The organism is Lacibacter sp. (assembly GCF_035299325.1).
Taxonomy (GTDB): Bacteria; Bacteroidota; Bacteroidia; order Chitinophagales; family Chitinophagaceae; genus Lacibacter.
In genome coordinates this window covers 115,343-173,013 of the sequence record NZ_DATGWT010000026.1, presented here as the reverse complement: position 1 = coordinate 173,013, position 57,671 = coordinate 115,343, and the positions used below count along the sequence as shown (strand labels likewise).

Below are 57,671 nucleotides of genomic sequence, written 5' to 3'. Positions count from 1 at the left end.
ATACCACCATCCATTAGCTGCCGATGTGTAATTGAGCGAACAGGGATTATCTTTCCATTCAGGTTTACTTTTGCAATAGCACTTTCTTTTTTATCTGACGTACGAATGACCTTAATCTGTAATTCGTTTTGATTAGGTAACTGAATGGTTGCGTTGTTGATGAGCGGATAACCAAACATGTATTCGCCGCTTGCAGGATTCATAGGGTACATGCCAAGACATGTCCAGATATACCATGCACTCATTTGTCCGCAATCATCATTGCCAATTAAACCATCAGGTTCGGTTTTATACATACTGTCCGCAACAACTTTGATCCATTTTGCTGCTTTCGCCGGTTGTCCCAATGCTGTGTACATATAAATGATATGATGGCTTGGCTCATTACCATGTGCATATTGACCGATCAAGCCGGTAACATCAGCCGAAGTGTTTTCTCCATGTAATTCCGATGGAGCAGTAAACAACTGATCCAATTTTGCAATAAGTTTTTCTTTGCCACCAAACAGTTGTGCAAAACCACTTACATCATGTGGTACAAAAAAACTATGTTGCCATGCAGTTCCTTCAATATACTGTCCTTCAAAACCATGTTCGCTTAGCAATGGATCGAATGGTTCAACAAATTTTCCCTTACTGTCTTTGCTGCGCATAAAACCGGTTTGTGCATCAAATAGTTTTTTATAACTCATGGCACGTTGCATAAAAAGATTGTAATCATCCATTTTGCCAAGCTTCTTTGCTACTTGTGCAATACACCAATCATCGAACGCATATTCCAATGTAATGGTTACACTCCAGCCATGCTTATCCTGTGGTAAGTAACCGTATTGAATATATTCCGGCGTTCCTCGTTGGTTTTGAAAAGCACTTTTGCGCATAGCTTCGTAAGCCAGGTTGTAATCAAATCCTTTGATGTCTTTCAATATCGCATCTGCAATAATGGGCACGCTATGGTAACCGGTCATCGTATTCGCTTCCCATGTGCTGAGATCCCACACAGGTAACAAACCGTTATCTTCATACAACTGCAGCATGCTGTTGATCATGTCGGGCAAGCGTTCCTGTTGCGTAATGGTGAACAACGGATTTAATGCACGAAACACATCCCATTGTGAAAAAACAGTGTACTTGTTTTTGCCTTTTGTGAATTTCAGTTGTTTGTTATCGTGTGTTTGATAGGCACCATCGGCATCGCTATGCACAACAGGCGCCATACAGGTACGGTAAAGCGATGTATAAAACTTTGTTGCCAATTCTTTATCATCGGTATTGATGCGGATCTTCTGTAATTCGTTTTCCCACAAATTATTGGCAGCCACACTTACTTCGTCAAATGTTTGAGCAGTTGCCTTCTTTAATTCAGCCAACGCTTTTTCTGTGCTTACTGAACTGATGGATACTTTTACCAATAAAGGATCAGCCGTTGCAAATTGCAAAGCCAGTTTCACCAGCCTGCCTTCAGCTGTTTGATTGTTTCTTGTTGAATCATCAATAAATAAATGCTGTTTGACAGTTGATGAGAAAGTTGCAGCGAAATATACTTTTTGTCCTTTGGCCCATCCAGTACTGTAACGATAGCCAGTTATGGTAGAATCGTTCAGCAGTTGCAACATACCGGCAGTACTTTCATCCCAGTTAATACGGAAGCCCATATCAAACCGCAGCCAACCTTCTTTACCCGGGAATGTATAGCGATGAAAACCTGTACGTTCTGTTGCAGTTAATTCTGCATTGATGCCATTATCCAATTTCACACGGTAGTAACCCGGCTTTGCCGATTCGTTTGTATGCGAAAATGGTAGTTTGATTTTTTCGTTTCTGATGACTGTTGTATCGGTTAATGGTAATACCGAAATATCGCACCAATCGCCAATACCTGTGCCACTTAAATGTGTATGACTGAACCCGGCAATGGTCTTGCTGCTGTAATGATAGCCTGCACACCAATCCCAACCTTCATCGCCGTTATCAGGACTTAGCTGAACCATGCCAAATGGAACTGTTGCTCCCGGGTACACATGCCCATGCCCACCTGTACCGAGAAACGGATCAACAAAAGATGTGAGTTCTGGTGAGGGTTGATTACATGATAATCCAAGCAAAGCAATTGCAACTGATAAATATCTCATTCAGAAATATTGAACTAAGTGATGAAACAATGAAGCGAAAATTGATTATTTAATATACGGATACTGTAGCTGAAACCAACTGATCTGGTCTTTGATGCCTTCATAAAAGAAAAAGCATTCGCCTTTAAAACCATTGTTACGGTTTGTCTGGATCATTTGATTTAACAGCGAAACGGAAGTTACATTGTTGCCAACTTTTAATAGCACACCGGGATAAAAAGCTACTGCCGGATTTTTATAATAGCCTTTCTGTTGTGCAATGGTTGCATTGTAAGCAGCAATATCGTAGCGGTAACATTGTGGCAAAACAGCATCAACCCAACCACTGTCCACCCATGTTGGCCAGTCCTGTAAATACTCATCTCTTCCCCACGGATACGGACTGGGAGACATGGTGAGCATGATATTCGGTTTTACAGCTTTCACTTCATTGCGCAGCCGTTTCATGAATGCATTTAATTTCTTTGTTCTCCATTCCAACCAATATGCTTCTCTGTAATTTGCAGGCGGATCAAATCCGTTTTCTGTTTTAAACATGTTAACGGTATATGCATCGTAACCGCCGGTTGATGGAAGCGCAGGCAAACGGTCATCGCCTTGCAAACCATCTACTTCATATTTTGTTGCTACTTCTTTGAACAGGCTGATCATAAAATCCTGTACTTCCGGATCAAACGCATTCAGCCAATCGAAACCATTTTTCATCAGCAGCTTTCCATCAATATCTCGGCCAGCCCAATTAGGTTTTGCTGCAAGTATATCGCCGCCGTTTGCAGAATAGGATGATGAAAATCCATATTCAAACCAGGCGTGCACTTTAATGCCTTCGAGCTTTGCTTCTTCAATCATTTCTTTTAACGGATCTCTGCCGGCAAAGCGTTCCATAATGGGTTTGCCGATGAGATTGTTCATCACCGTGCTTGGATAAATGGTACGTCCATTATTATAAGTAACAATGAAAATGTTGTTGATTCCTGCTTTCTTACAGTTCTGTACAGTTAACTTAATATTGTCTCTTGAATCGAGTGCAGTACTTGCTACATTCGTTACCCAAACACCACGCAGGGCATTAGGGTCCCAAACGGGTGGCTGCGGGTTAACCGGTGTGCCGGGATTGGTAGGTGTATTACCCGTTGTTCCTTTCTTTGAACAGGCCGGAAGAAAAGTTGCTAAAACCACACATGAAAAAATGTGTACCAGAAACCGCAATCGTAACGAAGCCGCAAGCATGAAAAATTATTTTGAGTTTATTTGTCGAACTTAATTAAAAATTATTATAAATTCACAAAAAGTTTTTAAAATATTTTATTTAAGTCTGTTTTACAGGCAGGCTCTGCTTAAACCAACCGATTGTGCCGCAACAAACAACCACACCACGCCACCCCGCCACATGGATACCAACCACTTGGTTTGCAATGGGTTTACCTTTTGTTGCGTTGGCGACTGCTACTTCCATCATGTACAAGAATATGGGCATTTCTGATGGCAAGATCGCTTTCTGGACCTCGCTCATCATGCTGCCATGGACCATCAAGCCGCTCTGGGGGCCTTTCCTTGAGATGTTTAAAACAAAGAAGTTTTTTGTGTATTCAACGCAGATCATCACCGGTGCGTTGTTTGGTCTCGCTGCTTTATCATTACATGCCGATTATTTTTTCAGTATTTCAATCACTGTTTTTTTCATCATCGCCATCAGCGGATCAACGCATGATACGGCTGCAGATGGTGTGTACTTAAATGAGCTAACACCAAAAGTACAGGCACAGTATGTTGGCTGGCAAGGTGCGTTCTATAATATTGCCAAAGTATTTTCCGGTGGCTTATTGGTTTACCTCGCAGGAGAATTAGAAAAGTCAAATGGTGTTGTGAATGCATGGACGGTGGTATTGCTGATGTATGGCGTGGTGATGATTCTCTTAGGCATTTACAACAGAGCGATGTTGCCGCAGGGAGGCAAGTCGGCCGAAGTGCATTCCGTAAAAGAAGGGTTTGCTACGTTGAAAGATGTGATCATTACATTCTTTCAAAAGAAAAATATCTGGTACAGCTTATGTTTTATTGTGCTGTATCGTTTTGCCGAAGGACAGGCTATTAAGATCACACCATTATTTTTTAAAGCAGCACGTGCCGATGGCGGACTAGGATTATCAACATCGCAGGTGGGTGTACTATATGGTGTGTTTGGTGCCATTGCATTTGTATTAGGTTCCATTGCGGCCGGTTATTTTGTATCGAACAAAGGATTAACACGCCGCACATTGCTGATCCTTTGCGCCTTTTTTAATATACCGTTTGTGGCTTATGCCTATCTCGCCATAGCACTACCTGTGAATGTGTACATCATTGGTTCGGCTGTTGCAATTGAATATTTTGGATATGGTTTTGGTTTTGTTGGATTGATCTTATTCATCATGCAACAGATTGCTCCCGGCAAATACAAAATGGCGCATTATGCATTTGGAAGTGGCTTGATGAGTCTTGGTTTTTTATTGCCTTCAATGGTGAGTGGTTATGTAAGCGATTGGCTGGGCTACAAAGAATTTTTCATTTGGGTATTAGTCTCAACCATACCGGCTTTTCTTGTTACATGGCTGGTGCCGTTGCAGGAATTTGAAGAGGAAACGGAAGCAGAACAAGTGACAACTTAATTACAAGATGATGCTCAAACGAAGTTTATGGATGCTGTTGTTTGTTGTATGTTTTCAATTATTGAAAGCACAGGCAGCTTATGATTCATCTTTCCGGTTTTATTATTACGATCAAAAGCTGAGTATGTTTGAACAGATGCCTACACCAAAAAAAGCGATTGTGTGGTTAGGTGACAGTATTACGGATGGTGGTGAATGGAGCGAATTATTTCCGGAATACAATACAATGAACCGTGGCATCAGCTCCGATAATACGTTTGGTGTGCTGAACAGATTGTATGAAGTAGTAAAGCGGAAACCCCGGAAGATCTTTTTGCTGATTGGTATTAATGATATTGCAAGAGGAGTTCCTGATGAAGTGATTCTTCGTAATTACCGGAAGATCGTTGACAGTATTCAACAGCAATCGCCTTTCACCAAACTTTACATACAAAGTTTATTACCCACTAATAACAGTTTTACACAGTTTAAAAATCATCAGAATAAAACAGAACATGTGTTGAACGTGAATGAAGGATTGAAAAAGCTTTGTGTTGAAAAGAAGATAACCTACATCAATCTGTACGATGCATTTTTAAATACGGATGGTAAACTCAATGAAAGATTTACCAACGATGGCTTGCATTTAACAGGTGAAGGATATCGTCATTGGAAACAATTTTTGATCAACGGAAAATATCTCAAGTAAGATGCTTATAACAGGAACATTTATCGACGAGATCAGCCATGATATTCCCCACCAAAACTGGGGTGCTGCCGAATGGGAGAAAGATTTTCAGCACATGAAAGCAGCGGGTATTGATACCGTAATTCTCATTCGCAGCGGTTACCGTCGTTTTCTTACGTATCCGTCAAGTTATCTGATCCGGAAACACGGTTGCTTTGCGCCACCTGTTGATCTGGTGGAATTGTATTTATCCTTAGCGGATAAATACAGCATGCAATTCTATTTTGGTTTGTACGACAGCGGCATTTATTGGGATACCGGTGATCTTACGCATGAAATTGACGATAACAAATTTGTGATCGATGAAGTTTGGAAGAAGTATGGCCATCATCCGTCGTTTAAAGGTTGGTACTTAAGTATGGAGATCAGCCGTAAAACAAAAGGCGCAACAGAAGCATTCCGCACATTGGGTTTGCAATGCAAACAGGTAAGTGGCGGATTGCCAACATTTATTTCTCCCTGGATCGATGGCAAGAAAGCAGTGATGGCAGCTAGTAGTTCCATTACAAGAGAAGATGCTGTTTCGTTGGAAGAACATGAAAAGGAGTGGAATGAAATTTTAGATGGTATCAATGGTGCCGTTGATGCAGTGGCTTTTCAAGATGGGCATATTGATTACAGTGAGCTGGAAGATTTTTTTCGCATCAATAAAAAATTAGCCGAGAAACATGGCATGCAATGCTGGACCAATGCTGAAACATTTGATCGTGATATGCCCGTTAAGTTTCTACCGATCAAGTTTGAAAAACTGAAATTGAAATTAGATGCAGCTCGGCGAGCAGGATATGATAAAGCCATCACATTTGAATTTTCGCATTTTATGAGCCCGCAATCGGCTTATATCCAGGCGCATCATTTATACAATCGTTATTTAGAATACAAGGCAACTTTTTAACTCATCTGCAGTCGGTCATCCTCAAGTCCTGAGCGTGTGGAATGATGAGGTGACCGACAGGCTATCATCAAACAACAAACAAATGAAGCAGATTACTTTTTTACTTTTTACGTTTTACTTTCTCACAGCCTGCGCACAAAAAAAATCAGAAGAACCCATTCGTGGTACATGGATCACCAACGTGGCAAGCCAGGCTTTGTCATCAAGAGAAAAAGTAAAAGAAACCGTAGCACTCTGTAAGCAAAATGGCCTCAATCATATTTTCGTTGTTGTTTGGAACAGAGGTATGACGATGTATCCCAGTGATGTCGTGAATGAATACATCGGCATTAAACAGGATCCAAAATTTAATGGTCGTGACCCTATTAAGGAAATGATCGAAGAAGGACATAAAGCAGGATTAAAAGTGCATGCGTGGTTTGAATTTGGATTTTCATATTCGTATAAAGACAGTACAGCACTATGGTTACAAAAATATCCGGAATGGGCAGGTAGAGACAGTAAAGGAAACCTGCTGCAAAAAAACGGATTCTATTGGTGGAGTGCTATTAATCCGGAAGTGCAACAGTTCATGCGAAAGTTGGTAGCGGAGTTTGTAACGAATTATGATGTGGATGGTATACAGGGAGATGATCGTATGCCTGCCATGCCCGGCGAAGGTGGATACGATGCAGCTACATTAAAATTGTATGCTGCACAACACAATGGTGCCGCACCACCTGCTGATGCAAAAGAAGAAAAATGGCTGCAGTGGAAAGCCGATCAGTTGAGTTTGTTTGGCAAAACATTATATGAAGATGTAAAGAAGATCAAGTCAAACTGTTTGGTTACATGGGCACCAAGTATTTATCCATGGAGTAAAGAACAATATTTGCAGGATTGGCCCAAGTGGTTAAAAGAAGGCTATGCCGATTATATTATTCCGCAACTCTACCGTTACAAACTCGATGCATATGAAAATGTACTGAAAGAATTAGATACACAGGTGCCAGCTGAATTAAAGCACCGGGTTTTTCCGGGCATCCTTACATCATTGGGCGATGGATATCAATCAACCCGTGAGTTAACCGATCAAATGATTGAATTAAACCGGAAACACGGTTACAATGGCGAAGTGTTTTTTTACTTCGAAACATTGAATCGATTGAAAGGCTCTTTTTATTCAACCAAAAAATAGTTGATGATGATGCATTTGAAAACAACAGCGTTACTGCTGTTAACTGTTCTTGTTATTTCTTGTTCAAAGAAATCAAGTCCGGGTGGTAATACAGGCGGACCTATGAATCCGCCGGTAGTTGTGCCGGTCACTCCATTGATCAGTTTGCCACAAGGATGGAAACTATCAACAACACTCGGTTCCAATTTTTCAACTGGCATCCAGGTGTTTACATTTGATAGTTTATACAGTGGTAAAAAAGTAAAAGCGTTTTGTGTTGCATACGACAGTAAGAATACACAATTCGAATTCAAACCTGTAATGTCGGCTACAGCAAAAAAGCCAAGTGAATTTTATACACAGGAAACAGGTATTGTGTATGCCTGTATCAACGGTGGATTTTTTGGAAGCAATCAATCTTACAGTTTGGTAAAGTACAACAATACCGTTTCATCGGCCAACATCAAAGTATTGAACCGCACATACAACGGAGTGTCTACTCCTTATTATCCAACACGTGCTGCCTTTGGTGTTACAGCTGCAGGTACACCATCTGTTGCATGGGTATATAGTATCGGAACAGGCAACAATAATGTGTACAGTTACCCAACAGTAAGTCCTAATGCAGAGGGTTCAGCACCACAGCCTGTCCCTGATGAAAATTTTCCAACAGGAGGAACTTCATGGAATACAGTTAGTGCAATTGGTGGTTCACCTATGTTGTTGAAAGCAGGGAATATAACCATCACCGATGTGCAGGAACTCATCAGTATCAACAATGCAACTTCACGCCCACGCTCTGCTATTGGTTATAATGCAAATGGCATTGTTTTAGTCCTTGCAATTGAAGGCGATAATACAGCAGGAGGTTATGCCGGTTTAAATCTGAACGAGCTGGCGAATCTGTTAAAAGATCTCAGTTGTACAGATGCTGTAAATTTGGATGGTGGCGGCTCCACTTCACTGGTAATCGGTAACCAGCTTACTGTACGTCCCGGCGATGGAACGGAACGTCCCGTAATTAGTGCCGTGTTGATCAAGCGCAAATAAAAATGAAGCAAATTGTTTTTGTTGTGAGTTTATGTTGTTGCCAATTTGTGTTTGCACAAATGGCAAGCACAGGTTTCTTTTTTGCATCAAAGCAATGTCGAGATTCAGTTGCATTACAACTGCAACAACAAGTTGAACGAACGGTACAGCTTCCGTTGAACAATGATACTTATGATAACTGGATGGGCGCATATTGGGCAATGGAGTTGATGTTGTACAAGCCTACCGGTTATACATCCATTATTCCAAAACAGATCAGCGAATTGCCAAACTTTGGTCCGGGTTTTCAACGTTCTTTTTTTGAAATGCTGTACACACTTTATCCCGGTGAGTTTAGTGAAGAAGTAAAACTTATCTGGCAAAAACTTCGCTCCGATAAAGTAAAAGCAATGGCGCTGGAATACCTTGCTGCATCAAACGTGTTGGTGGATGTACATGCAGACGACGCATTTATAAAGTCAGTTTATTTTCCGGCTTACAACTATGTGCGAAATAAATCATCGCAATCACTTCCTGCAAAGAGTTTGTTTCTGGACACTTCTTTTCTCAAAGGACAAACGGTGTTGTGCAGCTTTCAATCAACCGACCGAAATAAACCCGGCTACCTGATGATCCGCACAGCAGATGGCCGTTGGCTTGCGGATGAAAGTGGAAAAGAAATTCGTTTTCCGCAATTGGCACGTGCCGTTAATAATCTTCCGTTTTATTTAACCAATGGCAATACGCCACAAGGGTTGTATCGTATCAACGGATTTGATACATCGGATAATAACTGGATCGGACCAACCACCAATCTGCAAATGTGTTTACCATTTGAAAAAGCAAAGCTGCCTTTTTTTGTGAATGACACAACGTATCAAACGGTTTACGAAAAATTATTAGGCACAACCTTAAATCAATACAAATCGTTGTGGGAAAGTTTCACAGCAGGCAAGCTCGGTCGTACAGAAATTATTGCACACGGTACAACCATCGATCCTGAATTTTATAAAAGTAAATCCTATTATCCCAATACACCCTCGTTAGGTTGTTTATGCAGTCCCGAATTATGGAATGAAAATGGTGAACGCATCTACAGCTCACAAGCTGAATGGATTGCAGTGCTGATGCAGTTAAAACAACCACCACATTATTTAATTGTTGCAGAAGTAAATGATCTCTGAGCTTAATCTTCTTTATGTAACTGTATCAAATAATCAAACAGGTTTGTTTCAGTACCAATGCCTAATTTTTTTCGCAGCCGGTAACGGCTGATCTCTACACCACGCACCGAGATATTCATCAGCTGTGCAATTTCTTTTGTGCTTAAATTCATACGCAGGTAAGCACAAAGTTTTATTTCGTTGTTGGTTATAGAAGGATGTGTTTCTTTTAAGCTTACAATAAAATCGCTATGTACTTTATCAAAGTGTTTGGTGAAGTTTTCCCACTCTTTATCCATGTTGTCATCTTCACCTAACGATTTCATCATCTTCTTCAATTCACTGATGGCTTGCGGATTGTCTGTTACTTTCATTACATGCGCCAACTCAGCCTTGATTTTTGTAAGCAGCTCACCTTTTTTTACAAGATGCATGGCAGATGATGCCAACTCGGAGTTTTTAAAGTTGATCTCAACTTCCAGTTTTTCATTGCGCAGCGTTACCAATTCACTTTCTGTTTTACTTCGTTCCAGATCATAGATATATTGCAAACGTTTTTGTTCTTCATCATGTTTGGCCTGTTGTTCTTCAAACTTTTTTTGCTGCCACTTAAACAAGGCATAAACGGCAGTACCAAATAGCAATAAATAAAACAGGTAGGCCCATACTGTTTGATACCAGGGCGGCAACATCTTAAATGCATACACAGCCGCTTCTGATTCATTACCAAGATTATTACGCACTTTCACTTCAAAACTATAACTGCCGGCAGGCAGGTTCGTATATTCTTTTTCTGTACGTTTACTCCATTCGCTCCAGTTATTATCAAAGCCTGTGAGGCGATAACTGTATTCAAGATTCGATTGTAATCCAAACAAGGGCGATGCAAAATCAAAACGGATCGTTTTCCAACTGTTACCCACACTATGAATATCAGCTTTCTCCTGCAACTGTTTTTCATTTACAGCTTTGAAGTAGCCACCAAATAAGAGGCTGTCAGTTTGATTGATAATTCTTACAGCTCGTATCTGCACTCGCAGGTTGGTGGCTGTTTGTTTATACTTCTCGTAGTTGATGTGATAAAAACCCTTTTCCCCACCAAGAAAAATGTTCTGTTCATTTACTGCGTATAGAAATTCAAACCCACTTAACATTTTTGTATTCAGTTCGGGCAAATAAATTACGGTTGGTTCTTTTCCTGAAAAATCAATTACGCCCAATGCTTTTTCGTGAATGAACCAAACATTTCCGGTGGCATCTTCTTTCAGGTATCGAACACTTTGATTACCGATGATCTTTTGATAAAATGCAGAGGGCGCAAACTTTTTTAATTTTTGGTCAAACACATACACGCCTTTTTCTGTTGCAACTACCACTTCATTTTTTACTTTGTAAACATGATTGTCTAAAATTGATGGCAATCCATGTTGATTAGTATAAGTGGTAACGGTATACTTCCCGTTTGCTGATGGAACAGCTTCGTACACACCGTGGTAAGGATGAGAGATCCAGATATGATCATTCTCATCGATCGTCACAAATCTTGATGACTCAACAAAGTTTTGTATGGCATCTGCATAAACAAATTGCCCGTTAATGTAATTGTAGAACTGAAGATTTTTATATGTACCCGAAACAATTTTCTGTGCAGGAAAAGTGGAAGAGAGGGGCACGAAATTCCAAAAACCGGCATCGTTTGAAAAAGGAACAGCTGTGTTATCCTTTATAAGAAAAGCGCCCTCATGATGACCGAGCAGGAGTTGATTATTGATCTCGGCCAAACTCCATGTTTGTCCTTTGGTGTTATTCACGGGTTGAAAATACCCCTTGCTGAAACTGAGATCGTTCATTTGTTGCAGCCCAACACTAAATAATCCATTTGATGTGCCGGTGTAGAGTTTGTTATTATAAAGGATAGCCGTGTAGCCCGAGCCATCCTGTCCAAAAGGAGTAATATGTTTGATGGCGCTGTTGTATGCAATGAAATCGACACCATTATCAAGTCCCAGCCAAAGGTTGCGTTGGTTGTCGAGGAAAATACTCAGCACGTTGTTGTTTTGCAATCCTTCGGTCTTCGAAAAAGTTTGAATAATATTTCCCTTGAGATCAATGATGTAAACGCCGCTGTTATTAGTTGCCAATGCCACCCACTCCTTATTAATAGGAGTAGTTGAGTAAATACGTTCACTTTGAAATAAACTGTTATTTGGAGAAATAAGTTTCGAAAGAGTATTGCCCGTAAAATGGAAAATGCCATTTTTAAGCGTGGTGATTAAAATACTATCCTTGCCAACTGGAAGAATACCTGTAACAGGATCATTTGGAAGCGGACCGCCTGTAACGGGTATTGTTGTCATTACATTATTCTCAAACTGGAGTAATCCATTTACAAAGTCGTGAGCAAACAGGCGGTCGTTACAAACACCCATGTACGACCATTCGGAAACTGCCCTGAAAGTAGCCACGGCCTGGTTGCTGAACTTAAAGATCTTGGTGGAAGTGCGGAAGAATATATCCTTTTTGTAGGCAACGATATCCCACACATCGCCAAAGGATTTGTCTTTTGGCGGAATAAACTCGTTAAGTGCATGATAGGTCAGTCGGCCATTTGACGCCGGAGCAAAATATCCCAGCTCGTCTTGTCCGCCCACATATATTTTATTATCGTTACCGATTTCTACAGACCGGACGATAGTGCGGTTGGGAAGACGATAAAGAGTCCAATACCTGCCATCAAAACTTAATAAACCTTCATTGTTGGCAATGTAGATGATACCATTTTTATCCTGCTTAATATCCCAGTTTTGCAAACCCGCAGCATAGGATTGTTTAGAGTAATTGATAACATCGGGCAGGCCAATGGTGTTCTGACCAAGGCATGTTAAAGGAAAAAGAACGAAGAGCAGCAATTTCTTCATCAGCAGGCATCGTAATTTGAAAGTGAATGTAAAGAAATTTTATTGATGTAGTGTTGATGTAGTAGAAATGCATTGATAATCAATTTGTTGAATTTATTGATGTAGTAATGATGAGGCACTTTATTTCCTAACTGTTGAGGTTGATAATAACTTTAGCTTCTCAATTCCCTTCGATTATTTAATAACTAAAACGATTGCTTTATGAGATGTAAGTACACAATTCTGTGTCTTGTAGTTTTCCTCGGCATTTTTCTGCAGCAGTCTTTCGCACAGAGTTTATCTGTTTCCGGAAGCGTAAAAAACAAAGCAACGGGTGAGCCTTTAGTTGGCGCAACCGTGCAGGTAGAAGGTACAACCACATCTACCTTAACCGATGCTGCTGGCCGTTTCACAATTTCTGCAGCCCGTGGTTCAGTTCTGCTGGTAACTTATACCGGGCTTGCCGATTTCCGTTACACAGTAACCGGTTCTGGTGTTGCTGATATTCAGTTAGACGAAAGCTCTACTGCCAGCCTCGGTGAGGTAGTGGTGGTAGGATACGGTACCCAGCGGGTTACAAAAGTATCAGGCGCCATCTCAACAGTTAAGGCCGCTGATATTGAAAAGCTGAAACCTGTTCGTACAGAAGAAGCTTTACAAGGTCGTGCATCCGGTGTGAGTGTTATTCAGGGCGGTTCACCAGGTTCTAAGCCCACAGTGCTTATCCGTGGTATTCCTTCTTTCTCTGGTGTTGACCCAACCGTTATTATTGATGGTGTGCCACAAACATTAACTGATTTTAATTCTATTAACCCGGCTGATATCGAATCTGTGAACGTATTGAAGGATGCTTCGGCAACAGCTATATATGGTGTAAAAGGTGGTAACGGTGTTATTGTAGTTACTACAAAAGGCGGGCGCAAAAATCAAAAAACTGACATTACTTTCAGTGCCAACTATGGTGTGCAGCAGGTGATGAACACCATTGGGGTGTTGAACGCTACGGAATATGGAGCGATGCTTAATGAAGGTAGTGTTACAGCCGGTGGTAGCCCCATCTTCCCTAATCTTTCAACGCTCGGTGTTGGTACCAACTGGCAGAATGAAGTATTTAAAAATGCTACATTCCAAACCCATAATATTTCTGCAAGAGGCGGTAGTGATAAAATGAGTTATTTCTTGTCTGCCGCATTCCTTAACCAAGGTGGTATTGTTGGTGGTAATGATAAGTCAAGGTTTAACCGTGGTAACTTCACCGCTAATCTTTCATTCGACCTCACGAAGAAATTAAAATTCTTTTTAAATACAACTGCCGTTTTGCTCGACAGCAAAGGTGTGCAGGAAAATTCATTCAACAGTGTGTTGGGTAGTGCGTTGAATTTTGACCCTACAGTTCCTGTTTTAAACACAGTGCCGAATACAGTTGGTAAGTACGGTTTCAGTAACCTGTTGTTATCGGAAATATTTAACCCGCTTACAAAGCTTGACAATACCTATAATAAAAATATTGGTACAAAGCTTTATGGTAAGTTTGAGTTCCAATATACAATCCTGAAAGGGCTTTCTCTTAGCAGCCGCTTTGGTTACACAAAGTATGATGGCAATGCAAAGAGTTTTACACCATTAGTGTTTTACGGTCCGTTGAATGTGGAGAACAGTATGGATGCAAGTGGTGCACAAATAGCCGGCCGTTTCAACAGTGTATCGCACGAGAAAACAAGCAACTTTAATTACACATGGGAAACCTATGGTAATTATAATTTCGAAATTAATAACAAACATAGTTTTGAAACAGTAGCGGGTTTTTCGCTGGCAAGAATTTCAGGCAATGCTGCCGGTGCAAGCAGACAGGATGTGCCATTTAACTCATGGGATTTTGCAGATTTTACAGCAGCAACCGGCAATAATAACGCAACTAACAGTAATGCACTCAGTGGTTATTATTACCAGTATTTCAGGAATAACATTTCTTATTTCACACGTGTTAACTACGATTACGAAAATAAATACTTAGCATCGTTTACTGCCCGCAGAGATGGTTCTTATGCGTTTGGTACGAATAATAAGTTTGCTAATTTCCTGTCGGGTTCTCTCGGTTGGGTAGTAACAAACGAAGATTTCTTTAAATCATCTTTTATTGACTACCTGAAAGTGCGTGGAAGTTATGGTTCAGTAGGTAATGAAAATGTAAACCCACAGTCGGTTCGTATTGTAACAGGTGGTGTAAATACCGGATATGGACCAACAGCTAACACGAATGGTTACACATTCAGCGATGTGCCATTTAATGGTTCCACTGTTAGTTCTGCAGCAAACCCTGGCCTGCGCTGGGAAAAACAATTGCAGATGAATGTTGGGTTTGATCTTACATTCTACAAAAAGAAATTCTCTATTGTTGCTGATTATTTTGAAAAGAAAGTTGACGGTTTATTGTTTACTCCTTCTGCTTCTTTATACCTCGGTACAATTGAAATCCCAACTGCAAACATTGGTTCTACCTCAAGTAAAGGTGTAGATGTGACGTTAGGTTATAACGAAACAATCGGGAAAGACTTTAAACTAACCACTTCTATAAACTTTACCACTTCACGTAACCTGGTTACTGCAACGAATGATGATGGTACTGCAAGAATTCCGGGCGGATTTTATTTCAATGGTCAGTCACAATCTGTAACTGTTTTTGAAAAAGGACAAACACCCGGTTATTTCTATGGATACAAAACCAATGGATTGTTCCAGACCTTTGATGAAATTTCAAAAGCACCAACACAAGCAGGTGCTCAACCCGGAGATATCCGTTTTGTGGATGTGAATGGTGATGGTAAAATTAATGCAGATGATCAAACCAAAATTGGTGATCCGTTCCCTGATTTCACCATGGGTTGGAACCTCGGCTTGGAATACAAAAATTTCGACTTCAACGTGTTTACTTATGCATCAGTTGGTAATGAAGTGTACAGAGCTTATGAGCGGAATGCAAACTTCAGTAACAAATCAAGAGATGTACTTGGCCGCTGGACAGGTCCAGGCTCAACCAACGATGTGCGTTCACCACGTTATTCGTTTACTGATGCCAACAGCAACATACGTGTATCAGAACGTTATGTAGAAGACGGATCATTTGTGAAAATCAAAAACCTGTTGCTCGGTTATACATTCCCTGAATCTGCTACCAGAAAAGTATTCAGCCGTGTGCGTATTTATGTGCAGGTGCGTAACGCATTCACCTTTACAAAATATACCGGTTTTGATCCTGAAATAGCAGGTGGTATCCTCGACACAGGTGTTGATCGTGGTGCATATCCGCAAGCAAGAACCTATTCATTTGGTCTTGACATAAAACTATAACTGGTAACAATAAAATATTTGCAATGAAAAAAATTACAATAAACATCTTAAGCCTGTTTCTGTTTGTAACGTTATTGGCTTCCTGTAAAAAATGGGTTGATTATGATCCAAAGGATGACTTCCTTGTAACTGAAGGAGCTTACCTGGCATCAGAAACCGATTACCGGACAATGGTGGTGAGTGTATACTCTCCGCTTCAATGGATCAACCAGGTAGTACCTATCGGCGATATTGCATCTGACAATGCAGTAAGTGGTGGTGAAAATGCATCGGATGTATTATCACTTCAGCAAATTGACGATTACACACATACGCCGGTTAACTCAACACTGACAGATATCTGGCAATCGGCTTACGAAGGAATTAACCGTGCCAATTATCTCACACAGTATAAAGAGAAGAATATTGCGGGCACTACAATTGACTTTGCAGGAAAAGAAGCTCTTTACGGCGAAGTATATTTTATACGTGCTTATTACTACTTTACTTTAGTTAAAATGTTCGGTGATGTTCCTTTGTTTGTCGACAAGCGTTTAACGCTGGCAGAAAATAAAGCGTTGCAACGTTCACCCAAAGCAGATGTTTATAAACAAATAGAAGCCGACCTTAATGCTGCTGTTGCAGTATTGCCGGCAGTACAAACACAAAAGGGACGCATTACAAAATATGCAGCGCAGGCATTACTTGGCAAAGTGTTGATCTATCAAAATAAGTTTGATGCAGCAGCACCTATCCTCGAAAGTATCATTACAGCTAACGCATTTTCACTTGTTACAAACTTTGCATCAATGTACCTGGCAAGTGGCGAGAACGGTCCTGAATCTGTATTTGAGATACAGTATTCAAATACTTCTCCTTACTATAATTGGGGTGGTGCAACAAGAGGTCAGGGTAATTATGCTGTACAACAATGCGGTGTGCGTGGTTTAAATGGTACAAGTGCTATGCCTTATGCAGCCGGCTGGAGTACGAATCTTCCAACACAAAACTTGGCGAATGCTTATGCAGCAGGCGATCAACGTAAAGCTGCTACAGTACTGGATATTGAAGCCTACAAAAATGCAAACCCTTCATTTAATATTACATACCAGGTGGCACCTTATAAGAATACCGGTTTATATAATCAGAAGTATTTACCACGTAAAGGTGAAACAAGTGGTCAGTTGGAATTAAACTATACAAACAACTTCCGTATCATCCGTTACGCAGAAGTATTATTACTGGCTGCTGAAGCATTCAACCGTTCTTCAACAGCAAATGACACAAAAGCGCAAACTTATCTCAATCTTGTTCGCCGTCGTGCATTCAATGATAATCTTCATGATATCACCGCAACAGGCACTGCACTGCGCCAGGCAATCTGGGACGAGCGCAGATTAGAGTTGGGTATGGAAGGTGATCGCTTCTTTGATCTTGTACGTACAGGACAGGCTGCAACAAAGATCACAGGTTTTGTAGCCGGTAAACATGAAGTGTTCCCAATACCGCAACGGGAAAGGGATATCTCAGGCATCACTCAAAACAACGGGTATTAATTCCAACACATTTAAAAACTGACGATCATGCGTACAATAAAAAATATAATTCAGTTTATGGTCTTACTGCTCGTTATTACGGGTTGTAAACCGGAATTGAATGATGATATTTCATTTCTCAATAGTGCAGCCACGGCTGGTAAGTTGTCGGCACTGTTTGAAATTACACAGGATAACACCGGTAATGTAACCATTACACCAAACGGCGAAGGTGCTGTTTCGTTTGATGTGTATTATGGTGATGCTACTACTGCGCCTGCTAAAGTTCAGGCGGGAAAAAACACCACCCATAAATATGCTGAAGGGGTGTACAACGTAAAAATAGTGGGTTACAATATCACAGGTAAAGCAACTGAAGCAACACAGCAACTCACTGTTTCGTTTCGTGCACCGGAGAATTTAGAAGTAACAGCTGATGTAGACGTAGCGAATAATTTTAAAGTAAACGTAAGTGCAAAGGCACAATACGAAACCATGTTCCGTGTTTATTTTGGCGATGTGCCCAATGAAGTGCCTGTTTCATTTATGGAAGGTGAAACCATCAGTCATACGTATGCAGCTGTAGGAACTTACACAGTAAGAGTGGTGGCGTTAAGTGGTGGTGCAGCAACAACACAGTTTACAAAGGATATAACAATTGTTGATCCTGTGTTGCTGCCCTTAACATTTGAATCTGCAACCTTGCAATATAATTTCATCAATTTTGGCGGCGGTAATGTTACGATCATCGACAATCCTAATAAAACCGGTATTAATACAACGAATAAAGTTGGACGCATGGTGAAGAGTGCACCGGAAGTATGGGGCGGCAGCGTAATTACATTAGGTGCGCCAATTGACTTTTCTGCAAATAAAGTATTCCGTATGAAAGTGTATTCACCAAGAGTGGGTGCAAAAGTGTTATTGAAAGTAGAGAATGCAACTAACAGTGGTATCAATTTTGAAAAAGAAACGGCTACTACAGTTGCCAATGCATGGGAAGATCTTGTGTTCGATTATAATGCAATCAATACGGGAAATTCATACCAGAAAATTGTACTCATATTTGAATTGGGTACAGTAGGCGATGGTTCTGCCAACTTTACATTCCTGTTTGATGATATCCGTTTAACTAATCAAATTCCTACAGTGCCATTAACCTTGCCTGTAACATTTGATAATGCAGCTTTAAATTATGCTGTAACGGATTTTGGAGGCGCAACAACAGTAAATGATGTTGACCCGACAAATGCAGCGAATAAAGTAAAGAAAACAACCAAACCAACAGGTGCTGCTTCATGGGCCGGAACAACAATTGGTGCATACTTTACCTCTAAAATTCCTTTTACAGCAACTGAAACACAAATGAGCATCAGGGTTTATTCTCCTGCTGCCGGTATACGTGTTCGTTTAAAAGTTGAAGACCATACCAATAATGCAAGATCGGTAGAAACAGAAGCAATGACTACTGCGGCAGATACATGGGAAACATTGGTGTTTGATTTCGCCAATCAATCAGCTGGTACTGCAGCGATGAATCTTTCTTACAATTATGATATGGCGAGTGTGTTTTTCAATTTTAATGTAGATGGTGACGGAAAGGTTTTTTATTGGGATGATGTACAATTCCTGGCAACAAACGTTACTCCAAATTATGTTGCACTTCCGCTCGATTTCCAGTCAACTACATTCGGATATAACATCACCGACTTTGCAGGCGGAAATCTTTCAGTGATCAATAATCCGTTTATAAACGCAGGTAACCCAAGTTCAAAAGTTGCACGCATGATCAAAAATGCGGGTGAAGTGTATGCAGGCAGTTTGATCGGTTTAGTAAACCCGATTAATTTTTCTGTAAAGAAGACGTTTAAGATGAAAGTATACTCACCAAGGGTTGGCGCAAAAGTGCTGTTGAAAGTAGAAGGCCCCAATGGTGCTGCATTTGAGATTGAAAAACTGACGACTGTAGCAAATGCATGGGAAGAGATAACTTTTGATTATAGTGCAATTGATGCAGGCCGGTCGTATCAAAGTATCGTTTTGATATTTGACCTTGGTATAATGGGTGATGGTTCAGCAAACTATACCTTTTACGTTGATGATATTTCGCTTAACTAATTTCATAAATCATATATCATGATAAAGAAAATAAATTCTTTCGCACTTGTTTTCCTTGCAGCTGTTGCTTTCCTGGCGGGTTGCGAAAAAAAGGACTACAGCTTTGGCGAATTTAAAACGCCGGCAGATCTTACACTTACAACTGCAATTGCGGGTGCGGATGCAAGTAATCCTAACGGAAACGGCACCGGGAACGTAGTGATTACAACAACTGCAAAAAATGCCATTACTTATAATATTGATTTTGGTGATGGCAAATCTCAAGTTGTGCCATCAGGTACCATCAATTATAAATATAATTCACCCGGTACTGCTGATTATGTTATTACAGTAAAAGCCGTAGGAACAGGTGGCGTTGTGTCTACCATCAGTAAGAAAATAAAAGTGTTTGTTGCATTTGAAATTCCTGCAACCATCCTGCAGAATATAACCGGAGGTACTTCCAAAATCTGGGTTTCGGATAAAGAAGCACCGGGTCATTTTGGTGTGGGGCCTAATGATCAGTTTTCTCCAATCTGGTACGAAGCAGGACCTAATTCAAGAGATGCCTGTTCGTATGATGATGAGATCACTTTTTCGAAAGATGCGAATAACAATATTCTGATGAGCATCGATAATAAGGGACAATCGTTTTCTATTGGAGCTTCTACTGCATTTTATGGATTTGGTGGTGGTGATGCTTGTTTGGGTGTAACCGCATCGGGTACGAAGAAATTAGTGTTCATGGATGCAACCTCTACATCCACACCGGCTAATTCAACAAGAATACAGTTTGATGTGCCTGGTAATGGCTTGATCATTTTTGGTACAGGTGGAAGAACCTACGAGATATTATCTCTTACTGCAACAACAATGCATTTGCGTAACATTGGAATTGATGGCAATGCATGGTATCAGAAATTAAAAGTGAAATCATAATACATGATACGTAACAGTTTAATTGTGTTGTTATCTGCGCTGTCTTTTTTCTCCTGTAAGAAAAAAGGCAGCACTGATAACACCGATGCGGCACCAACAAATCTTACACTCAACGCAGTGATAAGTACAGATAACAGCGGAAATGTTGAATTTACTGCTGCTGCAACAAACGCTGCAACCTACGAGTATGGTTATGGTAATGGTGTTTTTGCACTGGTGCCATCAGGTAAGGTTACCTACAAGTATCCTGCATCTGGAACCTATACCGTTACCGTTACTGCAAAAAGCGCAAGCGGTAAAACTGCATCAAAAACAATTCAGGTTACTGTAACAGTTGGTTTATCGTTGATTTTTAGTGATGAGTTTAACACGAATGGCGCACCTGATCCGGTGAAATGGGGTTATGATATTGGTACAGGTTCGAACGGATGGGGTAACAATGAACAACAGTATTACACAAGCAGATCAGACAATGTAATTGTACAGAATGGTGTTTTGAAAATTACGTTGAAGAAAGAAAACTACAGCGGCAGTTTATACACATCAACTCGTATGCTTACAGCCAATAAATTTTCATTCAAATATGGTATTGTTGAAGTAAAGGCGAAGTTACCTGCAGGTGGTGGCACATGGCCAGCTATCTGGATGTTGGGTGCAAACATCAACACAGCCGGTTGGCCTGCATGCGGTGAAATAGATATTATGGAACACAAGGGAAATGATCTCAACCGCATTTTCGGAACACTTCATTATCCCGGCCGTTCAGGTGGTAATGCCGATGGAAGTTCACGAATCATCAGCAATGCATCAACTGAGTTTCATATTTATAAGGTTGAGTGGACCGCTGCAGCAATTAAAATTTATGTTGATGATGTGTTGTTTCATACGGTTGCCAATTCAACAGCTATTCCGTTCAATCATAATTTTTTCATTATCATGAACGTAGCCATGGGCGGAACATTTGGTGGTGCGGTTGACCCGAATTTCAACAGTGCATCTATGGAAGTTGACTATATACGGGTTTATCAATAATAATCATATAGCAGAAGGGGAGTTGAGAGTACACCCCGTAATCAATAGCAAAAGTGAATCATGTTTTTTTATTGAATCAAATATCTTTCACTTTTCTTCTCTTTATCCTTACACATTAATAAGTTATTTATGAAAACATATATCGTTCGGCTTGCTGCATTGTTGTTTGTTTTTGGGCTGACAATTACGTCTCAGGCACAAAAAAAACAGAAGCTTGTTTGGGCTGATGAGTTTAATGCAAATGGCTTGCCCGATACTACGAAGTGGAATTATGATACTGGACGAGGCTGCCCCGATAATTGCGGGTGGGGAAACAATGAGCTGCAGTATTACACACAAAAGCGAAAAGAAAATGCCCGGGTGGAAAATGGCAAACTCATTATAGAGGCACATAAAGAAAAATTTCAGGATGCCAATTACACATCTGCACGTTTAGTATCAAAGGGCAAAGGTGATTGGAAGTATGGACGTATTGAAGTAAAAGCAAAACTTCCTGCAGGTCGTGGTATGTGGCCTGCTATCTGGATGTTACCAACCAAATGGGAATATGGTGGCTGGCCTCACAGTGGAGAAATTGATATTATGGAAAATGTTGGCTACTGGCCCGATTCATTATTTGCAACTGTTCATACCGGTGCATTTAATCATGGCCAGGGTACACAGGTAGGTACAGCAATTTCAGTAAACGATCTTTCTACTGCATTTCATGTATACGCTATTGAATGGATGGCTGATAAAATTATTTTCCTGCTCGATGGAAAGGAATATCATCGCTTTAATAATAGTAAGCAAGGCAGTGCCGCATGGCCTTTTGATAAAGAGTTTCATTTACTGCTGAACATTGCAGTTGGTGGTAATTGGGGCGGGAAGTTTGGTGTGGATGACAGCATCTTCTCCCAACGAATGGAGATCGATTATGTTCGGGTATATCAATAATAGTAAACGATAGTTTTAACTCTTAATCAACACCAGATCATGAAACGTGTTGCACTCTTACTCTGCTTTTCTTTCAGCTCAGCAGTTTTATTTGCACAGGTAACCAACGAAGTAAAGATGAATCGCTTTCTCGATTCATTGATACGCTTAATGACACTAGAAGAAAAGATCGGACAAATGAATCAATACAGCAGCGACTTTGCTGTAACAGGTCCTATTACAAAAGATGGCGATAAGCAAACGCAGGTACGCAAAGGAATGATTGGTTCATACCTGAACGTTACCGGTGCTGAACGTACACGTTCCTTGCAGGAAATTGCGATGCAATCACGTTTAAAAATTCCGTTACTGTTTGGACAGGATGTGATCCATGGTTACAGAACAATTTTTCCATTACCATTGGCAGAAGCTGCAAGTTGGGATTTGGAAGCCATTGAACTCAGTGCTCGCATTGCAGCTATTGAAGCAAGTGCGGCTGGTATTCACTGGACCTTTGCTCCAATGGTTGATATTGGCCGTGACCCACGTTGGGGACGTGTAATGGAAGGTGCCGGTGAAGATCCTTATCTCGGTTCGTTAATTGCGAAAGCGAGAGTAAATGGTTTCCAGGGAAAAGGTTTTGGAAATACAGATGCAGTGCTGGCTTGTGTAAAACATTTTGCTGCTTACGGTGCAGCTGTTGGCGGGCGAGATTATAATTCAGTTGATATGAGTCCACGCATGTTGTATGAAACTTATTTGCCGCCGTTTAAAGCAGCAGCAGAGGCAGGTGCAGCAACATTCATGAATTCATTTAACGATCTGAATGGTATACCGGCAACGGGTAGCCGTTTTTTGCAGCGTGATATATTAAAAGGACAATGGAAGTTCAAGGGATTTGTGGTGAGCGATTGGGGCAGTGTGGGTGAAATGGTGAATCATGGTTATGCAAAAGATAATTATGAAGCGGCTATGCTTGCTGCAAATGCAGGTAGTGACATGGACATGGAAAGCCGTGCATACGTCCAGCATTTACCACGCTTGGTACGAGAGGGAAAAGTAAAGATGAGTGTAGTTGATGATGCACTACGTCGTATACTTCGCAAAAAATATGAATTGGGTTTGTTTGCAGATCCTTATAAGTTCAGCAATGTGCAAAGGGAAAAAGAACAATGGAATAATCCGCAACATCTTGCCGCATCAAAAGAAGTGGCGGCGAAAAGTATTGTGTTGTTGAAGAATGAACAGCAAACTTTGCCTCTTTCAAAACAAACAAAAAAGATTGCTCTTGTTGGTCCATTGGTGAAAGCAATAAAAGAACATCTCGGTTTCTGGAGTTATGATTGGGATGATGATTCTGCACGTGTGCCGAGTCTTTATCAATCTATTCAGAACAAAATTGGGAACAATACGCAGCTGCTTTATGCAAAAGGTTGTGAGTTGACAGACAGCAGTCGTTCCGGTTTTGCAGCAGCCGTTGATGCAGCCAATCAGAGTGATGTTGTAGTGATTTATGTGGGTGAAACAAGAAATATGAGCGGTGAAGCAAAGAGCCGTAGCAATATTCATTTGCCCGGTGTGCAGGAAGAATTAATCAAAGCAGTTGCAGCAACAGGCAAGCCAGTAATTGTATTAATTGCAGCCGGTCGTCCATTGGTGTTTAACTGGACAGCAGAACATGTGCCTGCTATTCTCTACACCTGGTGGTTAGGTACAAAAGGTGCTGATGCAATTGCTGATGTATTGTTTGGTGATTATAATCCTTCGGGTAAGTTACCAATGACCTTTCCACGCAGTGAAGGGCAGATACCTGTTTACTATAATCATTACAACACAGGTCGCCCTGCAAAAACGGAGACTGATTTTAACTACGTATCGGCATATACCGATCTGCGCAACAGCCCGCAATATCCATTTGGCTTTGGATTAAGTTACACAAAGTTTCAATACAGTGATATTCAATTAAACAAGCTGGCGATCAAGCCCGGCGAAACATTAACAGCAACTGTTACAGTTACCAATAATGGTAATTATGATGGGGAAGAAGTGGTACAGTTGTACATCCGTGATGTTACTGGCTCTGTTGTTCGTCCGGTAAAAGAATTGAAAGGTTTCAAAAAAATAAAGATCAACAAAGGAGAGAGTAAGCAAGTACAGTTTACACTTACCGCAAATGATCTTCGTTTTTACAACGAACGGTTACAATACATTTACGAGCCGGGTGAGTTTAGATTATTCATCGGTGGCAACAGTCGTGATCTGCAGGAAGCGAAATTCGAATTGAAAAAATAAGAAAAGCAATCAGTATCATAGCAGCAAAACAAAACCCTTTCAATCTTGAAAGGGTTTGTTGTCTTTAGCGTTTCGCCAGATCGGCTTTTTTAAAGATAGATCTTACTGCGGCATCAATTTCTTTCGAACTGATATTTCTGTTGCTCACTTCATCAGTAGCCCAACCCTGCCATACTGTTTTACCGCTCCTGGCATCAATCATGTTCACTGTAATTGTTCCCTCTTTAATGGTTCGTTCGCTACGGTCGTAGCCAATAAACTGCGAAGGATAATTTACAATAAAGTAACGTCTGTAATAAGGGCTATAGAATGTTCTGTAGAACGGCTGCGAATAAACCGGATCGTTATTCTGTACAGTAGAACGTTCTACCAACAGATCATAACTTAATAAAATATCCGGGCGGCGTTTTGTTTCACTCCATCCTGCTTTTGTTAACTCCTTATTTACTGCAGCACGGATATTTGATTCCGCAATATCATTATTGTTACGATCATTACGTCCTTCCCCATCTTTATCAACCCATGCAAAGGTTTTGTAATCGGAAAAGTTAAACGCCTGATCTTTTTCAATATGTGCTGCTGGTCCGCAACCTGCCAGTATAAGTAAGAAAACCGGTAAAAACATCCATCTGCTCACATGCTTTTTCATAGTACCTCCATTGTTTTAATAGTATGTTCAATTAACGTACCATAGATGGTGCAGGCAGTTGCAGGTTTACTAAAGCATTGTGAAAACCTGAATTGGTAAAATCTTTATTTAACAGTTTAATGGCTATAATACTAAGTGAATGGAGCTTGACATCCAGGTACCTGAAACGTATTTTGCTTCACCATGAACGTCAGGATAGAAAATGCAGTGTACAAAACAGCTTTTGAATATACAGATGTGCCGGTAACTAAAATGCGAATATTTATTTGTGCTTCACGGTCTTCATCTGTATCACATCTACCAAAAAAGCAAAGGCCATCGAGAAATAAATATAACCTTTTGGAATTTTAAACTGGAATCCTTCTGCCAGCAGCGATACACCGATCATCATTAAAAAACATAGAGCCAGAATTTTGAACGATGGATGTTTGTGAATAAAATCGCTGATGGGTTTTGACGCAACGAGCATAATGATCACCGTTACAATAACGGCTGTGTACATCACCCATAATTCATTGACCATACCAACAGCCGTAATGATCGAGTCAACAGAAAAAACAAGATCAAGGAGAATTACTTCTCCCAATAATTTACTAAAACTGCTTTTAACAGGAATACGTGGTGTTTCTTCTGAAGCAATTTCTGATTTGTGATAAATTTCTTTTGTGCTTTTGTAAAGTAAGAATAAACCACCCACGATCAGGATCAGCGATTTACCGGAGAATGCAATATTGAACCAGGTAAATAAGGTTTGGTCAAGTCGAAGTATCCATGATATTACAGCGAGCAATAGTAACCGCATGATCATGGCTAACCCAATACCCCAATAACGAAGTTTGTTCCGTTGGTCTTCAGGCAACTTATCAGCCAGTATGGAAATAAAGATGATGTTATCAATTCCAAGAATTACTTCCAGTGCAATAAGCGAAATAAGTGCAATGATTGTTTCTGACATGGTTGATGGATTATTGCTTTAAGATAAGTAATTTAACATAAGCCGTGATGTTGAGTGGAACTTAATCACTGAGTAGCATTACACATTCACTTCTTCAATGCTTCACGCACTTTCGGCGCAATCTTCATTCCGAAGATCTCAATCGATTTCATGAGCGATGCGTGCGATGGTCCGCCCACATCCATATGTGCGGAGAAACGTGTTAAGCCAAACAGTTCCTGCATCTGTAATATTTTATCAATTGCTTCATTGGCATCTCCAATGATCAACGCACCATCTTTACCCCTTCCAAAGTCATATTGATTACGTTGATAAGGCGGCCAGCCACGACTGCGGCCAACACGATCCATTTGCCCGGCATATAAAGGATAATATTCATCCGCTGTTTGCTTGCTGTTCTCTCCAAAGAAACAATGCATGTGTACGCCCACTTCAAATTTATTTGTATCGTGTTCAAAATGTTGATACACTTTTTTATAATAGTCGAACAGTGGTTGAAACTGCACCGGACTTCCTCCAATAATGGCAAAGATCACAGGCAAGCTGGCTTTACCTGCACGCAACACAGATTCAGGTGTGCCGCCTACTGCCACCCAAATGTTGAGCCTTTCATTAAAAGCACGAGGCAGTATTTCCTGGTTGTTTAAAGCAGCACGGTATTTTCCTTTCCAGGTAATGGGATTTTCATTATTTATTTTTTGCAGCAGTTCTAATTTTTCTTCGAACAACCCATCGTAATCGTTCAGGTTGTAACCATACAACGGAAACGATTCAATAAAACTTCCTCTGCCTGCAGTGATCTCGGCACGTCCATTACTCAGTTGATCGATGGTTGCAAACTGCTGATAAACTCTTACGGGATCGGCCGAACTTAAAACGGTTACGGCACTGCCCAGTTTGATATTCTTTGTAACAGTTGCAGCGGCGGCTAAAATAATTTCAGGTGTAGATACAGCATAATCAGGGCGGTGGTGTTCACCAATACCATAGAAATCGAGACCCAATTCATCCATGAGTTTTATTTCTTCGATGAGTTCCAGCAATCGCTGTCCCACAGGTAGTACTTTCCCATTTTTATCATAATGATTATCGCCAAACATGCCCACGCCTAATTCCATAGAATTTATTTTGAGTGCAAAGATAAGCGAGGAATGAAAAGCAGGGCATAGGTGCTTCTTGATTGGCTGCTGCTAACTCTGCAAGGAATTTAACGTGTGCATTTATTTATCAATTAGGAATAGAAACTTCCAATGTGCAACCCTCGCCGGGCGCAGAGGCAAGGTGCATTTTCCCGGAATAAAAATTAACACGGCTGTTAATGTTTTTTAAACCGATGCCGTTGCCTTGCTGATGAATATCAAAACCAACTCCGTTATCACGTATAAATAGAATCAGATGATCGTTTTGTTGTTGTAAACGTATAGTTACTTCAGTTGCCTTTGCATATTTAAGAATATTATTCAACTGTTCCTGCACAATGCGATAGAGCATCAATTCTTTATTCTTATCAACCTGTAACGCTTCATAATCTTCATCAACCAATAATTGTACACTTAGCTTATTTGGTTCCTGCACACTTTCTGCCAGGTCTTCTAGTGCTTCTTTCAATCCGTCATGACCAAGTGAAGGAGCAACAAGCGAATGAGATAATTTACGGATATCCTGCATTGCTTCTTCAAGATGCAGGTAACTTCGTTCAATGATGTCTTCGTTAAATGTTTTTTCAGTTTTAGCAACACCCAAGTAAAGTTTCACTACACTCAATAGCTGGTTTATATTATCGTGTAACTCAAGACCAAGTTCATTTCTTTCTTTCTCTTGCGCCAGTATGGTTATTTCGGTAATCAATTTTTGTTGAGAAAGTTCTTTTTCCTGCAGATTTTTTTCTAATTGCCGCTGCTCGGTAATATCTACCATGATGCCACTTAACCTTGCCGGTTTGCCATTTTCCATGATCACTGCAACAATATCACGCAACCAAAGGATTCGTCCGTCGGCTGCAATCATTCTGTATTCAAACTGATGCGATTTGCCTTCCGATGTTGATTGTGCACAATAGTTTACTGCCCATGTGCGGTCTTCATCATAAATATGTTCGGCCCAGAAATCAGGTTCATTGATCCATCGTTCCACCGGATAACCCAGCATACGTTCTGCCTGCTCACTTACAAATGTGAATACAAGGGTTTGTGCATCAGCTTCCCACACTATGCCATCTACACTATTCATAAGTGTATAATATCGTTCCTGCGATTGCCTGAATTTATATTCTACTAATTGCCGCCGTTGTTCATCTGCAATTCGCTTTTCCTGTAATCGTTTTATTTCAGATTTATTGATGATGTAAGCCGTTGCCCAAACCAATACACCAAACATAAAAATTACGGTACAAACAAACAGTGCTACCCAAACAACAACAGAAAACCGTTCTCTTAAAACACCCGTTAGCACATAGTAACCAAGAACAGCAGGAATGATCACTAAGGCCGGTAATAGTAAACGGGCAGCTTTCCCGCCGGCATGCATATTGGTTATTTCAGCTACAAATCCACGCCTGCTTTTGGCCAATAACAGTGCCATTGAAAAAAGCATGAAACAAATACCCCCATGAAAAGCCATCGGGATAAAAGAAGTGTTGAGATAATTTGAACTGAGATGATATGTATACCCAATTACAGAAAGTACCCCCAAGCCGTTAACCGGTAAGGCAAACCATTGCGATGCAAGGATGTGTCCGCTAAGCAACAACAGAAGTGAAACGCCTGCAAGTAAGAAACCGGCTGCTGCATGTGGCACCATGTGATTAGCCACTCCATTGTATAGAGTTGTTTGTACTTGTTTGGTGAAAAGTAAACGATCAATGCCTGCATCATATAAGCCGGCAACAGCAAGTAATCGTAAAACTGCAATTAGTATGACTGATGCCGCAAGGATTTTTGCAATTGTAAGTTTGTAACCCTTTTGCTGAAAAAGCAGTAGCGAAAATCCGCAAAGAATAAAAGCAACAGCTGTCATTGGGTTCATGGCAACCATTTCCGGTAAGATACGTTTCAGCAAAACAATATCCTGCTGCCAGCCCAACAGCACTAATACAGCTATAGCAATTACAATGATTGCAGAAGTTCTTGTCAGGTAAAATGAAATACGGTTCAAAGGATGGATGTAAGTTTTTTGGGATAAAGGGACAAGCAATATTAACGAGTTTGAATGATTTACGTTGTAAATTTTTACATGCAAAGCCACAACTGTAAGTGCGGTGTAGTTATGCCGATCGTCAATTGGCTTTATTTATAACTGGAAAAGCTAGCACGACAATGGGGTTAATACTATTGATGTCTTATAGAACTCTTTATTTCCTGAAACCCCGGCACACCCCAAAGCGGGGTTCACACAATTTCTTTTTCTTTGCACTTATGCATCCTTCGCAACTACAAATAAAAGATTATACCTACGAGTTACCCGATGAACGTATTGCACGTTACCCGTTGGCTGAGCGTGACCTCAGCAAACTGCTCATTTATAAAGAGGGGAACATCAGCGAAGATGTGTACCGCAACCTGCCTGCACATTTACCTGCCGATTGTATGCTTGTGTTCAACAATACCAAAGTAATTGAAGCACGTATTCTCTTTCATAAATCAACAGGAAGCATTATTGAAATATTTTGTTTAGAACCTGCAGCAGGTGTTGAACTTACACAAGCTATGATGAGCCAGGAATCTGTACGATGGACTTGTTTAGTTGGTGGTGCAGGCAAATGGAAACAACAGTTTTTAGAAAAACAACTCACCACACCAAAAGGTGAAGTGTTATTAAAGGCAGAGAAACTAAAACAGGAGCAAGGCAGTTTTGAAATTGAATTCAGTTGGGACAATACTCATTTCACATTTGCTGAGTTGTTACACTTTGCAGGTGTACTACCATTGCCACCTTACCTACAACGGCAAACAGAAGCAGCTGACTATGACCGTTACCAAACCGTTTATGCAAGGCAGGAAGGCAGTGTAGCCGCACCAACAGCCGGTTTACATTTCACTCCTTTATTACTACAGCAGTTGCAGGAACATGGCATCAAAAAGCAATTTGTAACACTGCATGTGGGTGCCGGTACTTTTCAACCGGTGAAGAGTGAAACCATGGAGCAACACAACATGCACCGTGAATGGATCGAAATAACAACTGATACTATTGAAGATTTGTTGAAACAATTACCCAACAACATTATTGCTGTGGGCACCACATCGCTGCGCAGTATTGAAAGTTTGTACTGGATGGGTGTAAAAGCCATCGTCAACCCAAATGCTGGAATTGAAGAACTGGAAGTGCAGCAATGGGATGCCTACGATCTGCCCAAACAGGAAGTTTCAGCTTCGGTTGCACTACAGGCATTACTTGAATGGATGAAACATCATCAACTCAGCCAGCTTATCTGTCACACACAAATATTAATTGCACCGGGTTACAAAGCACGCATTGCTTCAGCCATCATCACTAATTTTCATCAACCCAATTCTACCTTGTTATTATTGGTAGCCGCTTTAATTGGTAACGACTGGAAGAAGATATATGATCATGCGATGGCCAACAACTTCCGTTTTTTAAGTTATGGCGATGGGAGTTTGTTGTGGGTGAGGGAAAGTAGTGTTTAGCCGATAGTATTTTGCCGGTAGCGGTTAGGTAATAAGATTACTGAATAAAGACTTAGTACTGCCGGCTATCGGCTCCAGCATTTACTAACAGCTAATAGCTTGCCTCCGCAGCTTTCTTCGATTTTTCTTGCTCATATGTATCCTTCTATTACCTTTGATTTCAGTTCAGGAAAACCAATCAAACAAATTGGTTCGTATCCTCACTTAAATATTATTTGTGGGAAAGCACACATCAAAAGTAACAGCGGCCGGCTTGTTAATTGCATTAGGCATTATTTATGGCGACATCGGAACTTCTCCCCTGTACGTTTACAATGCTATCATTGGTAACCGGGTAATTTCAGAAACACTCATCGTTGGTACGTTGTCCTGCATTATCTGGACGCTCACTTTACAAACTACCATTAAGTATGTGATCATGATCCTGCGGGCCGATAACCGTGGGGAAGGTGGCACATTTGCCTTGTACGCCTTGGTGCGGCGCAGGCGCAAATGGCTGGTAATACCTGCTATGATCGGTGGTGCATCGCTGCTGGCCGATGGTATTATCACTCCACCCATTTCTATTACCTCTGCAATTGAAGGGTTGAAAGTGTTGCCCCAATTGCGTGACCTTCCTTCAAACACCATTGTTACCATTGTACTTATTATTCTTTCGCTGTTCTTTTTTATGCAGCAGTTTGGAACAGGTTCCATTGGTAAATTGTTTGGTCCGGTAATGACGGTTTGGTTCACTATGCTGGCCATACTTGGTGCTGTTCATGTGTTTGATGATCTCGCCATTTTCAAAGCACTCAACCCATATTATGCGTACGATTTCCTTGCTACCTATCCGGAAGGTTTCTGGTTATTAGGTGCGGTGTTTCTTTGTACTACGGGTGCGGAAGCATTGTACAGCGATCTTGGTCATTGTGGAAAAGAGAACATCAGGATTTCTTGGATCTATGTAAAAACTTGTTTGCTCATTAACTATTTCGGCCAAGGTGCATCCCTGCTTGCAAATTATAACGGTAAACTCATTGACAGCACATTCAAAGCTGAAACCGGTATTCATGCATTTTATGATCTGATGCCGCATTGGTTCATCATTGCCGGTGTTGCCATTGCCACATCGGCTGCAATTATCGCCAGCCAGGCCATGATAGCCGGAGCGTTTACACTCATCAGTGAAGCTATGCGGTTGAACCTGTGGCCACGTTTGAAAATTGTTTATCCAAGTGAAGAAAGAGGACAGTTGTTCATTCCCGGCATGAATCTGTTCATGTTCCTCGGTTGTACGTTCGTGGTGTTGTATTTCCAGGAATCGTCAAAAATGGAAGCGGCATATGGTTTGGCCATTATTGTTACCATGATCATGACCACCATGTTGTTTGCCAACTTCCTGGTATTACATCGGGTGAAACCAATTTATATCTGGATATTCCTTGCGGGTTACCTCAGCATTGAAGCAGCGTACCTGGTGGCGTTAATGGATAAATTTTTACATGGCGGTTATATAACACTCATTATCGGTTTGGTGATGTTTATGGTGATGTATGTGTGGTACCGTGCACGTAAAATCAAAAACCGTTACGTGGAGTTTGTGCGCTTGGATCATTACCTGCCTATGCTGCAGGAATTGAGTAATGATATGACCGTAACCAAACACGCAACACACCTTGTTTACCTCACAAGTGCAAACAATCCGAAAGAGATAGAACATAAAATCATTTATTCCATCCTTAACCGTAAACCAAAACGTGCTGATATTTATTGGTTCGTGCACGTGGATACCTTGGATGATCCTTATACCTGCGAGTATGAAGTAAGCACCATTATTCCCAACGAAGTAATCAGGGTTGAATTTCGTTTAGGTTTCCGTATGCAACCTCGCATTAACCTTATGTTCCGCAAAGTGGTGGAAGACATGGTGAGCAACAAAGAGGTGAACATCACCAGCCGCTATGAAAGTTTACAACGTAATAATGTGGTGGGCGATTTTCAGTTTGTGGTGATGGAAAAATTCCTGAGCCAGGATAATGAGTTGCCTTTCTTTGAACGGATCATTATGCGTTTCTATTTTATGGTGAAGAAGCTAGGGCTGAGCGAGGAGAAAGGCTTTGGTCTTGACCAGAGTAATGTTGCCGTTGAGAAATTCCCATTGATCGTGGCACCAATCAGCAGTTTGAAGTTGAAACGTATTTACAACGAAGAGGACGAGGAATAGGTTTATAGTTTGTGGTTTATAGTTCATCTATATAAATATTCTGATTAATTTCAGTTTTGCTTTTGAAGATACCTGTAACTGCGAACTAAAAACCCGAAACCAAAAACTATAAACATCTTTTGTCTCCAACCATTCTCTATATCATTATCGGTTATGTCCTGTTGATGGTGATTGCTTATTTCATCCAGGAGAAATTTATTTTTAAGCCTGAGAAGCTGGCGGCCGATTTTGAATTTAAGTATGATGCTCCATTTAAAGAAGTAAGTTTTAACCCTGAGCCGGGTGTTACCATCAGCGGAATTCATTTCAATGTAAAAAAGCCCCACGGACTTATCATTTACTTTCATGGCAATACCCGCAGCATTAAAGGCTGGGGAAAATATGCACGAGATTTTTTTCGGTTTGGGTACGATGTGTTGCTGGTTGATTATCGTGGCTTCGGAAAAAGTATTGGCAAACGTAGTGAAGTTGCCATGTTGCGTGATATGCAGTTTGTGTATGATCAGTTGTGCCTGCAGTTTCCGGAAGATCATATTTTGGTTTACGGACGAAGCATGGGCAGTGGTTTTGCAAGCAAGCTGGCCGCAGATAATCATCCCCGTTATTTAATTCTTGATGCACCATACTACAGTTTTCGTAAAGTAGTGGAACGTTTCCTTCCCTTTTTGCCGATCCGTTTGGTATTAAGGTTTCATTTGCGAACTGATAAGTGGATCAAAGAAGTGAAGTGCCATACCTACATCATACATGGAACGAAAGACTGGCTCATTCCAATTCGGCACAGCGAACGATTACAAGCTATTAATCCACGTCGTATCACCCTCATCCGTATTCATGGTGGTGGACATAATAATCTGCCAACTTACCCGGAGTATCATAATTTTATCCGTGATATATTGAAAGTATAAGTATGCAGGACAAATGAGGTTCAAAAAATATTCATTAACACCGACAGGCAATGAATGTTTTTTTGAAACGAATTACAACTGACAAAACTTAAATAAAAAAATGCAGTTGAAAACAAAACGAAGATTAAAGAATGCATTGAAGATAATTGTTGCGCTGTACGTGGTGGGTGGCGTTGCATTGTGGTACCTGCAGGAAACCATCTTCTTTCATCCAAAAAAAATACGTGCAGGCGAGCCCTTTCGTTTTGAGGGGCCACATCAGGAAGTGAATATTCCTGTTGATGAATCATCTATCCTCAACTTTGTAAAATTCTTTCCGGCCGATACTGCATCCACAAAAGGAATTGTATTGTATTTCCATGGCAACAGGGAAAACATTAACCGCTATGCAGCAGCGTCTGCTTATTTTACAAAACATGGTTATGAAGTATGGATGCCTGATTATCCCGGCTTTGGGAAAACAACAGGTAAGTTCAATGAAGAACGGTTGTATGATGATGCGCATACGATTTACAAACTTGCAGCCAAACGATTTTCTCCCGACAAAATAATCATCTATGGCCGCTCATTGGGTACAGGTGTAGCAACTGAACTGGCAAGTAACCAAAACTGCAAGAGGTTGATCCTTGAAACGCCTTACTACAGTTTACCCGAACTGGCAGGTGCACATTTCCCGATGTATCCGGTGCAGTTTCTTGTGCGATATCAATTTCCATTGTACGAATTTTTACAAACTGTGAGAGTGCCTGTTACAATTTTTCATGGTACAAAGGATGGGGTGATACCTTACAAACACAGCAGCCGCTTAAAACCTCTGATGAAACACGGCGATGAGTTTATCACCATTGAAAAAGGCGGCCATAATAACCTGGCGAAGTATGATATGTTTCAGCAGAAGCTAGATAGTTTGCTGAGATGATTTTTGATCGTCCGTTCAACGAGACATCTTTAGAAAGGAGAGAGTAGGAGATGTATCACTTTCCTGCGGTTACCAACAATTCAAAGTGGATGGTAATGATATCATCGATCTTGATGATGTTGAAGGGAGTGCGTGGGTGGATATTGTAATCACTCATAAGAATATCTTTACTTGCAGTGAGTTTGTAAAGGTTGTCTTTGGTGCGTAAGAACTTTACCTGCATTAATTGTGGTTTGCTGATACCGGCAATATGCATAACGGTGTTAACATTGTAACTGTACACTTTGCCGAGCTGCATTTCTTTTTCGTTATGCAGTGGCTGTGCGTTTAACAGATCAACAGTAATAAAGGGAAACTCTTCTGCCTTTAATGCTTTGTGCATATCCCTGTTCATCACATTATTTCTGCAGCTCAGTAACTTGGTCTTTATGCGGAGTTTTGCATTTTTGAACTGGATAAGTCTTGTTGATGGATTGATCTCGCCTTCGAGAATTGAGGGTTGGAATTTGTCTTTACAATCGCACTTGAATGTGTTCACATTAGTTGAACCGAGGAGATAGAGTTGGCTTTTTTCATCAATATGGTACGCCAGCCTGATGGGAGTCAGCTTGTCAGCTGAGAGCATGAAGAGAGATAATATGAATAACAGACGTAACATGGTTGGTTAAAATGAACAAAGCCCCGCTTGTTCAACAGGGCTTTGTTAGTTTGTGCAATTAGAATCCTACTACTGCCTCAACAACCACTCCTTTGAAGTTGCCTCCGTTCAGTATATTTCCTGTTGCATATCCTTTATAGTTCTGATTAACATATTCGCCTTTCAGAAGTACATTTTTAGTTAAGAACCAGCCTGCGCCAAATGCTACACGATCAACAGTTTGTTCAGTGGTTGCATTTACCAGTTCACCTTTCACCTGGTTGTAACGTACGCCAAGGAACACATTTTCTTTTGCGCCAATTCTGTAAATGCCATCTACAGCAAACTGGTTAACTTTACGTTTTGGAGTGCCGGCTACTTTTTCACCGATAGTACGGCCTTGTGCATTTTCAAATGTGCCGAAGAATTCAAAACCGTAAGCTCTTACCAAAGCATTGAATTGTAATGCAGTGATCTGGTTAGTAAAGTTGGGGCTGATGCGGCCTGAAGTGAACTGATCTTTCGCAGATGCATCAAACTTTTCCATTGCAAACCAATAGTTGCTGCCGGTACGGTCGCCTGCATACAGTGTACTGCGGCCTGAACTGCTGTTATGGAAAACTGAACCAGCTACTCTTAATCTGAAGTTCTCATCAAACTTTTTGTCATAAGCCAGTTTGCCAATCAGAGAAGGGTTGCGCTTGTAAGTTTGGGTGCTGGTTGGAGTAATTGTGGGAGCCTGAACACCGCCGTTAATTAAACCATTAGAAGCACTCAATACACCAGTAAAATCTCCTTTACGTAAGATCACTTCAGCACCTACTTCTGTTGCAAAAGCATCCATGATATAGTTTTCAATGAAGGGATTGTAGAGAGTTTGTCCACCATCTGATCTGCGGAAGTGTTGATCACCATAGTTTAATTCATAGTGACCGATTTTCAGCGTTACAACTTTCATGATATCCTCCCAAACTTTTCCTTTGAAGGGCACTTTATCAAATTGAATGTAACCACCTTTTACCCATGCTTCATTGTGGTGACGTGCAGAAAGATAAGTAACGAGGTTCAAAGCGATACCATCTGCCAGTTGCACATCAATATTAAGATTGGCTTGCGCCAGGTTAAAACCGGATTTTAAACGGGGGTATAATGCTGGACTTCCAGCTGTGTTAGAATGTTTCAAACTTTGAAACTGTTGTGTAAACCCAGCACCAATGCGAACTTTTAAACCATCAAAAGAAGTAGCGCTGTCTTTTGGAGATTCGAATACATTGATACCACTTTGATCATAAGGACGCCAGTTTTGAATTTTTGCCTGCTGACCTTGCATTGCTAAAGGTGATAGAAGAAGTGCGATTGCGGCACATTTTCTCAGACAGTTTGTAAGGAAAGGTTTCATATTTGTTTGTTTAATTGTTATTGTAATAAAATTGTTTGATTATGCTTTTTTAAGAATTACATCGTAAGTAAGTGTTACTTCATCGCCTACTTTCATTGCTCCCAGCATAAAGCTTGGAGGTTTAATACCGTGGTTGCTCATGAGTATCTTTCTTGTACCCTTCACTTCAAGGTCTCCACCAGGCAATGTTTTAATGCGCAATGTGAGATCAGTTGGTTTAGTAACACCGCCTAATGTTAAGTTGCCGGTAATGTTCATAATAGTTTCGGCACCACTTTGCTGTACGCTTAACACTTTGGTAAATACATAAGTGATCTCGGGATATTTGTCAGCTTTTAATGTGCTGTGTGTGCGGCCATCCATCAGATCAGAGTCTTTTGTACTTTTCAGTGATGTTGTTTTTACTTTCACTGAAGCAGCATTGATTTTTTCAAGGCTTGTATTGTTTAAACCAAAATCGCCGGTTACAACAACGTTTGTTGCTTTTGAACTCCAGTCGTGAACATTAGATGTACCGTTTATGGTTAATTGAAAAGATTTAGTGCTGAATTTACTTTGTGCACTTACTGTTCCTGCCAGCAGCAGTGTGGTGAGAAACAGAAGGATTGATTGGCGTATCATAATTTGTTGTTTAATTGTTTCGTGTTCAAATTGACTCCACAAATATTGCAAGGGTGCGCTTGCCCCAGAATGATCTAATGCAGGGTTTTGAGTGACTTGTGTCACATGTTTAAGTGACGGGGGTCAGGCAGGGAGGGATGAAATGGCTGAAAGCCTTTGCAGTAAAGGGTTTCAGCAAACAGGGTTTAAAATTCTTTAAAACAGAAAAGCCTGTAGAGCATCTTCTACAGGCTTTTTTTGATGAGAAATGAATTATTGTTCTTTTAACTGAACTGTTTGTTTGCTTACAGTTAATTGATAAGAAGCACCCACTTTCAACGCAAGATTTTCTTTGTCGTGACTTACAGGAAAACCAAAACAAACTGGATACTTGTATTCATTAATAAGATCATGAATGATGTTGTGCACTTTTTTGCCGAAAGGTCGTTCTGTATCCTGCATATCAGTAAAGCCACCGATGATGAGTCCTGCAAGATCGTTCAACTTACCACTTCGTTTCAATTGATGAAGCATACGATCAATATTATAATGCTGCTCTCCTACATCTTCTAAGAACAAAATTTTTCCTTTTGTTTGATAATCACTTTTAGTACCGATGAGATGTGCGATCAATGCAAGATTGCCACCCACAAGTTCAGCTGCTGCTTTCCCTGTTTGGTTGAGGCGATGTGTTTTACAAGTGTATGTTGCTTTCTTTCCTTCTACAGCAGCTTTGATGGATTGAACGTATTTATTTTTATAACCACCATCGTTAAACGCTGATGCCATTGATGAATGCAGTGTGGCAATTTTAAAATTGCGGTTGATGTGTGCATGAAAGATCGTGATGTCACTAAAACCAATGATCCACTTTGGATTCTTTTTGAAGGCAGTAAAATCCAATTTGTCAATAATGCGGCCAACACCATAACCACCACGTCCGCAAAGAATGGCTTTTACTTCAGGAGCATCAAGCATTGCCTGGAATTCATTCAATCGCTCTTCATCTGTACCACTGAAATATGTTTTTGATTTACTGCCAAGCGTTTTGCCTACCAGCACATCATAACCCCATTGTTGAAGAACTGTAATGCATGTTTGTGCTTTTTCAAGCTTCATATATCCTGCGGGGCAGGTAATGCCGATAGTATCGCCTTTTTGTAAATATGGAGGAAGTTTCATTGTATATCAGTTAATATGCTGCCGTTTGTAGTTACCTGCAATTTATGTTTCACGCCGCATTTCAATGCATAATTATTTTTCTGGTGACCAACCGGGAAGTCGAAACAAACCGGATAGGTACAATCAGGAATCTTTTCCATCACAATGTCGTACAGGTTCTTGCCAAATTCCTCAGCTGCATCTTCACTGGCTTTGATCTTGAACCCGCCAATGATTAATCCGGCCAGATGATCAAGTTTATCACTGCGTTTTAGATTCCAGAACATACGGTCAATACTGTAGAGATATTCGCCGGTATCTTCTACAAACAGGATTTTATTTGTTGTACGCAGATCGCTTTTGCTGCCTGCAAGTGATTCAAGTGTTTTTAAGTTACCACCCACCAATGTTCCTGTTGCCACTCCCAATCGATTCTTTTCGTTGGCAGGAGCTGTGTATTTCATGTCGACACCTTTCAATGCATCACGGATGGATAGAATGGTTTCGATCTGTATAGGTTCGGCTTTGCTCCAGTCATCAGGAAAACTGTTGCACATTTTAGAATGAATGGATGCAATACCAAAATTGCGGTTGAGATGAGCATGTAAAACAGTAATATCGCTGAAGCCGATCATCCATTTGGGATGCGTTTTCATTTTTGAGAAATCAAGTTGATCAACAATACGCACAAAACCATAACCACCCCTGGCACAAAGAATGGCTTTCACCTTAGGGTCATCAATGAGTTGTTGAAAATCGGCCCGTCGTTCTTCATCTGTTCCGCCAAATGTGAAATCCCGTTTACCGATGCTGTTGCCGATTTTCACTTTGAATCCCCAGCTTTCAATTTGCTGAATGGCCGGTTGTATTTCTTTTTCTGTGATGTATCCGGCTGGTGAAGTAATACCGATGGTGTCGCCGTCCTTTAAATAAGGAGGATGGTATGGCTCATCGGCCAATTGTTCAGCATTGGATGCATGAAGGCCATCGGTGAACAAAAGACCGGCCGGCAACACCGACTGTAGAAAATGCTTTCGCTTCATACGTTCAAATTATTTAAAAAAAGCCATATAGTGTTTTGTTTAGTCTTGCGTGTCTCATTTTTAATGGCATCTTTGCACGAGGTATTGCTTAAGTTATGCGGAAACTATTTTACTCATTCCTGTTTTTTGTTCTTTTCTGGATACTGTATTTTTCTCTTTGCAGATCGATCTTTATCCTTTTCTTCCTGTCAAAAGTGAAGGAAGGGGATACGGGAGATGTATTGAAATCATTCCTGTTTGGATTGCCGATGGATATAGCTACCACGGCATATATCGCCACCTTGCCGATGATGGTGTGGGCTGTTTTGTTTCTTGCAGGGAAAGTGCCGTCAAGTTCAAAACTATTCCGCTGGTACATGATCATTATGATCGTTTTGATCGGGCTTCTCACCATTGTTGACGTTAATACCTACAGGGAGTGGGGAACAAAGCTGAACTATCGTGCCTTCCATGTTTTTTTCACTACACCATCACTTGCATTAGCCAGTTCAATGATTCCGCCGGTTTTTATTTCATTGATCATCGGCGTACTTCTGGTCGTTATCGGTTTGCTTTTTTATTTCCGCACCAAGCCAGTTGTGACTATTCATGAATATCCCAACATGATTAAACGAATTGTTATGGTGCTGGGCACCTTTGTTCTATATGTAGTTGCTTTGCGGGGAGGTATTTCAACATCGCCTTTATCAATTTCATCAGCCTATTATTCAAACAATCAAACACTCAATCATTCAGCAGTCAACACGCAATGGAATTTAGTGCGTGATATCATCGATCATCGGTCAACTCCTTCCAATCCTTATCTGTTTATGGATATGAAAGAGGCAAATGCAGTATGTGATAGTTTACTTACAGCACCGGATTCAACCGTGTTGTTTTTAGATACAAGCAAACCAAACGTTGTATTAATTATTCTTGAAAGCTTTACAGCTGATCTGATGGCATCACTTAACGGAGAAAAGAATGTAACACCTTTTCTCGACAGCCTTGCTGTAAAAAGTTTATTGTTTACAGATATTTATGCTTCCGGTTCACGTACTGATATTGGTTTCTTAACCATTCATAGCGGATTTCCTTCCCAGGCCATTAGTAGTCTTTTAACCATTCCTGAAAAAGCAAAAAAAGTGCCGTCGATCTCTTCTTCCTTATTTCAAAATGGATATCATACTTCATTTTACTATGGCGGCGAATCTGATTTCTTTAATTTCCGTTCCTTTATTTTGAATAAGGATTATAAACGGCTTGTTGATATCCGTGATTTTGAGAAAAAAGATGTGAACTCAAAATGGGGCGCACATGATGATGTGGTGCTGAAAAGGTTACTCAACGATTTGAAAAATGAAACTCAGCCATTCTTTTCAACTGTATTAACATTAAGTAATCATGAACCATTTGAGATACCTGTCAAAGCCCGGTTCCCCGGTAATGATGTAACTGATAAATTCAGAAGCACCGCTCATTACACCGATCAGAGTTTGAAAGATTTTTTTACCGCTGCTGCTAAAGAAGATTGGTACAAGAACACATTGTTTGTATTGGTGGCTGATCATGGACATCGGTTGCCGGCGGGAAAGCATGAGATCTATATGCCGAGGCGTTCGCAGATACCTCTTTTGTTTGCAGGTGAAGTGCTGAAAGATGAGTATAAAGGGAAGCGGATAAATGTGTTGGGCTCGCAAGGCGACCTGCCTGCTACATTGCTTGCTCAAATGGGATTAGATCATAAAGCATTTTACTGGAGCAAGAATTTGATGAATCCCAACATCAGACAGTTTGCTTTCAATTCATTTGATAATGGTTTTCTCTGGATTGAAAAAGATGGACAGGTTTCATTTGATAACAACAACCGAAAGGTAATTAATGCGGAAGCTGCGCCTGCATCAGAGAAATTGATGGTGAGAAGAGGTCAGGCTGTTTTGCAGAAAGTATACCAGGAGTTTATTTCTTATTAGGATAGATGGTGCTCTTCAGCAAGTGGTCTGAAAACAAGTGATAACATAAGCAGGAAAGTTTTTAAATTCATAGAGTAAAAAATATACCATGCGTTTATTGCTTGCATTTGCCGCTCTTTTGTTTGTCGGAATCGTATCTGCACAAACTCCCGTTTCATTTGAAAAGAAAGAATACAGTTTTGCCGACGGGAAAGTGCTTCCCTATCGTATACTCTATCCGGAGAATTATGATAAAACAAAAAAGTATCCGCTTGTGTTGTTTCTGCATGGGGCAGGGGAACGGGGTAATGATAATGAAAAGCAATTAGTGCATGGTTCTAAACTCTTTCTTGATGCGGAGAATCGGAAAAAATTTCCGGCTATTGTGATCTTTCCGCAGTGTCCTGCCAATTCTTTTTGGGCATCCATAAAGGTCGATACAACGTTGAGGCCACGTAAACTTTCATTTGATTATACCGGTGAAGCCAATTGGCCAATGACAGCAGCCAATGAATTAGTACATAAAATAACAAGTGAAGAATCGGTTGATCAACGGCGCATTTATGTTGCCGGCTTATCAATGGGAGGTATGGGTACGTTTGAAGCGGTGTATCGTAATCCAACATTATATGCAGCTGCATTGCCTATCTGTGGCGGTGCTGACTTGAACAGTTACAGCAATTGGACCGGCAAAACTCCTTTCTGGATATTTCATGGCGATGCCGATCCTGTTGTGAATGTAAAATTATCGAGAGATGCACACGAAAAACTGAAGTCCATCAAAGCAAAAGTGAAATACACAGAGTACCCCGGTGTAAATCATAACAGTTGGGACAGTGCTTTTGCTGAACCTGATTTTCTGAAATGGATGTTTGGGCAGAAACGTAAAAAATGATTGATTTCATCTCATAAGCGAAGCCAACCCTTGGGTTGGCTTCACTGTTTCAACATGTTTGGGTAATGAGGCTGTTTATGGTACTTTTGCAATCCCCTGCTGCATAGAATTGCTATCTGCACAAGAGTGCGACGCAACAGGCGATGAACAGAATGACTAAAGACGATTACAAAATGAGTTTACCGAAAAGATATTTAATTACGAGTGCGCTTCCTTATGCTAATGGTTTAAAGCATGTTGGTCATTTGGCCGGTGCTTATATTCCGGCAGATATTTATGCCCGTTACCTGCGTGCACAAAAAAGAGATGTAGTGTTTGTTTGTGGAAGTGATGAGCACGGAACTGCCATTCCCATCCAGGCAACAAAAGAAGGTACAACGCCGAGAGCCATTATTGATAAATACCACGAAGCCATGAAACAGGATTTTGAAGACCTGAACATGAGCTTTGATATTTATCACCGCACGAGTGAGCCGATTCATCACGAAACAGCGCAGGAGTTTTTTACGTACCTGCACGAACGTGGCGAACTGGAAACAAAAGAAACCGAACAGTATTTCGATGAGGAAGCAAAAACATTTTTGGCCGATCGCTATATAAAAGGTACTTGTCCGAATTGTGGCAGTGACCGTGCATTTGGTGATCAGTGTGAGAATTGCGGACGTACATTAAGTCCGGATGAATTGATCAACCCTGTAAGTACACTCAGCGGTAAAGCGCCCATCAAAAAGAAAACATCACATTGGTATTTGCCATTGGGCAAGCACGAAGAGTTTTTGCGTGAGTGGATTTTGAAAGAACACAAAGATGATTGGCGTGCAACCGTAGTAGGCCAATGTAAAAGCTGGATCGAAGGTGGTTTGCAATCAAGAGCTGTTACAAGAGATCTCGACTGGGGAATTAAAGTGCCGTTGAAAGATGCGGAAGGAAAAGTGCTCTATGTTTGGTTTGACGCTCCGATCGGTTATGTAAGTGCAACCAAGCAATGGGCCATCGATAACAACAGAAATTGGGAACCTTATTGGTACGACAAGGATACAAAGCTGGTGCATTTTATTGGAAAAGATAATATTGTTTTCCATTGCATCATTTTCCCCATCATGTTGAAGCTGCATGGAAATATTCTGCCGACGAATGTTCCTGCTAACGAGTTTTTAAATCTGGAAGGCGATAAGATGAGTACCAGCCGCAACTGGAAACTCGACATGCGTGATTATATCAACGATTTTGTAAAGAAAGACAATGGCGGCGGACAGGCAGTTGATATGCTTCGTTATTATTTAACACAAATTGCTCCTGAAACAAAAGACAGTGAGTTTATGTGGAAGGGTTTCCAGGATGCTGTGAACAGTGAACTTGGAAATATCTTCGGCAACTTTGTAAACCGCACTTGGGTGTTGATGCACAAACTTTGTGGCAGTAAAGTGCCGAAGCTGCATGAAGATGTGATGACGGATGATGATAAATGGATCATCAAAGAAATTGAAGGTTCAAAACAGAAAGTTGAAAATCTGTTGGAGGAGTATAAGTTCCGTGAAGCGTTGTTTGAAGTGATTGATTTGAGCCGTAAAGGCAATCAATACATGCAGAAAAAAGAGCCATGGATCGTTGCAAAGAAGTTGACTGAAGATCCTGAAGCACAAAAGAGTATTGATAATACCATGCATTTGTGTTTGCAGTTGAGTGCAAATCTTGCTATTCTCATCAATCCATTCTTGCCAAACACAGCTAAGAAAATGTTGGGTATGATGAAAGTGGTGGAGAAAATGCTTGATTGGGAAAACGCTGGCAAATTAAAATTGTTGAGTGTTGGTTATACCATGCGTGCACCTGAATTGCTGTTCAGGAAAATTGAGGACGACGAAATAAAATACCAGGTAGAAAAATTAAAATCAGGTCTTGTAAAACCTGAAACAACAACGAATAAAGTCGAAGAAGTAAAATCTGAAGTCGCCAATCTGAAATCCGAAATCCAATTCGATGATTTCGCTAAGATCGATCTGAAAGTAGGAACGATTGTAACTGCTGAAAAAGTAGAAAAAGCTGATAAGTTGCTGAAGCTTTCCATTGATCTTGGTTTTGAAACCAGAACCATTGTAAGCGGTATTGCTTTGCATTTTGCGCCTGAAGATATCGTTGGGAAGCAAGTAGTAGTAGTAGCCAATCTTGCACCACGTAAAATGCGTGGCATTGAAAGCAATGGCATGATCCTGATGGCAGAAGATAAAGAAGGGAAACTGCATTTTGTAAAACCGGAGGCGGTGATTAATCCGGGTGCAGGAGTGAGTTAAGTTTGATTAATTCAAAAAAAAGTTCCATTATTGTTACCGATTAGAAAAAGGTGCTGAACTTTTTTGGTTCAATAATCGTTTAGTTGGGCACATGCGTCATCATTGTTTAGTCCTTTTTTAAATCTGTTAAACAACAACATTCTTTGTTCACTGCCGCTACATACAATGAAACAGATCTGGTAGCCCGTTTAAACAACGGTGATCAGCAGGCAATGTCCGAACTCTATGATCGTTTTTCAGGTGCCATCCTTGGTGTAATCATGAAAATCATCACAGATCAGGCCACTGCTGAAGATGTGTTGCAGGAAACAATGCTCAAGATCTGGAACAATATCGGCAGCTTCGATACATCAAAAGGCAGGCTCTTCACGTGGATGATCAATATTGCACGTAATCAGTCCATTGATAAAACACGCTCCAAAAACTTTAAGAACAGTTCGCAAAACTCTTCGTTAGAAGATTCCGTATATGTTAGCGAAACCGTTCCTTCAGCAGGAGCAAGTATTGATACAATGGATGTTCAAAACTGGCTATTACATCTGCCCGAAGAAAACCGACAGTTAATGCGCCTGGCTTATTTCATGGGTTATACCCAGGAAGAAATAAGTAAAGAATTAAATATGCCGTTGGGGACAGTCAAAACCAAAATCAGGAATAGTTTAATTGTATTACGTAAAAAACTAAATGTAACCTGACGTGGATTTAAGTTGTATCATACAATCCGGTGACCTCGAACTTTATGTTCTTGGTATGCTTCCTCCCGAAGAGGCGAGCAAAGTGAAAACACTTGCCCAATTGTTCCCCGAAATTCAGCAAGAACTGGATGCAATCGCTTCAACTTTTGAAGCAGGTGCTATGCAAATGGCCGTTACCCCATCTTCTTCTGTTAAAGACAAATTAATGGCTTCGCTGCCTGCAAAATCAGGAGCTGTAGCTACACCCGAAGCAAATGGTTCGCCTGCAAGAGTGGTAGAGATGAAAACTGTTGCTGAACAACGATCATCATTCAGCAAATTGGCTATTGCAGCATCATGGGGTTTGTTCCTGCTGGCCGGTGCGTTTGCTGTGTATCTGTATAACGGTAATCAGCAATTGAAAAATGATGTGGCGACGTTGCAGCAAAATGCAACCACTTCTGAGCAACAGGTTGCTGAACTCAATAAAAAAGTCTCTTCTTACGAATTATATCGCCAGTTAAAATCGGATCCATCGTTAACTTCTGTTGCATTGGCTTCTGTAAAGCCCGAAGTAAAGCAGCAGGCCGAAGTATTCTGGAATAAAGCAACCGGTGAGTTATTTATTGATCCTTCTTCTCTGCCACCTGCACCAAAGGGTAAACAGTATCAGCTTTGGTTCCTCATTGATGGACAGCCAACCGATGCCGGAATGATCAGTTTAACCGACGTGGCTTCTATTCAAAAAATGAAGCAAGCGAAGCCCGGTGCACAAATGTTCGCCATCACGCTTGAAGATGAAGGTGGCAAACCTACTCCTGACTTATCTGCACTGGTAGTGGCAGGAAAAGTTGGTTAACATCCGCTTTCGTAGAACCCAAATTTTTGCTGTTAATTTCATTTCAAGTCTTTTGTGAAATAGCTTTTAATGCTATCTTCGATGTAAATAGTTGCATAGCTAACTAATTTTCTAAAGCTTGAGACATATGAAAAGAACGATCAAAAAAGTAGCCGTTTTAGGTAGCGGTGTAATGGGTAGTCGCATTGCCTGTCATTTTGCAGGAGTTGGTATACAAACAATTTTATTGGATATGGTGCCGAAGGGTTTTGAAGAAAGCACCAAACCTGCAGAACGTAATAAACTGGTGAACGATGCATTAGCTGCGGCTATCAAAAGCAATCCATCGCCTGTGTACACAAAAGATGTGGTGAAAAAAATTACCGCCGGCAACTTCACAGATAACATGAAGGACATTGCCTCCTGCGATTGGGTGCTTGAAGTAGTGGTTGAACGTCTCGACATCAAACAACTCATTTTTGAACAGGTAGAAAAATTCCGCAAGCCCGGCACACTCATCACTTCCAATACGTCCGGTATTCCCATCAGCATGATGGCCGAAGGCAGAAGCGATGATTTCAAAAAACATTTCTGCGGTACACACTTTTTTAATCCGCCACGCTATTTGCGTTTGCTCGAAATTATTCCTACAAAATATACTGATCCATCCGTTGTCGATTTCTTAATGAATTACGGTGACCTCTATCTCGGTAAAACAACGGTGTTGTGTAAAGACACACCTGCTTTTATTGCCAACCGTATTGGTGTATTTGGTATGATGGCCATTATGAATTTGATGGACAAAATGAAGTTGACCATTGATGAGATCGAAGCATTGACAGGTCCCATCATTGGCCGGCCAAAATCTGCAACCTTCCGTACTGGTGATGTAGTTGGTTTGGATACATTGGTAAAAGTAGCAAACGGTGTTGCAGCGAATTGTCCAGATGATGAAACGAAAGAAATTTTTGCGATCCCTTCATGGTTGAATAAAATGATCGAGAATAACTGGCTGGGCGATAAAACAGGCCAGGGCTTTTTCAAGAAAAGTAAAGGTGCTGGTGGTGAGAAAGAAATTCTCACGCTCAACCTGCAAACAATGGAATACGGTCCACGTGTAAAACCAAAGTTTGCAAGTGTGGAAGCTGCTAAACCGATAGATGATCTCAAGACGAGATTAAAAATGTTGTGCAGCAGTACCGATAAAGCAGGTGAGTTTTACAAGCAGTTTCATTATAGTTTGTTCTCTTATATCTCTCATCGTATTCCGGAGATCAGTGATGAACTGTATCGAGTGGATGATGCCATGATGGCGGGCTTTGGTTGGGAAATCGGTGCGTTTGAAAGCTGGGATGTTTTGGGCGTTGCAAAAACAGTGGACGCTATGAAAGCTGCCGGTTACAAAGTAGCAGCATGGGTAGATGAAATGATCGCAAGTGGAGCCACAAGTTTTTATAAAGTGGAGAATAACAAACGTGTTTGTTACGATCCTGTAAGTAAATCGTACAAGGTTATCCCGGGTGGTGATGCATTTATTGTGATGAAGAATTTCGAGAACCAGACAATTTGGAAGAATGCAGCCTGCAGAACGTATCATTTAGGTGATGATGTGTTGGGTCTGGAATGGAATACAAAGATGGGCAGCATTGGTGGTGAAGTGTTGGAAGGTATACAGAAAACAATTTCATTAGCAGAAGAAAAATATAAAGGCGTAGTAATTGCAAACGATGCTGCACAATTCAGCGCCGGTGCCAATGTGGGTATGATTTTTATGCTCGCCATTGAACAGGAGTACGATGAACTGGATATGGCCATTCGCATGTTCCAGAATACCATGATGCGTGCACGTTATTCATCCATACCTGTTGTGGTTGCGCCGCATGGTTTAACATTAGGTGGTGCATGTGAGTTGAGTTTGCATAGCGATAAAGTTTGTGCAGCTGCCGAAACTTATATTGGTTTGGTTGAATTAGGTGTTGGTTTGATTCCCGGTGGTGGTGGTACCAAAGAATTTGTGTTGCGTGCGGCCGATGAAATGCATGAAGATGAACCCGAAACCATCACACTGAAGAATCGCTTCTTATCTATTGCAACAGCAAAGGTGGCAACCTCAGCAAAAGAAGGATTTGAAATGGGGGTGTTCCGTAAAGGACTGGATGAAGTGGTAATGAACCAGGGTCGACGAATTGCAGAAGCAAAAAAATCAGTAATTGAATTATACGATGAAGGTTATGTAACTCCTGTTCAACGTAATGATGTAAAAGTATTGGGTCGTTCGGCTTTAGGCGCATTGCTTGCCGGTATCAACGGAATGAAAACTGCAGGTTATGCAACTGAACATGATAGTGTAGTAGCAAAGAAATTAGCTTACGTTATGTGCGGTGGTGATTTGAGTGAACCGACTTTGGTAACTGAACAATACTTACTCGATTTAGAAAGAGAAGCATTCTTATCACTTTGTGGTGAAAAGAAGTCGTTGGAACGCATACAGAGTGTATTGAAAGGTGGGAAGCCGGTGAGGAATTAAATAATTATTCATTCGAAATAAAAAGCGTTGGTTAATTTTAATCAACGCTTTTTTTATGCAATACAAAGTCGCAATTTTTCTTTTCAACGAAGTAGAGGTGTTGGATTTCGCCGGACCCTTTGAAGTATTCAGTGTAGCAGGTTTAAGAACCATGCAAGTACCACCCTTCGATGTATTTACCGTAGCACAATTTGAAACCATAGAAGCAAGAAATCATTTAACGGTGAAGCCAACCTATACATTTGCAACAGCACCCAAAGCTGATATCATTCTCATTCCCGGTGGTGGCGGACGCCATGCAGATGGAACTCCCTTTGGCAGTCGAAGAGAGATGAACAACCCCATTGTACTCAACTGGGTGAAAGAACAGGCGGCACAAGCAAAGTTGGTAGTAAGTGTTTGTACCGGTTCACTCATCCTGGGTAAAGCCGGCTTATTGGAAGGCTTGGAAGCAACCACACACTTCAAAGCACTCGATGGATTGAGAGAAATTTCCGATCAGATAGCTGTAAAAGAAAATGTGCGGTTTATTGATAATGGAACTGTTATTACTTCAGCTGGAATCTCTGCAGGTATTGATATGAGTTTGTACACCGTTGGAAAATTGTTTGGCAAAGAAGTGGCAGATGAAACGGCGAAGTATATGCAGTATGATTATTGGAAATCATAAACTATCATTAATTACTCTTCCATACATATTTGATATTACCAATTGTTGTAGTTTCATTTTTGCATTTACCTATGGCACTCGCTCAACTCATACAATCCTCCAGTCAACTCATCATTCACTCGCATTTCTATATTTATGGAGATGCGGCAACAGAACTATTAGCAAAGCAGATCAGCAACGATATTTCTCAACATTGGAACGAACCGAAGGCAACTGTTCTTTACAAACAACATTGGTATAAATTGATCTTCGATATTAAAGGGGTGTATGAACCACAATTAAAACCGGAAGATGTTTGGTACAATACCGATCCCAAATTATTCTTTTTTCGCATTGAAGAATACTCGCCACTCGATATTTCATTTGTTGATGGTATTGGCAGCAACACCGGATATTTCAAACTTGCCAATCTGTTGCAAACATCAACCACTGCTGCACATGAGTATGGACATATGATCGGGTTGCATCATCCCAAGGAACTGGATGTTCGAGGGCACACAGCACCGGGCATCATGTATCCCCGTGGTACGTTGTGTGATCCGCATTTTCAATACGATCCCGCAGCAACGCCGGGACAAAAAGGCGGCACATTAGATCCAAAACATCGAAAAGTGTTGACTGATGATATTCAACAACTCAAGCTTCACAAGTTGGATTTTGATGATGCAGGCTTTGCCGTTCTTGGAGATTTTACAAGTATTTATCACGCACATTACCTGCCAAAAGAATAATCAATTACATTTAGCTTTCATTTATCATCACAATCACATCTATGAGCGTATTACAAGTTCAGGATCTCAAAAAAACTTACGGGAAAATTCAGGCGCTGAAAGGCGTTTCGTTTGAAATACCGCAAGGTGCTGTATTTGGAATTCTCGGCCCCAACGGAAGCGGTAAAACAACCATGCTCAGCATCATACTCGATGTGCTGAATGCAGACAGTGGTACTTATTCCTGGTTTGGTAAACCCGCTTCACCTGATTTGCGGAAACACATTGGTTCGCTTCTTGAAACGCCGAATTTTTATCATTACCTGTCGGCTGTAAATAATTTAAAGATCACAAATAGTATCAGTGGCCGTGGTGATGCGGCTGCAATTGATGCTGTGTTACAGAAAGTGAAATTGTATGAACGTCGTAATAGTAAGTTCAGCAGTTACAGTCTGGGGATGAAACAACGGTTAGCCATAGCCGCAGCGTTGCTGGGCGATCCAAAAATATTGGTACTCGATGAACCAACTAACGGACTTGATCCGGTTGGTATCATGGAAATTCGTGAACTGATCATTGAACTAAGTAAGAAGGGCCATACTATTATTATGGCAAGTCACTTACTTGATGAAGTGGAAAAAGTTTGTACGCATGTAGCGATTTTGAAGTTGGGAACCTTGGTTACATCCGGCTCAGTGGAAGATGTATTGGTAGATGAAGATGTGGTTGAGTTAGCTGCAGCGGATATGGAGCAATTGAAAACTATCCTCAGCAACTATCCGGGTAAAACAGCAACGACCATTAATGCGCAAACAATGCAATTGCATTTTCCAAAAGGCACAGCCAGTGCAGAAGAAGTGAATCGTTATTGTTTCAATCATGGTGTTGCCTTGCAATATCTTTCCATTAAGAAAAAACGACTGGAAGAACGATTCTTTGAACTAACCGGTAATTAAACCTTATCGATCAATTTTATATCTATGCTTAACTTATTCAGAACAGAGTGGCTTAAAATAAAAAACTATCCCGGTTTTTGGTGGATCATGGGAATTACGGTGTTATCGTATCCCGGCATCAACGGCATGTTTTATAATATCTACAAGCAACAAACGGCCAATACAAAGTCGGCTGCCAAGATGTTGAAAATGCTGATCGGCAATCCGTTTGAATTTCCGGAAGTATTTCGTACCACAGCGTTTGCATCTTCCTTGTTTGTGTTAATACCGGCCATTCTTGTGATCATGCTTATCACCAACGAGTACACGTACAAGACGAATCGTCAAAATGTAATTGATGGATGGAGCAGGAATGAGTTTTTGATTGCGAAATTTTTGAACGTAGTTATAATTTCACTGATCGTAATTGCTCTTTATTTGATTGTTACATTGTCAATTGGGTTTAGTACAACCGGGCCCGATGTAAAAGATAAATTTCAACTGGCACATTACACCGCCCTTTTCAGTTTGCAGGTGTTCGCTCAATTATCGTTTGCATTCCTGTTGGGTTTAGTTATCAAAAGAGCGTTCATCGCTTTGGGTGTGTTTATCTTTTATAAAATTATTGTTGAAAATATTGCTGCTGAATTGCTCAACCGTTATGTTCATGCCGATACGGGTCGATTCTTACCCACTGAATCTTCGGATCTGTTAACGCCTGTACCTGCATTCCTTGGTAGGCTTGATCCGAAATTATATGAGCATTCGCTTAGTCTCATCAATCAACAAGTATTTATCACAATTGCCTACCTGTTTATTTTTTGGGGATTGGTTTTCTGGATATATAAAAAGCGTGACCTTTGATAACGATGAAAAAAATTACAACTATACTTATCTTATTCCTGGTTTGTGCAACATCACTTCAGGCTCAGAATGTAAGCACTGTTATTAAAACGGAAGCGTTGAAAATGGCGAAGGCACTTTCTGCAATGGATATGGAAACCTATGCTACATTCATGTATCCCACATTGGTAAGTGATAAAGTCTCAAAAGAAAAAATAAAACAGGGTATGGATTCTGTGAATAAATACCGTGAGCAGTATGGTCTTAAAGTAAAACAGATATTGATCGGAAATCCATCATCGGTGCAAACACACAAAGGCATCATGCAATGCACATTGCCACAAACAACAACTGTTGAAGCATTGATGGGAACGCTCAGTCTTGAAACAACATTGATAGGTTTGTCAATTAACGGAACCAAATGGTATTTTGTTGATGCAATGCTGTACAAACAAAAAGAGTCAAAAGAAAAATTACCAGAGCTTAGTCCTGCTATTGTTATTCCACCCATGAAGCCACCGGTGATGACTGGCGCAGACGGCAAGAAAATGAATTAGGCGATCAACTCATTCAACGCAGCATCAAGGGTAGGATACAGAAACTGGAAACCGCTGTTCCTGATCTTTGCTGCACTTACCGTTGCACTTTTCAATACTTCAACACTCATTTCGCCAAGTACTATTTTTAATGCAACAGATGGAACGGGCATTGTAATAAATGCACGGCCTTTCATTTTTGTTGCAAGTGCCAGTGTAAGATCTTTATTTGAAACAGCGTTTGGTGCCACCGCATTAAATACACCGTTCAGCTGGTCATTCTCCAATGCGTATTCATACATGCGCACCAGATCAGTGATGTGTATCCAGCTCACAATTTGTTTACCACTGCCCAATACTGCGGCTAAACCAAAACGGAGTGGTTTCTTAAATTCAACCAATGCACCACCATCATTACTTAACACAATGCCGGTGCGGAGTTTTACCAAACGTTTACCAAGTTTTGTAACGGGTTCAATGCTCTGTTCCCACTCTTCACAAGTAAAACCGAGAAAATCTTGGTAAGCAGGATCGGTTTCAATAAAAGCATTTTTTTTATCAGGTCCATACCAGCCGATACCGGATGCACTTACCACAGCCTTTACTTTATTGGGAGTATTGTTCAATGCTTTTACAATGAGGGCACTGCCATCAACCCGACTTTTCCTGATCTCTTCTTTTCGTTTATTTGTCCAGCGTTTATCTGCCACACCTGCACCAGCCAGGTGAATAATATAATCTGTTTCTGCAATGGCTTTTTCATCAATCGTTCCTTTTTCCGGATCCCATTGCTTGTAACTGACAGACGGCTGATTACTGTTTTTTGCGGAACGGCTTAGAATAATAATGGCATGACCTTTGGCCGATAAATAGTGCGTAAGTGCCTTGCCAATTAAACCTGTTCCACCTGTGATACAAATTGTTGCCATGAAAAGTTTATTGTTTTTTGTTAAACGTATGTAATTTAATTTTTAACGGCATCTTTATACGAAATGTTCGCTTTCAACGTAATTTTAAAAAGTAATTAATGAGAGATATGAAGATCTTAAAAACGATAGTACCAGCCATAATACTTTTGCTTGCTGTTTTTTCTGCAAAGGCACAACGCATCTATTATTCCGAGCCCGACCGTGATGATCTGCGCCAACTCAAGTTTGAAGTTATGGGTAAATATGGCAGCAACTATCTTGTGTATAAAAGTATTCGCAGCCGACACTTTATTTCAGTGTACGATGCTGAGATGAAACAAAAGGATAAAGTAGAGCTTGATTTCATCCCCGACAGAGCCATTAATGTTGATGTTTTCTCAAATCCCGAACATTCAATGGTCATCTATCAATACCAAAAGAAAAATATTGTTTACTGCATGGGTGTGATGATCGACGGAAGTGGTAAGAAAATCGGTGAGCCACTTGAACTCGATACAACGCAACTGAGCATTTTCAGTGATAACAAGATCTACAGTACCATCATGAGCGATGATAAACAAAAACTCATGGTGTTTAAAATGAAGAACAGGCAACGGGATGATTTCAGTATTCAAACTTTGTTGCTTAGTCATAACCTGATGCCGTTGCGCAAATCATCATTCAACTATCATCTTGAAAATTCAAGAGAAGCCATTGCAGATTTTTATCTTGACAACGATGGTAATTTTCTTTTCAGCCATGTAACACGCCCGGCATCGAGAGATTATATCAATGAAGCAAAGCTGGTGGTATTGCCTGTGTATGCAGATTCGATCAAGTCATTTAAACTCACATTGGATAAAGTATTGCTTGATGAATTAAGAATTAAAGTTGATAATCTGAATGGCCGGTATATTCTCACATCTCTTTATTCAAAATCAAAAAGAGGAAATATTGATGGCTTATTCACAGCCATTATCAATAAAGATCTTTCAGGAACTGATATTGAAAAAAAGGTTGAGTTTAATGATGAGTTCCGTGCCTTAGCGAAGGGTGATAATTCAGCTAAGCTCGCTTTTAATGATTATTTCCTGAAACATCTTGTTGTGAAGAAGGATGGCGGTTTACTAATCACCGGTGAAAATACATATGGTAATTCAAGAGGTGGCGGGTTTAACCGTTGGGATAATCCGTGGATGTGGGGCAACAGTTTTTATCCCGGTAATTATTGGGGCTGGAATCCTTACAACAACTGGGGATGGGGTGGTTATGGTGGATGGAATTCGCCATATGGTTGGAATAACAGTCAGCAAACAAGGTATTATGCAGATAATATTATGGTGATCTCGCTCGATAAAGATGCCAATATGCAGTGGAACAATGTGATCGCAAAATCGCAGTTCGATGATAATACAGACAATATGATCAGCTACCAGATTATGAACAGCGGTGCTGAGTTATTGTTCCTGTATAATGAGTGGAGCCGACGTTCACCTATGCTTAATGCGCAATCACTCGATCCTAACGGAAGGGTAAATAAAGAACCACCATTAAAAAGTCTTGACAAAGGGTATGAATTTATGATCCGCTTTGGCAAACAGGTGAGCGCAAGGGAAATGATTGTTCCTTGTCTTTATCGTAACTCATTCAGTTTCGCACGTATCGAATTTTAACCTTTGATCTTTCTAAAAGAGTACCGTAGGCAGCTGCTTGCGGTATTTTTTTTGGTGAAGTGAATTTCTTTCGGAATGTTTGTGCCGCAAATCAATTAGCACTGTGATCCGCTTTTTCTCCGGCAATAATCCGCTGAATGTTATTATTCTGTTTTTCTTAGGGCTTCTAATCAAGTTGCCTTACTTCATTACGCCTGTTATTCCAAAGCCGGAAGTAACGGATGGCTTCCTCTATATTGAATTATTGAAAACATTACAGCAAAGTGGTGCAGTTTTTCCTGTGCTGTACAGTATTATTGCATTTGTGCTGTTGTTTACGCAGGCCATTACGTTCAACGGTTTGGTGAACGATCAAAAGCTCTTTGCAACTCCCAATTACCTGCTGGCTTTATCATACCTGGTAATTACCAGTGTGGTTCCCGAGTGGAATGTTTTATCGCCGGCCCTTATCATCAACACAATTCTTGTATGGGCCTGGCCACGCATGGTGGGGTTGTATAATCATCCCAAACCAAAAACAGTATTGTTCAACATCGGTTTTGGATTTGGTCTTTGTTCGTTCTTTTACTTTCCTTCTGCCTACCTGTTGTTATTACTGATTGTGGCGCTTATTCTCTTCCGCCCGTTCTATTTAACAGAGTGGCTAACTGCAATCCTCGGTATTCTGACCCCGTTCTATTTTTTACTCGTTTACTTTTTTGTTTGGGATAAGTGGGAAATGGTGAAAGGGGTAGTGCCTGCTCAATATCTGCGTTTGCCCGATGTGTCGTTTAATTGGGAGTTTTGGGTGAAGTTCTCGCTTGTAGTATTTCCGTTACTCGTGGGTTTATTGATGAGCCGTAGTTATTCCACCCGTCTGTTGGTGCAAACCCGCAAGAGCTGGAATTTCATGATCTTTTACCTCATTATTTCCTTGTTTATCCCGTTTGTGAATAGTTTTCAGGGGCTTACCCATTGGGTGCTGGCGGTGGTACCCATCAGCCTTTTTCATGCAGCTTTCTACTTTTATCCTAAAAAGAAAACCTTTCCCGAACTTATCTTCTGGCTTAGTCTAATTTGGATCATAGCAAATTATGCGATCCTGAACAGCTAATCGGCCTCAACCCTTACCTTTGCGTTTTCCTATTTAATATGAAATTTGGTATAGTTGTATTCCCCGGCAGTAATTGCGACAGAGACATGCAGGACTCCCTGCAAAATGATATGAACCAGGAAGTGGTGATGCTCTGGCACAAAGACAAAGATCTCAGCATGTTTTCAACCGACGACTGTATTGTTTTGCCCGGTGGATTTTCCTACGGTGATTACCTGCGTTGCGGCGCCATTGCCCGTTTCAGCCCCATGATGGAAAGTGTGATCGCTTTTGCCAACAAAGGCGGAAAGGTGCTGGGTGTCTGCAATGGTTTCCAGATCTTGTGCGAAAGCCACCTGCTCCCGGGTGCTTTGTTGCGCAATGCCAACCAGAAATTCATTTGTAAGAATATTTATCTCGATGGAATGGGCGGTACAGCTCTTAAAATTCCTATTGCTCATGGTGAAGGCCGCTATTTTGCAGATGAAAAAACGCTGGATAACCTTGAAGCGAACGGCCAGGTGATCTATCGCTATTGCGATGAGAACGGACTTATTACGGCTGAAGCCAATCCAAACGGAGCCATCCGCAATATTGCCGGTATTTCCAATAAAGAAGGCAATGTGTTTGGTATGATGCCTCACCCTGAGCGTGCTACAAGCGCTATTTTAGGCAATACCGATGGGCGTAAAATTCTCAATGCTTTGTTAATCAATGCTGCAGTTGCAATCTAATGGAACGGTCGAATCGTAAATGATTTGATAAAGTTTTTATTTGTGACAAGGCTGACATTTCCGTAAACGATTTGGTGGCATCTTTGTAGTAGAAACAGAAAGAACAAATCCATGGAAAAATTTATTACAACGATTGGTTTATTATTTATTTCAGTTGCTCTGTTTGCACAAAGCGGCAGCAAGGTGAAATGGGATTATACGGTAAAGAAACTTGCCGATAAGAAGTACGAGGTGCGTATGGTCGCCAACATTCAGCCCGGCTGGCATTTATACAGCCAAATACAAGGTGCTGATGCTATTGCATTACCAACCACTATTACATTCGCTAAGAACCCACTCCTGGTGGTGAGCGGAAAACCAAAAGAAGTGGGTAAAGTAACGGATGCGTTCGATAAAGCCACACAATCACGTTCACGTTTCTATTCTAATAAAGTAGAATTTGTTCAGGTGGTTACTGTAAAATCAAATGTAAAAACTTCACTTACAGGCGATGTGGAATTTATGGTATGTGACGATAAGCAATG

The 57,671-nt window shown here is 40.8% G+C and carries 45 protein-coding genes (2 of these 45 running past the window's edge); 32 read left to right on the top strand and 13 right to left on the bottom strand.

From position 1 onward, the window contains the following. Both VK159_RS15870 and VK159_RS15865 read right to left on the bottom strand, forming a co-directional pair. Positions 1–2,132, bottom strand: partial view of a GH92 family glycosyl hydrolase gene (locus VK159_RS15870; protein ID WP_324231142.1) — the 5' portion only. It extends 25 nt beyond the left edge of the window; 2,132 of the gene's 2,157 nt are visible here — the first part of the coding sequence; the start codon lies at positions 2,130–2,132; the stop codon falls past the left edge of the window. Positions 2,133–2,177: 45 nt separating this feature from the next. Then, positions 2,178–3,311 carry a glycoside hydrolase family 10 protein gene (locus VK159_RS15865; RefSeq protein WP_324231141.1) on the bottom strand — a complete coding sequence of 378 codons (1,134 nt, stop codon included), beginning with the start codon at positions 3,309–3,311 and terminating at the stop codon, positions 2,178–2,180. 173 nt (positions 3,312–3,484) lie between these two features. Between VK159_RS15865 and VK159_RS15860 the strand changes: the two genes are divergently transcribed. The 6 genes from VK159_RS15860 (at position 3,485) to VK159_RS15835 (ending at position 9,771) form a co-directional block, all read left to right on the top strand. After that, positions 3,485–4,780: an MFS transporter gene (locus VK159_RS15860; protein ID WP_324231140.1), complete on the top strand. Its 1,296-nt coding sequence runs from the start codon at positions 3,485–3,487 to the stop codon at positions 4,778–4,780. Positions 4,781–4,787: 7 nt separating this feature from the next. Next, entirely contained in the window at positions 4,788–5,468 is a 681-nt protein-coding gene (locus tag VK159_RS15855; RefSeq protein ID WP_324231139.1) for a GDSL-type esterase/lipase family protein, read from the top strand. A 1-nt stretch (position 5,469) separates the two neighbouring features. Then, positions 5,470–6,402 carry a DUF4434 domain-containing protein gene (locus VK159_RS15850; protein ID WP_324231138.1) on the top strand — a complete coding sequence of 311 codons (933 nt, stop codon included), beginning with the start codon at positions 5,470–5,472 and terminating at the stop codon, positions 6,400–6,402. A gap of 82 nt (positions 6,403–6,484) precedes the next feature. Continuing rightward, positions 6,485–7,579 carry a glycoside hydrolase family 10 protein gene (locus tag VK159_RS15845; protein ID WP_324231137.1) on the top strand — a complete coding sequence of 365 codons (1,095 nt, stop codon included), beginning with the start codon at positions 6,485–6,487 and terminating at the stop codon, positions 7,577–7,579. 6 nt (positions 7,580–7,585) lie between these two features. Then, complete coding sequence (locus tag VK159_RS15840; protein ID WP_324231136.1) at positions 7,586–8,608, top strand: phosphodiester glycosidase family protein; 1,023 nt, start codon at positions 7,586–7,588, stop codon at positions 8,606–8,608. A gap of 2 nt (positions 8,609–8,610) precedes the next feature. Then, positions 8,611–9,771: a hypothetical protein gene (locus VK159_RS15835; RefSeq protein WP_324231135.1), complete on the top strand. Its 1,161-nt coding sequence runs from the start codon at positions 8,611–8,613 to the stop codon at positions 9,769–9,771. Positions 9,772–9,773: 2 nt separating this feature from the next. Here VK159_RS15835 and VK159_RS15830 read toward each other — a convergent pair whose 3' ends face one another. After that, positions 9,774–12,668, bottom strand: a complete 2,895-nt coding sequence (locus tag VK159_RS15830; RefSeq protein ID WP_324231134.1) for a ligand-binding sensor domain-containing protein — start codon at positions 12,666–12,668, stop codon at positions 9,774–9,776. Positions 12,669–12,869: 201 nt separating this feature from the next. Here VK159_RS15830 and VK159_RS15825 point away from each other — a divergent pair, with 201 nt between their 5' ends. The 7 genes from VK159_RS15825 (at position 12,870) to VK159_RS15795 (ending at position 24,784) form a co-directional block, all read left to right on the top strand. Beyond that, a complete protein-coding gene (locus tag VK159_RS15825) occupies positions 12,870–15,995 on the top strand; it encodes a TonB-dependent receptor (protein WP_324231133.1) in 3,126 nt (1,041 codons plus the stop codon). Positions 15,996–16,018: 23 nt separating this feature from the next. Further along, positions 16,019–17,530 carry a RagB/SusD family nutrient uptake outer membrane protein gene (locus tag VK159_RS15820; RefSeq protein WP_324231132.1) on the top strand — a complete coding sequence of 504 codons (1,512 nt, stop codon included), beginning with the start codon at positions 16,019–16,021 and terminating at the stop codon, positions 17,528–17,530. Positions 17,531–17,557: 27 nt separating this feature from the next. After that, the gene (locus VK159_RS15815; protein WP_324231131.1) at positions 17,558–19,627 is read left to right on the top strand and encodes a PKD domain-containing protein; all 2,070 of its coding nucleotides are present in this window, start codon (positions 17,558–17,560) and stop codon (positions 19,625–19,627) included. An 18-nt stretch (positions 19,628–19,645) separates the two neighbouring features. Beyond that, on the top strand, positions 19,646–20,545 hold the full coding sequence (locus VK159_RS15810; RefSeq protein ID WP_324231130.1) for a PKD domain-containing protein: 900 nt from the start codon (positions 19,646–19,648) through the stop codon (positions 20,543–20,545). Between the two features lie 3 nt (positions 20,546–20,548). Then, on the top strand, positions 20,549–21,577 hold the full coding sequence (locus VK159_RS15805) for a family 16 glycosylhydrolase (protein WP_324231129.1): 1,029 nt from the start codon (positions 20,549–20,551) through the stop codon (positions 21,575–21,577). Between the two features lie 129 nt (positions 21,578–21,706). Beyond that, the gene (locus VK159_RS15800) at positions 21,707–22,513 is read left to right on the top strand and encodes a glycoside hydrolase family 16 protein (RefSeq protein WP_324231128.1); all 807 of its coding nucleotides are present in this window, start codon (positions 21,707–21,709) and stop codon (positions 22,511–22,513) included. 39 nt (positions 22,514–22,552) lie between these two features. Continuing rightward, the gene (locus VK159_RS15795) at positions 22,553–24,784 is read left to right on the top strand and encodes a glycoside hydrolase family 3 N-terminal domain-containing protein (RefSeq protein ID WP_324231127.1); all 2,232 of its coding nucleotides are present in this window, start codon (positions 22,553–22,555) and stop codon (positions 24,782–24,784) included. Between the two features lie 64 nt (positions 24,785–24,848). On the opposite strand, the gene VK159_RS15790 is transcribed toward VK159_RS15795, so the two are convergent. From VK159_RS15790 to VK159_RS15775, 4 genes are all read right to left on the bottom strand, one after another. Next, positions 24,849–25,433 (bottom strand): DUF4136 domain-containing protein, encoded by a 585-nt coding sequence (locus VK159_RS15790; RefSeq protein WP_324231126.1) that lies wholly within the window; start codon positions 25,431–25,433, stop codon positions 24,849–24,851. Between the two features lie 262 nt (positions 25,434–25,695). Next, positions 25,696–26,388: a TerC family protein gene (locus VK159_RS15785; RefSeq protein ID WP_324231125.1), complete on the bottom strand. Its 693-nt coding sequence runs from the start codon at positions 26,386–26,388 to the stop codon at positions 25,696–25,698. A gap of 86 nt (positions 26,389–26,474) precedes the next feature. Continuing rightward, on the bottom strand, positions 26,475–27,506 hold the full coding sequence (locus VK159_RS15780; protein WP_324231124.1) for an LLM class flavin-dependent oxidoreductase: 1,032 nt from the start codon (positions 27,504–27,506) through the stop codon (positions 26,475–26,477). Between the two features lie 109 nt (positions 27,507–27,615). Beyond that, a complete protein-coding gene (locus tag VK159_RS15775) occupies positions 27,616–29,541 on the bottom strand; it encodes a PAS domain-containing sensor histidine kinase (RefSeq protein WP_324231123.1) in 1,926 nt (641 codons plus the stop codon). Positions 29,542–29,720: 179 nt separating this feature from the next. Here VK159_RS15775 and VK159_RS15770 point away from each other — a divergent pair, with 179 nt between their 5' ends. The 4 genes from VK159_RS15770 (at position 29,721) to VK159_RS15755 (ending at position 35,070) form a co-directional block, all read left to right on the top strand. Next, on the top strand, positions 29,721–31,037 hold the full coding sequence (locus VK159_RS15770) for an S-adenosylmethionine:tRNA ribosyltransferase-isomerase (RefSeq protein ID WP_324231122.1): 1,317 nt from the start codon (positions 29,721–29,723) through the stop codon (positions 31,035–31,037). Positions 31,038–31,254: 217 nt separating this feature from the next. After that, positions 31,255–33,243 (top strand): KUP/HAK/KT family potassium transporter, encoded by a 1,989-nt coding sequence (locus VK159_RS15765; RefSeq protein ID WP_324231121.1) that lies wholly within the window; start codon positions 31,255–31,257, stop codon positions 33,241–33,243. Between the two features lie 119 nt (positions 33,244–33,362). Next, the gene (locus VK159_RS15760; RefSeq protein ID WP_324231120.1) at positions 33,363–34,151 is read left to right on the top strand and encodes an alpha/beta hydrolase; all 789 of its coding nucleotides are present in this window, start codon (positions 33,363–33,365) and stop codon (positions 34,149–34,151) included. 100 nt (positions 34,152–34,251) lie between these two features. Beyond that, a complete protein-coding gene (locus VK159_RS15755; protein ID WP_324231119.1) occupies positions 34,252–35,070 on the top strand; it encodes an alpha/beta hydrolase in 819 nt (272 codons plus the stop codon). Between the two features lie 55 nt (positions 35,071–35,125). On the opposite strand, the gene VK159_RS15750 is transcribed toward VK159_RS15755, so the two are convergent. From VK159_RS15750 to VK159_RS15730, 5 genes are all read right to left on the bottom strand, one after another. Continuing rightward, positions 35,126–35,695: a YceI family protein gene (locus VK159_RS15750; RefSeq protein WP_324231118.1), complete on the bottom strand. Its 570-nt coding sequence runs from the start codon at positions 35,693–35,695 to the stop codon at positions 35,126–35,128. A gap of 91 nt (positions 35,696–35,786) precedes the next feature. Next, positions 35,787–37,106, bottom strand: coding sequence for a hypothetical protein (locus VK159_RS15745; RefSeq protein ID WP_324231117.1), 1,320 nt, complete (start codon positions 37,104–37,106; stop codon positions 35,787–35,789). A 39-nt stretch (positions 37,107–37,145) separates the two neighbouring features. After that, positions 37,146–37,727, bottom strand: coding sequence for a YceI family protein (locus VK159_RS15740; RefSeq protein ID WP_324231116.1), 582 nt, complete (start codon positions 37,725–37,727; stop codon positions 37,146–37,148). Between the two features lie 252 nt (positions 37,728–37,979). Further along, positions 37,980–38,888: an LD-carboxypeptidase gene (locus tag VK159_RS15735; RefSeq protein WP_324231115.1), complete on the bottom strand. Its 909-nt coding sequence runs from the start codon at positions 38,886–38,888 to the stop codon at positions 37,980–37,982. Then, positions 38,885–39,910: an LD-carboxypeptidase gene (locus tag VK159_RS15730; protein WP_324231114.1), complete on the bottom strand. Its 1,026-nt coding sequence runs from the start codon at positions 39,908–39,910 to the stop codon at positions 38,885–38,887. The genes VK159_RS15735 and VK159_RS15730 overlap by 4 nt, the downstream gene beginning before the upstream one ends. Before the next feature lie 95 nt (positions 39,911–40,005). On the opposite strand from VK159_RS15730, the gene VK159_RS15725 reads away from it, so the two are divergent. From VK159_RS15725 to VK159_RS15675, 11 genes are all read left to right on the top strand, one after another. Then, positions 40,006–41,862 (top strand): LTA synthase family protein, encoded by a 1,857-nt coding sequence (locus VK159_RS15725; RefSeq protein ID WP_324231113.1) that lies wholly within the window; start codon positions 40,006–40,008, stop codon positions 41,860–41,862. 88 nt (positions 41,863–41,950) lie between these two features. Beyond that, positions 41,951–42,736 (top strand): alpha/beta hydrolase-fold protein, encoded by a 786-nt coding sequence (locus VK159_RS15720; RefSeq protein ID WP_324231112.1) that lies wholly within the window; start codon positions 41,951–41,953, stop codon positions 42,734–42,736. 173 nt (positions 42,737–42,909) lie between these two features. Continuing rightward, complete coding sequence (metG, locus tag VK159_RS15715; RefSeq protein WP_324231111.1) at positions 42,910–45,027, top strand: methionine--tRNA ligase; 2,118 nt, start codon at positions 42,910–42,912, stop codon at positions 45,025–45,027. Between the two features lie 143 nt (positions 45,028–45,170). Next, positions 45,171–45,722 carry an RNA polymerase sigma factor gene (locus VK159_RS15710; protein WP_324231110.1) on the top strand — a complete coding sequence of 184 codons (552 nt, stop codon included), beginning with the start codon at positions 45,171–45,173 and terminating at the stop codon, positions 45,720–45,722. Position 45,723: 1 nt separating this feature from the next. After that, a complete protein-coding gene (locus VK159_RS15705; protein WP_324231109.1) occupies positions 45,724–46,560 on the top strand; it encodes an anti-sigma factor in 837 nt (278 codons plus the stop codon). 127 nt (positions 46,561–46,687) lie between these two features. Beyond that, entirely contained in the window at positions 46,688–49,066 is a 2,379-nt protein-coding gene (locus tag VK159_RS15700) for a 3-hydroxyacyl-CoA dehydrogenase/enoyl-CoA hydratase family protein (RefSeq protein WP_324231108.1), read from the top strand. Positions 49,067–49,121: 55 nt separating this feature from the next. Further along, complete coding sequence (locus VK159_RS15695; RefSeq protein ID WP_324231107.1) at positions 49,122–49,736, top strand: DJ-1/PfpI family protein; 615 nt, start codon at positions 49,122–49,124, stop codon at positions 49,734–49,736. A 71-nt stretch (positions 49,737–49,807) separates the two neighbouring features. Next, a complete protein-coding gene (locus VK159_RS15690) occupies positions 49,808–50,467 on the top strand; it encodes a peptidase M10 (protein WP_324231106.1) in 660 nt (219 codons plus the stop codon). 41 nt (positions 50,468–50,508) lie between these two features. After that, a complete protein-coding gene (locus VK159_RS15685; protein ID WP_324231105.1) occupies positions 50,509–51,402 on the top strand; it encodes an ABC transporter ATP-binding protein in 894 nt (297 codons plus the stop codon). 24 nt (positions 51,403–51,426) lie between these two features. Next, on the top strand, positions 51,427–52,245 hold the full coding sequence (locus VK159_RS15680) for an ABC transporter permease subunit (protein WP_324231104.1): 819 nt from the start codon (positions 51,427–51,429) through the stop codon (positions 52,243–52,245). Between the two features lie 5 nt (positions 52,246–52,250). Continuing rightward, positions 52,251–52,781, top strand: coding sequence for a hypothetical protein (locus VK159_RS15675; protein WP_324231103.1), 531 nt, complete (start codon positions 52,251–52,253; stop codon positions 52,779–52,781). Here VK159_RS15675 and VK159_RS15670 read toward each other — a convergent pair. Beyond that, entirely contained in the window at positions 52,778–53,689 is a 912-nt protein-coding gene (locus VK159_RS15670) for a TIGR01777 family oxidoreductase (RefSeq protein WP_324231102.1), read from the bottom strand. The two genes, VK159_RS15675 and VK159_RS15670, sit on opposite strands and share 4 nt — an antisense overlap. A gap of 107 nt (positions 53,690–53,796) precedes the next feature. Here VK159_RS15670 and VK159_RS15665 point away from each other — a divergent pair, with 107 nt between their 5' ends. The 4 genes from VK159_RS15665 to VK159_RS15650 form a co-directional block, all read left to right on the top strand. Next, positions 53,797–55,341 carry a hypothetical protein gene (locus VK159_RS15665; RefSeq protein ID WP_324231101.1) on the top strand — a complete coding sequence of 515 codons (1,545 nt, stop codon included), beginning with the start codon at positions 53,797–53,799 and terminating at the stop codon, positions 55,339–55,341. Between the two features lie 103 nt (positions 55,342–55,444). Next, positions 55,445–56,434 (top strand): hypothetical protein, encoded by a 990-nt coding sequence (locus tag VK159_RS15660; RefSeq protein WP_324231100.1) that lies wholly within the window; start codon positions 55,445–55,447, stop codon positions 56,432–56,434. A gap of 38 nt (positions 56,435–56,472) precedes the next feature. Beyond that, positions 56,473–57,147 (top strand): phosphoribosylformylglycinamidine synthase subunit PurQ, encoded by a 675-nt coding sequence (gene purQ, locus VK159_RS15655; RefSeq protein WP_324231099.1) that lies wholly within the window; start codon positions 56,473–56,475, stop codon positions 57,145–57,147. Between the two features lie 111 nt (positions 57,148–57,258). After that, positions 57,259–57,671: the 5' portion of a protein-disulfide reductase DsbD domain-containing protein gene (locus VK159_RS15650; RefSeq protein WP_324231098.1), read on the top strand. 46 nt of this gene lie beyond the right edge of the window; the window shows 413 of its 459 coding nt (coding positions 1–413); the start codon lies at positions 57,259–57,261; its stop codon lies beyond the right edge, outside the window.

What these genes read in the sequence shown, in the direction of transcription:
- VK159_RS15855 (WP_324231139.1), top strand. Translation starts at nt 4,788, where the DNA reads ATGATGCTCAAACGAAGTTTATGGATGCTGTTGTTTGTTGTATGTTTT.
- VK159_RS15850 (WP_324231138.1), top strand. Translation starts at nt 5,470, where the DNA reads ATGCTTATAACAGGAACATTTATCGACGAGATCAGCCATGATATTCCC.
- VK159_RS15845 (WP_324231137.1), top strand. Translation starts at nt 6,485, where the DNA reads ATGAAGCAGATTACTTTTTTACTTTTTACGTTTTACTTTCTCACAGCC.
- VK159_RS15840 (WP_324231136.1), top strand. Translation starts at nt 7,586, where the DNA reads ATGATGCATTTGAAAACAACAGCGTTACTGCTGTTAACTGTTCTTGTT.
- VK159_RS15835 (WP_324231135.1), top strand. Translation starts at nt 8,611, where the DNA reads ATGAAGCAAATTGTTTTTGTTGTGAGTTTATGTTGTTGCCAATTTGTG.
- VK159_RS15830 (WP_324231134.1), bottom strand. Translation starts at nt 12,668, where the DNA reads ATGAAGAAATTGCTGCTCTTCGTTCTTTTTCCTTTAACATGCCTTGGT.
- VK159_RS15825 (WP_324231133.1), top strand. Translation starts at nt 12,870, where the DNA reads ATGAGATGTAAGTACACAATTCTGTGTCTTGTAGTTTTCCTCGGCATT.
- VK159_RS15820 (WP_324231132.1), top strand. Translation starts at nt 16,019, where the DNA reads ATGAAAAAAATTACAATAAACATCTTAAGCCTGTTTCTGTTTGTAACG.
- VK159_RS15815 (WP_324231131.1), top strand. Translation starts at nt 17,558, where the DNA reads ATGCGTACAATAAAAAATATAATTCAGTTTATGGTCTTACTGCTCGTT.
- VK159_RS15810 (WP_324231130.1), top strand. Translation starts at nt 19,646, where the DNA reads ATGATAAAGAAAATAAATTCTTTCGCACTTGTTTTCCTTGCAGCTGTT.
- VK159_RS15805 (WP_324231129.1), top strand. Translation starts at nt 20,549, where the DNA reads ATGATACGTAACAGTTTAATTGTGTTGTTATCTGCGCTGTCTTTTTTC.
- VK159_RS15800 (WP_324231128.1), top strand. Translation starts at nt 21,707, where the DNA reads ATGAAAACATATATCGTTCGGCTTGCTGCATTGTTGTTTGTTTTTGGG.
- VK159_RS15795 (WP_324231127.1), top strand. Translation starts at nt 22,553, where the DNA reads ATGAAACGTGTTGCACTCTTACTCTGCTTTTCTTTCAGCTCAGCAGTT.
- VK159_RS15790 (WP_324231126.1), bottom strand. Translation starts at nt 25,433, where the DNA reads ATGAAAAAGCATGTGAGCAGATGGATGTTTTTACCGGTTTTCTTACTT.
- VK159_RS15785 (WP_324231125.1), bottom strand. Translation starts at nt 26,388, where the DNA reads ATGTCAGAAACAATCATTGCACTTATTTCGCTTATTGCACTGGAAGTA.
- VK159_RS15780 (WP_324231124.1), bottom strand. Translation starts at nt 27,506, where the DNA reads ATGGAATTAGGCGTGGGCATGTTTGGCGATAATCATTATGATAAAAAT.
- VK159_RS15770 (WP_324231122.1), top strand. Translation starts at nt 29,721, where the DNA reads ATGTCTTATAGAACTCTTTATTTCCTGAAACCCCGGCACACCCCAAAG.
- VK159_RS15755 (WP_324231119.1), top strand. Translation starts at nt 34,252, where the DNA reads ATGCAGTTGAAAACAAAACGAAGATTAAAGAATGCATTGAAGATAATT.
- VK159_RS15750 (WP_324231118.1), bottom strand. Translation starts at nt 35,695, where the DNA reads ATGCTCTCAGCTGACAAGCTGACTCCCATCAGGCTGGCGTACCATATT.
- VK159_RS15745 (WP_324231117.1), bottom strand. Translation starts at nt 37,106, where the DNA reads ATGAAACCTTTCCTTACAAACTGTCTGAGAAAATGTGCCGCAATCGCA.
- VK159_RS15740 (WP_324231116.1), bottom strand. Translation starts at nt 37,727, where the DNA reads ATGATACGCCAATCAATCCTTCTGTTTCTCACCACACTGCTGCTGGCA.
- VK159_RS15735 (WP_324231115.1), bottom strand. Translation starts at nt 38,888, where the DNA reads ATGAAACTTCCTCCATATTTACAAAAAGGCGATACTATCGGCATTACC.
- VK159_RS15730 (WP_324231114.1), bottom strand. Translation starts at nt 39,910, where the DNA reads ATGAAGCGAAAGCATTTTCTACAGTCGGTGTTGCCGGCCGGTCTTTTG.
- VK159_RS15725 (WP_324231113.1), top strand. Translation starts at nt 40,006, where the DNA reads ATGCGGAAACTATTTTACTCATTCCTGTTTTTTGTTCTTTTCTGGATA.
- VK159_RS15720 (WP_324231112.1), top strand. Translation starts at nt 41,951, where the DNA reads ATGCGTTTATTGCTTGCATTTGCCGCTCTTTTGTTTGTCGGAATCGTA.
- metG (WP_324231111.1), top strand. Translation starts at nt 42,910, where the DNA reads ATGAGTTTACCGAAAAGATATTTAATTACGAGTGCGCTTCCTTATGCT.
- VK159_RS15700 (WP_324231108.1), top strand. Translation starts at nt 46,688, where the DNA reads ATGAAAAGAACGATCAAAAAAGTAGCCGTTTTAGGTAGCGGTGTAATG.
- VK159_RS15695 (WP_324231107.1), top strand. Translation starts at nt 49,122, where the DNA reads ATGCAATACAAAGTCGCAATTTTTCTTTTCAACGAAGTAGAGGTGTTG.
- VK159_RS15690 (WP_324231106.1), top strand. Translation starts at nt 49,808, where the DNA reads ATGGCACTCGCTCAACTCATACAATCCTCCAGTCAACTCATCATTCAC.
- VK159_RS15685 (WP_324231105.1), top strand. Translation starts at nt 50,509, where the DNA reads ATGAGCGTATTACAAGTTCAGGATCTCAAAAAAACTTACGGGAAAATT.
- VK159_RS15680 (WP_324231104.1), top strand. Translation starts at nt 51,427, where the DNA reads ATGCTTAACTTATTCAGAACAGAGTGGCTTAAAATAAAAAACTATCCC.
- VK159_RS15675 (WP_324231103.1), top strand. Translation starts at nt 52,251, where the DNA reads ATGAAAAAAATTACAACTATACTTATCTTATTCCTGGTTTGTGCAACA.
- VK159_RS15670 (WP_324231102.1), bottom strand. Translation starts at nt 53,689, where the DNA reads ATGGCAACAATTTGTATCACAGGTGGAACAGGTTTAATTGGCAAGGCA.
- VK159_RS15665 (WP_324231101.1), top strand. Translation starts at nt 53,797, where the DNA reads ATGAAGATCTTAAAAACGATAGTACCAGCCATAATACTTTTGCTTGCT.
- purQ (WP_324231099.1), top strand. Translation starts at nt 56,473, where the DNA reads ATGAAATTTGGTATAGTTGTATTCCCCGGCAGTAATTGCGACAGAGAC.